The organism is Micromonospora sp. CA-244673, assembly GCF_050948395.1.
Lineage (GTDB): Bacteria > Actinomycetota > Actinomycetes > Mycobacteriales > Micromonosporaceae > Micromonospora.
This window is the reverse complement of the sequence record NZ_CP192019.1, coordinates 5,386,208-5,442,804: the sequence shown is the minus strand read 5'-3', so window position 1 is coordinate 5,442,804 and position 56,597 is coordinate 5,386,208. Positions and strand designations below refer to the sequence as shown.

Genomic DNA, 56,597 nt, shown 5'->3' with positions numbered 1-56,597 from the left:
GCCGGAGCAGGGGGTGCAGGGCGTTCATGAGGCCGCCGGGGCTGCGGCGCCACTCGAAGGCGCCGTCCGGCGCCACACTGTCGTCGATGGGGAGGCGGTTGGCCACCACCACGAGGGGACTCTGTCGCATCTCGGGCATTCCGATCTGCAGAGGACCGGCGACCGGAGGAGGCGCACGACCCGGACAGCCGGTGCGGGAAGTGACGTTCAGCGGTATTCCTACTGACAGTAAGTTACACCCCTGTTACGCGGTCGGCCCGGTACGCGCGTGTCCCGCCATGCGGGCGGCGGGTGCCCGCCGGGTCAGACGACCGCGCCGTCGTCCGGGTCGTGCTCGTCGGAGTCGCCGGGGCGCAGCCGCCAGATCAGCATCACGAAGCCGGCCAGGATGCCGGTGAAGCCGAGCAGGGTCACCACCGACGGGTCGACCACCGACAGCACGGTGGGCGACAGGAAGAGCAGGAACCCCACCACGATGCAGAGCACGCCCAGCACCGCGTACTTCGAGAAGCGCGGCAGCGGGGGCGGCGGTGGCGGGGTGAAGTGCTCCTCGTCCTCGTCGCCGGGCAGGTCGGCGCCGAAGGTGTCCAGGCCGTCCAGGAGCGAGGGCTCGTCCTGCCGCCCGCGGCTCAGCGAGACGCCGGAGACGTCCGCCGCGTAGGGCAGCCGGCGCACGTCGGTGGCGGTCGGGCCGGCGGTCTCCTCGGCGCGGCCCGGCGCGCCGCCGGCCGGGGTGGTCGGGTCCACCGGCTCGTCGACGTCCTCGGCGGCCGGCCAGGGGTGGCTGCCGGCGCTCGGCGCGGTGTGGAAACCGGCGACGATCTTCGCCCACTCGGCCTCGATGTCCGGCTCTTCGTCCCGGGCCGGCTCGCGGCCCTCCTCGTCGGTGAGCTGGGTGAGGTAGTCGCGGGCGGTGGTCAGGTGGGAGCGGTCGACGTAGAGCCGGTCGATCGGGCGGGACGGGACGGTGGTGGTGCGGGTCACCGGGTTGAGGTCGGCCGAGGGCTGGAGGTAGGCGGCGATCCCGCCCGCGGCGAGCACGTCGAGCAGGTGCTCACCGACGCGTGGATCGACGTCGCCCGCGACCGCGTACTCGGCCGCGTCGAGCCCGTTGTCCCGCCGTCCCCGACGGGGCCCACCCCCTGACACCGGACACCCCCTTCGCCGCATCGTCGTGCCCTGAATCCTGACACGTCGGGACCCGGTTCCGGGAGTGCGTTGTGGCGTGCCGCTCCCTGTTCGTACGCTCTTCCCCGACAGTCCCGCTCGCCGACGGCGCCCCGGGCACGGTCCCGGAGGCCCGGTGATCGTGGCCCGCCACCGCTCCCGCCTGGAAGGACCCCGGTGCTGTACTGGCTGCTGAAGTACATCATCCTCGGCCCGCTGCTGAGGTTGATCTTCCGCCCGCAGGTGGAGGGGCTGGAGAACGTCCCGGAGGCCGGCCCGGTGATCCTGGCCAGCAACCACCTCTCGTTCTCGGACTCGATCTTCACCCCGCTGATCGTCAAGCGAAAAGTTACATTCATCGCGAAAGCCGAATACTTCACCGGTAAGGGCCTCAAGGGCTGGCTGACCAAGATGTTCTTCGTCGGCTCCGGCACCATCCCGGTCGACCGCACCGGCGGGCGGGCGGCCCGCGCCGCCCTGGACACCCAGCTCGGGGTGCTGCGCTCCGGCGGCATCGCGGGCATCTATCCGGAGGGCACCCGCTCGCCCGACGGCCGGCTCTACCGGGGCAAGACCGGGGTGGCCCGGCTCGCCCTGGAGAGCGGCGCCCCGGTCGTGCCGATGGCCATGCTCAACTCCGACGCCATCCAGCCGACCGGTCAGATCATCCCCAACCTGGGCCGGGTGCGGATCCGCTTCGGCGCCCCGCTCGACTTCTCCCGCTACGCGGGGATGTCCGGCGACCGGTTCGTCGAGCGCGCCGTCACCGACGAGATCATGTACGAGCTCATGGAACTCTCCGGCCGCGAGTACGTGGACGTGTACGCGCAGAAGGCGAAGGCCCGGCCGCTCCGGGAGCCGGTGCCCGCCTGACGTCAGCCGGCCCCGGCGATCCGGAGCAGGCCGGCCGCGGCGTGCCGTTCCGCGAAGGCGCGCACCCGTCCGAGCCTCTCCGCGGCGGCCGCCGGATCGACCTCGGCCAGCGGCCCCACCGCGAGGGCGGCCGCGATGACGTGGTCGGTGGCGTCGGTCATCTCCGCGTAGCTCTCCGCCGCCGCGCTGAACAGGCTCGCGGCGCGCCGGGGGTCGCCGTCCCGTCGGGCCAGCGCCGCGTCGGCGGACCGGCCGGCCGCCCGCGCCCAGCGCGTCGTTCGTGGGGCGCGGGCCAGCAGGTCCCGCACCAGGAGCGCCGCGTCACCACCGAGCACCCCCGCCACGTGGCCGACCGCCGGCACCCACTCCGCGAACGGGATCATCCGGGTCCGCCGCCAGTCGGCGTCGAGTTCGGCGAGCAGCTCCAGCGCCTCGTCGCGCCGGCCCTGCACCGCCCGGCACAGCGCGGCGTGCGCCACCGTGGACCGCAGCACCCGGAGGAAGCCGCTGCGCCGGGCGGCGACCAGCGCCTGGTCCACCAGGTCGGCGCCGCCGTCCGTGCCGTCACCGGGGGGCGCGTCGCCCAGCGCGCGGATCCAGCCGGAGACCGCCACGATGTGCAGGTCCCATTCGTCGGTCGGGCGTCGGGTCGACCCCTCGGCCATCCGCAACGCCGCCGTCCAGTCCCCGCTGTAGTACGACCGGGTCCACTGGTCGGCGAAGCTGACCGTGAGGCCGTGCTCGCCGGCCAGGTCCAGCGACCGTTGCTCGTCGACGAGGCGGGCCGAGCCGGTCAGGTCGCCCTCCTCCTGCAACGCCCAGGCAAGGTTGTGCACCGCACGCCGGCGGCTGGTCAGCCGCTCCACCCGGCACTCCTCGGTCACCTCGGCGAGCTCGGCGTACGCCCCCTCGACGCCGGCCTGGTAGCGCGCCACCGCCAGGGTGATCCGGGCGTTCGCCCGCGCCTCACGCAGCTCCAGCCGCTCGGCCAGTTCGGCGGCGGCCCTGGCGGCGGCGCACGCGGGCTCGGCCTCCGCGTCGAGCATGTGCATCCGCGCCAGCTCCAGCAGGGCACCGACCTTGTCCTCGCTGTCCGGCAGCTCGGCGTGCAACCGGATCGCCCGGTCCAGGCAGCGCAGCGTCTCCGACCGGTCCGCCCGGGCCCACGCCGCGGTGGCCAGCAACCGCCACGCCTTCGCCGCGCCCGGCAGGTCGCCCGCACCCGCCAGCCGGTCCGCCAGGGAGGTGAGCAGATCGGAGCCCCCGCCCACCAGGAACCCGTCGCGGTCCCGGTAGAACGCCAGCTCCGCCTCGAACAGCTCCAGCGACGGATCCGGTCCGCACTCCACCGCCAGCGCGCGGCCGACCAGCGTGGCCGCGGTGTCCAGCGCGTGCAGCGCGTACGCCCGGCGGGCGGCCCGGTGCAGCGCGGTCCGGGTGGCCCGGGCGTACGGCGCCGGGTCCAGGCCGACCGTGCGGGCGATCTCGTGCGCCGACCACCGGTGGTTGGCCAGCACCTCGGCCAGGTCGTGCTGCCGTCCGTCGGCGAGCTGCTCGAGCCAGTCGGCGGTGCGCTGGTGCCGGGCTACCCGTTCCGCCCGGGGCAGTCGCTGGTAGCACACGTCCCGCACCAGGATGTGCCGGAACCGGTACTCGGGCTGGCCCGGCATGGTCGAGGCGGGCAGCTCGTAGACGAGGTCGCGGCGCTGGAGACGGTGCAGCGCCCGCTCCACCCACTCCCCGGGCCGGCCCAGGGCCAGGGCCACCGGCGCCGCCCAGAACTGCACACCCACGACCGAGGCCGCCTGGAGGACCGCCCGGTCGGCCGCGTCGAGCAGATCCAGCCGGTTGGCGATGACCGCCTGGACGGTACGCGGCATCCCCGTCCCGCCCATCGGGTCCAACGGCGGGAGGGCCGTCGTCCGGTCGACGAGCCCGCCGTCGAGCAGCATCCGCGCGTACTCCTGGGCGTACAGCGGATTGCCGTCGGCGAACTCGAGCAGCGGCCCGCGGGCCTCCTCCGGCAGGGTGGCGTGGCCGAGCAGCAGTGAGTAGAGGGTGTCGATGTCCCCGTCGTGCATGGGCGGCACCGAGATGGACATCGCGCCGCTGATCGTGCCCGTCCACGCCGGATGCCGCTCCCGCAGCTCCGGGCGGGCGGTCGCGATCACCAGCAGTGGCACGTTGCGGGCGGCCGCGCCGAGCTGCTCGACGAAGGAGAGCATCGTCTCGTCCGCCCAGTGCATGTCCTCGAAGACGAGCACCGTGGGGCCGGTCGTAGCCAGCGTGAGCAGGAACCGCCGCCACGCCGCCTCGGTCTCGGCGGAGGTGAGCCGCTCGCCGGACACGCCGACCAGCGGGCCCAACGCCTCGGCCAGCCGCGCCGCGTGCGGGTCGGCCAGCCGGCCCAGCCGGTCCCGCAGGCGTTCGCGCATGGCGGCGGGATCGTCGGAGTCGGGCAGCCCGATCCAGCTCCGGACGATGTCGGCCAGGGCGGCGTAGGTGACGTTCTCCCCGAACGGCGGGCAGTGGCCGATCAGCCAGGTCACCCGCGCGCCGGGCAGGTTCGCCGCGTGCCGGGCCAGCTCGCGCAGCAGCCGGCTCTTGCCCACCCCGGCCGGACCGAACACGGTCAGCAGCTGGGAGGTGCGCTCGGTGACGGTGCGGTGCAGCGCGCTGACCAGCAGGCCCCGCTCGTGGTCCCGGTCGACCATCGGGGTCAGCTCGGCGGTCTGTCCGTCGCGCCGGGGCCGGGCGCGGACGGCCAACCAGATCCGGGTGACCGCGGACCGCCCCCGCAGCGTGACGGGCGCCTGGTCGGCGTACTCCATCTCGTGCCGCGTGGCCGCCCAGGTGCTCTCGTCGACCACGACGCCGCCGGCGGGGGCCAACCCCTGCAACCGGGACGCGGTGTTGACCACGTCACCGGTGACGAACGCCTGGCCGCCGTCACGGGCGGCGGCCAGGTCGACCAGGGCCTCGCCGGTGGCGATGCCGACCCGGAAGCCGAGCGGCGGGTGCGGGCCGGCCGGCTGCCGGGCCAGGCTCCGTTGCAGCTCCAACGCCGCCCGTACGCACCGCAGCGCGTCGTTGTCCGTCGCCACGGGCGCCCCGAACAGCGCCATCACCGCGTCGCCGATGTACTTCTCGACCACACCGCCGTACTGGTGCACCAGCCGGCGCACCGTGCCGAAGTACGCCTGCTGGAGCCCGCGAGCCTGTTCCGGGTCGGCCCGTTCGGCGTAGGTGGTGAAGTCCACGATGTCGATGAAGAGCACGCTGACCTGCCGGCGGTCCTCCTGCACCGAGACGGCGTGGTCGCGCAACGGCTGGCCACAGTTGGTGCAGAAGTTCGCCTCGGCGTTGTTGGCGTGACCGCAGCCCGGGCAGGTCGCCGCGAGGGGCCGGCCGCAGCCGCCGCAGTAACGGTCGTCCGGCCCGGCGGTCCGGGAACAGTGTCCACAGGTGAGGTCGATGTCCAGCTCCGTACGCGTGAGGTCCCCATCGTCTCGCGCGACCGCGCAGTCGGGTACCCGACGGGTCGGCGGGACGTCACGGCTGATCGGCCGGGTCTAGTCTTCCGTACCAGGAAGTTCCGTCGACAGGGAGAGTGCCGTGCACGTCCGGCTGTCCGCCTCCTGGACCGATCCACGAGGGACGGTGTGGACGCCGGGAGACACGGTCGACGTCGACGCCGTCACCCTCGCCGAACTGGAGGAAAAGGGAATGGTAGAGCAGCCGGGCACGGGATCGACCGAGACCACGACGACCACACCGACCAAGGAGACCGACCCGAAGAAGATCGGCCCCGGCCCGAGCGCGCCGCCGGCCGACACCACGGGGAAGTGACGCCGACGATGGGGCCGGCGGTGACCCGCCGGCCCCATCGGCTGTCCACCGCGGCTCAGGCGACCGCCGCGACGTCGGACCGCCGCCGCACGCCGGCGCCGAGGGCGCGGGAGAGCAGCGGTACGACCAGCGCCAGCGTGGCGAGAATGCCGACCGCGGAGACGACCAGCAGCCAGCGGGGCCCGATCGCCCCGAGCAGTGACGCCCCGGCGAGGTATGCCAGCACCTCGGCCGCGTACGGGAACATGTAGACCGTCCCGAAGACCACGCCCAGCCGTTCGGCCGGCACGTTCTGCTGGATGAGGGTGTCCGCCGCCACGTGGTGCCAGCCGGCCCCCGCCCCGGCCAGGGCCTGCCCGAGCAGGGCGACCCCGATCGCCGGGCTCACTCCGGTGGCCAGCGTCCCCACGCCGAGAGCCAGCAGGGCCGAGTACAGCAGCAGGTCCATCCTGGTGCGACGGCCGGCCCGGGTGAGCAGTGCCGGCCCGGCCACCATGCCGACGCCGTACGCGGTGCCGAGCAGACCGATCATCACCTCGGTGGCGCCGAGTTCGGTCCGGCCCAGCGGGATCACCGCGAGGTTGTCCAGGGCCGCGAACGTCACCAGCACCAGGAACCCGATCGAGACGGCCCGGACGACGCCGCTGCCGCGCACGACCCGCAGCCCGGCGCCGAGCACCTGGCGGAACGGTTCGGTCCGGGACGCCGCCGGTGCGGAGAGCGGCCGTACCCCGCCGATCAGCAGCGCGGACAGCACGAAGGTGGCCGCGTCGACGAGCAGCGTCGTGGTCAGCCCGACCGTGGCCAGGAGCAGGCCGCCGATGGCGGGACCGGCGGCGAAGCCGATGTTCATGCCGACCGCGAGTTGCGCGTTGGCCGCCGGCAGCCGGTCCGCCTCGACGAGCCGGGGCAGCAGGCTGCGACCGGCCGGGGTGAAGGCGGTGGCCGCCACGGTCGCGGCCGTGACCGCCGCGAGCAGCACCGGCAGCGGCGGCATGACCAGCGCCACCGTCAGATAGAGCAGCGCCTGGGCGACGTCGCAGCAGACGATCAGCCGGCGCTGGTCGAACCGGTCGGCGAGCGCGCCGAGCAGCGGCCCGAGCAGTCGCGGCGCGGTCGTGGCCAGCAGCAGCAGGGCGACGGCGGTGCCCCCGTGCGTGTCGTACGCCGCGATCAGCAGGGCGGTGCGGGCGAGCTGGTCGCCGGCGTACGACACCAGGCGCGCCGACCAGTAACGACGAAAGGCGATATTGCCGCGGATCAGTGACATGCCCGTCAACTCCTCGCTCCGGCGGATCTGTCCGGTGGGGCCCCACGGCAGGGGCGTGCCGGGCAACCCTGGCAGCGGGCGTCGACGAAGGACAACGGCCCTTTGGGCAGTGGTTAGTATACATATGTCTATTTTGCGCCGATCGTCCCTTCCCTAGTGTCGGTGCTGCGCCAGCAACCAGGACGACAACCACGGGAGGCACGATGTCCACCTCGACGAACGCCAAGGCCGACACGACGACGGGCTGGGCCGGCCCGGGCTACTGGGCGGGTCCCGGCTACTGGGCCGGCCCGGGCTACTGGGCGGGTCCCGGCCGCGGGGCGGTCGGCCCGACCCGTCGCTGGGCCGGACCCGGCTACTGGGCGGGCCCGACCCGCTGAACCGCGCATCACGGTCACGCCGGCTGCCGAGGCAGCCGGCGCAGCCGTGTGTGGGGACGCGGAGGTTTCACGCCGTCCCCGGACGGACGGGTCGGACCAGGCGTGGCGGAGAGGGCGGCCGGCGGGCCGGCGGTCAGCGATCGTTCATGCCCGCGCGGCGGCGCAGCGCGGCCACGTCGGTGACGACGATCCGGCGCCCCTCGGTGCGCAGCCAGCCCCGGCTGGCGAAGGAGCCGATGGCCTGGTTGACGCTCTGCCGCGAGCCGCCGGCCATCTCGGCGAGCTGGCTCTGGTTGAGCTCGATGGTGATCATCGGGGCCTGGCTCTCGCCGGCCAGCCGGACCAGCGTCTTGGCCACCCGGCCGGGCAGGTCGAGGAAGACGTGGTCGGCGTTCTGCTCGGTGAGCCGCCGGATCAGCTGGCCGAGGGAGCGCATCACCGCGTCGAGGATGCGCGGGTTGGAGTGCACCAGCTCCATGAAGGCCGGCCGGGACAGCGCCAGCGCGGCGCAGTCCTCGATCGCCTCGGCCGACGCCGACCGGGTGGAGGCGTCCAACAGGGAGACCTCGCCCAGCACGTCCGGCGGCCGGATGACCGACAGCACCGCGCGCTCGCCGGTCGGGGCCGTGCGGAACACCGCGACCGCGCCGCGGCGCAGCACGATCAGCGACTCGCCGGGGTCGTTCTCGACGAACAGCAACTGCCCCTTGCGGTAGGTGCGCGGCACCGCCGCGGCGATGACCCGCTGCCGCACCTCCGGCTCCAGCCCGGCGAACATCTCGACGCCCGTGAGCGCGTCACCCGGCTCCGGAAGGCGCATCTCCACGGCCCAACCCCTCCCCGGTCAAGGACCACAACCCGCACACCGGGTGAACCTGTCATCCCCGGCACGAGGCATCTCAACCGGTTCGGCGTCCGGTAGCGGTACACATCAGATCATGACGGTCCCGTCGCGTGCTGTACACCCCTGGAGACACTTCCGTGACCGTCCCCAGCTGCCGTGGCCTGCCCTCCCGGCTCGGCGGCGGCCCCGGCGACCGGCGGGTGACGGCGGTGGGCGAGGATGGTGCCGATGGTCTACCGCTACTTCTACGACTGCGAGTTCATCGAGGACGGCCGGATCGTCGACCTGGTGTCGATCGGCGTCGTCGACGAGTACGGCCGCGAGTTCTACGCGGTCTCCACCGAGTTCGACGACTCCCGGGCGGTGCCCTGGGTGCGCCGCAACGTGCTCGACAAGCTCCCCTCGCCGGCCGACCGGGCCTGGCGGTCCCGGGAGCGGATCCGCGACGACCTCCACGAGTTCCTGATGGCGCCCGTCCGGGACCGGCCGGGGGAGCAGTTGGAACTCTGGGCCTGGTACGCGGCGTACGACCACGTCGTGCTGGCCCAGCTCTGGGGGGCGATGCCGGCGCTGCCCCGGGAGATCCCACGGTTCACCAAGGAGCTGCGCCAGCTCTGGGACGACCGGGGCCGGCCGAGGCTGCCGGACGCCGAGGCGGACCGGCACGACGCGCTGGTCGACGCCCGGCACAACCTGGCCCGCTGGCGGGCCATGACCGCCCGGTGACCTCTCGGCAGGTTTGACCGCTTCTGTCCCGGGCACGGTTCGCGTCGAACCGATCGCGAGGGAGGGCGCATGAGCCAGCAGCCGACCAGCGCCGAGGACGGCCGCAGCCGGGTCACCGAGCTGATCCGGGACGCGCGGATCTGCCTGCTGACCACCACCGCAGTCGACGGGCGGCTGGTCAGCCGCCCGATGGGGCTCCAGGAGGCGGAGTTCGACGGGGACCTCTGGTTCTTCGCGTACGCGGACTCCGCGAAGATCCGCCAGATCCGGGTCAACCCGCAGGTCAACGTCGGTTTCTCCGACCAGCGGCACCACGCCTGGGTGTCGGTGGCCGGCACCGCCGTCGAGCAGTGGGACCGGGCCCGGGCCGAGCGGCTGTGGAACCCGCTGCTGAAGGCCTGGTTCCCGGACGGGCTGGACACCCCGGGCATCACGCTGATCCGGGTGCACGCCGGCTCGGCCGAGTACTGGGACGCGCCGGGCGGCGCCGTGGTGAACCTGCTCGGCCTCGCCCGGGCGGCGGTCACCGGGCGGCCGCCGAAGGCGGGGGAGAACCGCGAGGTCGGCTACTGAGCGGTAGCCGGTCCGGGGGCCGGGACGGGCCGGGGCGCGGTGTCGGCGGGCACCCACGCCGACTACAGTGCGCAGTGACGGCCCGCCCCGGGCCGGCAACGGCGCCGATGGTCTGATCTGACACATATCCTGGGGCTTATCCGGGCTTCACCTGATGCTCCAGGAGGATGAGCAGATCATGCGTATCGGCGTGCTCACCGGCGGCGGCGACTGCCCTGGTCTCAATGCGGTGATTCGGGCGGTGGTCCGCAAGGGCGTCGCCACCTACGGTCACGAGTTCGTGGGCTTCCGGGACGGCTGGAAGGGCCCGCTGGAGGGCCTGTCCAGGCCCCTGGGCATCGCGGACGTCCGTGGCATCCTGCCGCGCGGCGGCACCATCCTCGGCTCGTCCCGCACCAACCCGTTCAAGATCGACGGCGGCGTGGAGCGGATCAAGGACAACCTCGCCGCCCAGGGCGTGGACGCGCTGATCGCGATCGGCGGCGAGGACACCCTCGGGGTCGCCACGAAGCTCCACGAGCTGGGCGTCCACGTCATCGGCGTGCCGAAGACCATCGACAACGACCTCGGCGCTACCGACTACACGTTCGGCTTCGACACCGCCGTGAACATCGCCATGGAGGCGATCGACCGGCTGCACACCACGGCGGAGAGCCACCACCGCACCCTGGTCGTCGAGGTGATGGGCCGGCACGCCGGCTGGATCGCCCTGCACGCCGGCCTCGCCGGCGGCGCCAACGTGATCCTGCTGCCGGAGCGGCAGTTCGACGTCGAGCAGGTCGCCGGCTACGTCGAGAAGCGCTTCCAGCACCAGTACGCCCCCATCGTCGTGGTCGCCGAGGGCGCCCAGCCGCTGGACGGCCAGATGGTGCTGCACAACCAGGAGCTCGACGCGTTCGGCCACGTCCGCCTCGGCGGGATCGGCCAGTGGCTCGCCGAGCAGCTGGAGGCGAAGACCGGCAAGGAGGCCCGCACCGTGGTGCTCGGCCACATCCAGCGCGGTGGCACCCCGACCGCGTTCGACCGGGTGCTCGCCACCCGGCTCGGCCTGCACGCGATCGACGCCGCGAACGAGGGCGACTGGGGCAAGATGGTCGCGATGCAGAGCACGGACATCGTCCGCGTCCCCCTCGCCGAGGCCACCCGGGAGCTGAAGACCGTGCCGCTGGAGCGGTACGCCGAGGCCGAGGTCTTCTTCGGCAGCTGACCGACGGCGGGCGGCGCGGCGGGTCCCCGACGGGCCCGCCGCGCCGCGCCTCCACGAGAGGGGTACGGCTCATGGCACCCGAGGTGCACACGGTCGCGGTGATCGGCGCGGGCAAGATCGGCGAGCTGATGCTCTCCGGGCTGCTCCGCTCCGGCTGGCCGGTCGATCGGCTGCTCGCCACCGCCCGGCGACCCGCCCGCGCCGAGGAACTGGCCGCCCGGTACGGCGTCCGGGTGGTGGACAACCTGACCGCGGTGGACGAGGCCGAGGTGCTCGCCGTCTCGGTCAAGCCGCAGGACGCGGCGGCGCTGCTGGACGAGATCGGGCCCAAGGTGCCCGCCGACAAGCTGGTCATCTCGCTCTGCGCCGGCCTGCCCACCGCCTTCTTCAACCGCCGGCTGCCCGAGGGCACCCCGGTGGTCCGGGTGATGACCAACACCCCGGCCCTGGTCGACGAGGCGATGAGCGCGATCTCGCCCGGCGCGCACGCCACCGGCGCGCACCTGGCCCTGGCCGAGGAGATGTTCAAGCCGCTCGGCGCCACCCTCCGGGTGCCCGAATCCCAGCAGGACGCGGTGACCGCGCTCTCCGGCTCCGGCCCGGCGTACTTCTACCTGCTGGTCGAGGCCATGATCGACGCGGGCATCCTGCTCGGCCTGCCCCGGCAGGTGGCGCACGACCTGATCGTGCAGACCGCCATCGGCTCGGCCGTGATGCTGCGCGACTCCGGCGAGCACCCCGTGAAGCTCCGCGAGGCGGTCACCTCGCCGGCCGGCACCACCATCAACGCCATCCGGGAGCTGGAGAACCACGGCGTCCGCGCGGCCATGCTGGCGGCCCTGGAGGCGGCCCGCGACCGGGCCCGCCAACTCGCCGCCCAGGCCGACTAGCCGCCGGCCCCGTCGGCACGGCGACCCGGAGTCGATCTCCGGCGGCGTGCCGCATACTGGCGCGGTGTTCACTCTCGCCCAGGCGCGACACCTGGTGGCCACCCTACGGCCGCGCGTCGACGAGCTGATCCGGCTCCGCGCCGACCTGGCCGAACTCCGGATCGACCTGGCCGACCACGGGGTGAGCGCCCTGGGCGGGCTGGCCGAGATGAAGGGCCTGGAGGCCCGCCTGCACGCCGCCGTGGAGGAGCTCCACCAGCACGGCATCCAGGTCAAGGGGATCGCCCCGGTGCTGCTCGACTTCCCCGGTGAGCGGGACGGCCGGGCGGTGCTCTGGTGCTGGCTGGAGGGGGACGCCGACATCCGCTGGTACCACCGCGTGGAGTGCGGCTTCGCCGGTCGCCGGCCGGTCTGAATCCGCCGGAGCCGGTCGCCGGCCGGTCTGAACCCGCCGGAGTCGGTCGCCGGTCTGAATCGGCCGGAGCCCGCCGGCCGGTCCGACCCGTCAGCCGAGGGTGGCCAGCACGGCCGGCGCGACGTTTCCGCCGCTGAGCACCAGGACGGTCCGCTCGCCGGGCGCCACCTCCACGAGCCCCGCCCGCAGCGCCGCCAGGGTGACCGCGGCGGCCGGCTCCACCAGCAGCTTCGTGGCCTCCACCAGCTCGGCCCAGGCGGGCAGCACGGCCGCCTCCGGCACCTCGACCACCGCGTCGACCAGGGCCCGGACGTGCGCCAGGGTGTGCCGCCCGGCGAACGGGGCGGCCAGGCCGTCGGCGACCGAGGCGGGGCGGAACGGCGGGGTGGGTGTCCCGGTCCGCAGCGCGTAGGACATGGCGTTGGCCCCGTCCGGCTCCACGCCGACGATCCGGGTGCCCGGTGAGCCGGCCCGGACCGCCGCGGCGATCCCGCTGATCAGCCCGCCGCCGCCGACCGGCACGAGCACCAGGTCCGGGGGCGGGCCGTCGGCCAGGATCTCCCGCCCGACGGTGGCCTGACCGGCGATCACATCCGGGTCGTCGAAGGGCGCGAGCAGGTGGAAGCCGCGCTCGGCGGCGATCTTCTCGGCGGTGGCCAGCAGGTCGTCGGTGAGCACCGCCTCGGCGCCGAGCCGGCGGACCGTGGCCAGCTTGCCGGGCACCGCGTGCGGCGGCATGCAGACCACCGCGGGCAGCCCGGCGGCGCGGGCCACGTGGGCCACCGCGATCGCGTGATTGCCGGCGGAGAACGCCACGAGCCCGGCCGGTGTGCCGGCGCGCTCGGCGTGGGCGAGCAGCGCGTTCGTGGCGCCGCGGACCTTGAAGCTGCCGGTGTGCTGGAGGTTCTCAGCCTTCACCGCCAGCCGGAGGCCCAGGTCGGCGGCGAGGGCCGGCGCCTCCAGCAGGGGGGTGCGGACCACCCGCCCGTCCAGGCGCCGCTCAGCCGCCGCCATGTCGTCCCCGGTGATCAACCGCACCCGCCGAGCCTAGTACTCAGACGTCAGGTGGTTTCCTGCGCCATCCGCTCGCCGGCCACCGGCCGGGCGTCGGCGGTGAACTGGTCGAGTTGTCGGACCACACCGACGAGGTCGGAAAAGGCATCGATGAAGGCGTCGACGTAGCGGGAGTCGAAGTCCGCCGGTTTCCGGACCCCGCTCTGCAGGCAGCCGACGAAATGTATGCCCGCACCGCCGGCGGCCAAGGCGTCGCCCGGCGAATCCCCCACATAGACGCATTCGCGCGGTGGTATTCCCGTCGCCGCCAGCAATTCGTCGAAGGCCCGCGGATCCGGCTTGCGGAACCGCGTGTTGCCGGCATGGTAAATGCCACTGACCCGTTCAGCCAGGACGTGACCCGCCTCCAACATGTGCCGGACCTCGTCCTCGGTCCGCGACGTCAGCAGGAACACCGCCCGGCCATGCCGCACGAACTCGTCCAGCGCGCGCAGGTTCTCCAGCGGGATGAGATCCAGACGACCGTCGGCGACGTGCCGTTCCAGCGCGCGCCGATGAAGCGCCGAGAAACGGGGCAGGTCGAGGCCGGGCGACCTTTTGGGCATGGCGTCCAGCAGCGGCTCGCCCCACGTGGACAGGTGCACGTGCCGTGGCATCGGGGGCCGGCCCATCTCCGCCAGAACTTCGTTTTCCAGGGCGAACGAGGCGGCCTGGGTGAGGCACAGGGTGTCGTCGACGTCCACGATCACAGCCCGAATCACAGGCTCAGCCTAACTCTCACGAGTCACCGCCGGATGCAGCGACCGCTGCCTCCCGTGCGGGTCGGCGTGGCCGCTGCGGTGGCGAAAACCTTCAGCCCCGCTCGTTGATCCGGCAACGATTTGTAGCGATAAGGGTCTATGGGCAACCGGCGCGAAATGTTGATCTTTCTCGGGCTCTGATTCATTGATATCTATCTCTCACCACCACTTCCCACCCCCAGGAGTGCGACGTGCGGAGATCCCGTCTTGCCACCCTCGCCCTGACCCTCGCCACCTCGTTCGGCATCACGCTGACCCTGGCCGCCCCCGCCCAGGCGGCTCCCACCGACCGCTACGTCGCTCTCGGCGACTCGTACGCCTCCGGCGTCGGCGCCGACAGCTACACCTCCGAGAGCGGGTCCTGCCTGCGCAGCAACAACGCCTACCCGGCGCTCTACAACACCAACATCAGGCCGGCCTCGTACCGTTCGGTCGCCTGCTCCGGCGCGACCACCACGGACGTCATCAACAACCAGCTCTCGGCGCTCTCCTCGACCACCACGCTGGTCAGCGTCACCATCGGCGGCAACGACGTCGGCTTCTCCAGCATCATGAGCACCTGCGTGCTCCAGGGTGAGACCCAGTGCGTGGCGGCGATCCAGGCCGCCGAGGACAAGGCCCGCACGCAGCTTCCCGGCAAGCTCGCGAACGTCTACAACGGCATCCGGAGCCGGGCGCCCTCCGCCCGGGTCGTGGTGGTCGGCTACCCGGTCTTCTACCAGCTCGGCACGGTCTGCGTCGGGCTGAGCGCCACCTCCCGGGCGAAGATCAACGAGGGGATCAACCTGGTCGACGACATCACCCGCACGGCGGCCAGCTCGGCCGGCTTCACGTTCGCCGACGTCCGCTCGATCTTCGTGGGTCACCAGCTGTGCAGCTACGGCGAGAAGTGGCTGCACGCGTTGAACGTCCTGAACCTCACCAAGTCGTACCACCCGACGGCCGCGGGGCAGTCCGGCGGCTACTACCCGGTCTTCCGCTCCGCGGCGGGCTGACCGTGACGAGGGCCCGGGGTGCGGACACCCCGGGCCCCATCGTCGGCTCAGTAGAGCAGGTACGGACGCCGCTTGCGCTCGAAGGCGGCCAGCTCGTCGGCCCAGGCGCCGGCCACGTCGTCCACGTCGGCCCCGGCGTCGATCATCGTGCGCAGCCGGGGCGAGCCGGTGAGCTTGTCCACCCAGTACGGCCGGACGGTGTCGTACGAGTCGAACCGCCACGCGAACGCCGGGTACTTCCGCGCCTCGACCAGCATGGCCACCGCCGTGCGGATCGGGTCGTACGCGGCCCGGTCGACGACCTTGACCTCGACGCCGGCGCAGAGCTTGTTCAGCAGGGCCGGCTTCTGCCCGGCCGCCGTCGGCGAGAAGTAGGCCTCGCGGAACTCGACACCCGGCAGGTCACGGGCGTTGAGCCGGTCTCCCCAGTGGTGGTCGAAGTCGCCGGCGAGCCCGCCGATCAGCTCGAACGGCCGGCAGGTGCCCCGCCCCTCGGTGATCGAGGCGACGCCCTCGAAGAGGCAGGTGCCGGGGTAGACCAGCGCGGTGTCGGTGGTCGGCATGTTCGGGCTGGGCATCACCCACGGCAGGTCGGTGTCGGCGGCGAGCCGGTCTCGCTTCCAGTTCCGGCAGCGGACCACCTCCAGCTCGACCGGCCGTCCGGCGTCGGCGGGCAGGAACTCCGCGTTGAAGAACCGGGCCAGCTCGCCGACGGTCATGCCGTGCTGCTGGACGATCTCCTTCAGCCCCACGCCGGAGGTGTAGGCGGGCGTCATCATCGGCCCGCGCGCCCGCCCGCCGACGGGGTTGGGCCGGTCGAGCACGACGTACCGCTTGCCGACCCGGGCCGCCGCGACCATCGACGTGTACATCGTCCAGATGTAGGTGTAGAACCGCGCGCCCACGTCCTGGATGTCGAAGACGACGGTGTCCACGCCGGCAGCCGTGAACATGCTCTCCCACTTGGCCTGGCTGGCGCCGTACGCGTCGTAGACCGTGATGCCGGTGCGGGCGTCCGTCCCGGTGCCCTCGCTGCCGCCGGCCTGGGCGGAACCGCGGAAACCGTGTTCGGGGCCGAACGCCGCGACGACCTGCACGCTGCCCGAGGAGTGCATGAGATCGACCAGGTGCCGGTAGGCCGAGTCCACGCCCGTGGGGTTGGACACCACCCCCACCCGCTGGCCGGCCAGTGCGGCGAATCCGGATTCGACCAGCACGTCGAGGCCGGTCGCGACCCGGCGGATGCCGGGCACGGCCTGCCCCGGCGTGCCCGGGCCCGCCGCGACCACCGTGCCCGCGGTGACCGCGCCCGCGCCGGCCAGGAACCTTCTGCGCTCCATCAATGACCTCCTCGTCCGGGGGTCATTGAAACTTAGCTACAGCTCGATGGGCGGTCAAGGAAGGTTCTCTACAAGGCGGCCTCAGCCGACCGGCAGCGCCTTCTCGACGGCGGCGCGCAGCTCGGGGGAGTCCGGGGTCACCGTCGGGGCGAACCGGGCCGCCACCGTGCCGTCCGGGGCGACGAGGAACTTCTCGAAGTTCCACCGCACGTCACCGGTGTGTCCCTCGGCGTCCGGAGTGGACACCAGTTCGGCGTAGAGCGGGTGCCGGTGCGGCCCGTTGACGTCCACCTTCTCCGTCAGCGGGAACGTCACGCTGTAGTTGACCTGGCAGAACTCCTCGATCTCGGCGGCGCTGCCGGGTTCCTGGCCGGCGAACTGGTTGCACGGCACGCCGAGCACGGTCAGGCCCCGGTCCGCGTACTCGTCGGCGAGGGCCTGGAGGCCGGCGTACTGCGGGGTGAGGCCGCAGCGGGAGGCCACATTGACCACCAGCAGGGCGCGGCCGCGGTAGCGCCCGAGGTCGGCCGGCCCGCCGGTGAGGGCGTCGATCTGCACGTCGAAAACGGTCATGGCACGAGGCTACGGGGCCGCGGGGGCCGGTCGACACCGGTCCCGAGGAATCGATGCATCTACATCTTGACGAAGTGGTGACGCGTGAGTAGCGTCTCAGCATCCAATCTGGAAAGTTTCCTAACTGTTTGGGGAGACGCCGTATGAAGACATCGCTCCGCCGGGCCCTCTGGGCCACCGGCGCCGTGGTCGCGCTCGCGGTCGCGGCGGTGCCGATGGCGACCGCCTCCGCCGCGGGCAGCGTCACCGCCACGTTCACCAAGGTGCAGGACTGGGGGACCGGTCACGAGGCGAAGGTGACCGTCACCAACGGCACGAGCGCCAGCGTCGCCACCTGGCGCATCGAGTTCGACCTGCCCGCGGGCACCACCATCAGCAGCTCCTGGGACGCCGACGTCACCAGCAGCGGCAACCACTACGTGGCGGTCAAGAAGAGCTGGGCCGGCCCGCTCGCCCCGGGCGCCAGCTTCAGCTGGGGCTACAACGGCACCGGGGCGTACAAGGCCCCGCTGAACTGCACGGTCAACGGCGCCTCCTGCTCCGGTGGCGGCACTCCTCCGACGACGACCCCGCCCACCACGACGCCGCCGACCACCACCCCGCCCACCACGACGCCGCCCACGACCACCCCGCCGACCACGACGCCGCCCACCACCACCCCGCCGACCGGGGGCAAGAAGGTGGTCGGCTACTTCGCCGAGTGGGGCGTCTACGGCCGGAACTACCACGTGAAGAACATCCACACCAGCGGGTCCGCGGCCAAGCTCACCCACATCCTGTACGCCTTCGGCAACACCACGGGCGGCCGCTGCAGCATCGGCGACAGCTACGCCGACTACGACAAGGCGTACACCGCGGCGGACAGCGTCGACGGCGTGGCCGACACCTGGGACCAGCCGCTGCGCGGCAGCTTCAACCAGCTGCGCAAGCTCAAGAAGATGTACCCGAACCTGAAGGTGCTCTGGTCCTTCGGCGGCTGGACCTGGTCGGCCGGCTTCACCCAGGCCGCGCAGAACCCGGCCGCGTTCGCGGACTCCTGCTACGCCCTGGTCAAGGACCCGCGCTGGGCGGACGTCTTCGACGGCATCGACGTCGACTGGGAGTACCCGAACGCCTGCGGCCTCCAGTGCGACAGCAGCGGCCCGAACGCCTTCAAGAACGTGGTCAGCGCGCTGCGCAGCAAGTTCGGCAGCAGCTTCCTGGTCACCTCGGCGATCACCGCGGACGGCAGCAACGGCGGCAAGATCGACGCGACGGACTACGCCGGCGCCGTGCCGTACCTCAACTGGCTCATGCCGATGACGTACGACTACTTCGGCGCCTTCAACGCCCAGGGGCCGACCGCGCCGCACTCCCCGCTCTACTCCTACACCGGCATCCCGCAGCAGGGCTTCTGGTCCGACGCGGCGATCCAGAAGCTCAAGTCCAAGGGCGTGCCGTCGGACAAGCTGCTGCTCGGCGTCGGCTTCTACGGCCGGGGCTGGACCGGCGTGACCCAGAGCGCCCCCGGCGGCACCGCCACCGGCCCGGCGCCCGGCACCTACGAGCAGGGCATCGAGGACTACAAGGTGCTCAAGAACAGCTGCCCGGCCACCGGGACGGTCGGCGGCACCGCCTACGCCAAGTGCGGCAGCAACTGGTGGAGCTACGACACCCCGGCGACCATCGGCGGCAAGATGACCTACGCGAAGAACCAGGGCCTCGGTGGCGCGTTCTTCTGGGAGCTCTCCGGAGACACCAGCAACGGTGAGCTCATCGGCGCCATCAAGGGCGGTCTCGGCTGAGCCGAGGGCCGACGCACCACCCACCCGGCGGGGAGGGGCCGCACCGGCCCCTCCCCGCACGGTCCTGTCGTTCAGGTACGGATGCTGCGAGCCCGGTGCTCACGGGGCGAAAGCCCGTACGCGGCCCGGAACGCCCGGCTGAAGTGCGCCCGGTCCCGGAAGCCCCAGCGGGCGGCGACCTGGTGGACGGCGAGGTGCCGCAGCCCCGGGTCGGCCAGGTCTCGGAAGCAACCGTCCAGCCGGGCCGTGCGGATCAGCGCCGCCACGCTCGTGCCGGCGTCGTCGAAGAGCCGGTGCAGTGAACGCACCGACAGGTGGTGCGCCTCCGCCACGACGGTCGGCGTGAGCCCGGGATCAGCCAGGTGCTCCCGGATCCACGCCTCCACCCGGGCCCGCAGGCCGGTGACCCGCACCTCCACCGGGAGTTCCCGTTCCGAGTTCAGATGTCGGGCCAGGGTGCCGGCGATCAGGTCCAGGGCGATCCGGTCGAGCCGCGGCGCGTCCGAGGCGTCGTACTGCTCGGGGTGGTCCACCAGCCGGCGCAGGAAGGTGGCCAACAGGGCGCCCATCCCGGTGTCGGCGGGGATCTTCGCGGCGAGCAACGCCGCCACCCGGCGCGGCGGCAGCGGCAGCGCCCGGTGCGGCACCAGCACGGTCAGCGTCTCCAGACGGTCGGCGGCCCGGTCCGGCACCTGCCGGGAGCCGTGCGGGCGGACGGTGTCGATGAAGGCGAAACCGGACGGGCCGAGCCGGCCCGACCGCCGCTGCTGCGACACCACGCCGTGGCCGTTCAGCGGCAGGACGAGCTGGTAGAGCTCGGGGTCGGAGCTGTGGATCATCCCGGGGGTGCGGGCCAGCTCCAGCGACGGGTACCGCCAGGCGCCGAGCCGGACCACGCCCAGGTCGACCGCCCGGGCCGAGGCGGCGAAGTCGCCCGCGTGCGCGGTGCTGATCCGGGCGGCCGCCGACTCGCGGGCCACCAGGTCCTGCCAGAAGTCGAACCGCTCGGCCGGGGGCAGCCAGAGGGTGTCGACCGATGCCACGGCGAGGATGGCCGTCACCTCCTTCCGAGGGCTACGCCATTCTCGACGCCGGGCGGCCCGGCGTCCATTCCGCGGGGCGGACGCCGATCCGCGTGCCGCCCTGGCCGGCCGGGACGATCCGGGCGAGGATGGGACGGCCGTCGAGGAACCGGTCGCTGGCGCCGCCGGGCGGCCCGGCGGGCCGGCATCCGACGGCGTCGATGTGACAGACTCGCCGCTCGGCATGTCCCGATGTCCGCGCCGATGGAAGGGGACCGATGGGCCTGACGCACCCGAGGGCGGTGGCCGGCGCGGCCCTGCTCGCGCTCCTGCCGGTCACGCTGGCCGGCTGCGGCCTCGGCGGTGGGGACGACGCCCCGGACGCCCCGGCCAGCCAGTCCCAGCGGGCGCCGGCCGAGGAGGCGGCGGCCAAGAGCCGGGAACGGGTCCAGGCGTACCTGGACGCGATGGCGGCCAAGGACGTCGACGCCGGCCGCAGCCAGCTCTGCGCGCCCATGCAGACCGCCTTCGACGCCGCGGCCACCGGGCCGAACGGCGACTTCGCCGACCACTTCACGGTCCCGCAGGCCACCATCACCGACGTCCGGTCCGGCCCGAACGGCGAGGAGGTGACCACCTCGGTCACCGTGGCCGTCGGGTCCCGCAAGGCCACCCGCTCGCTGCTGTTCACGGTCACCCGCACCGGCGCCGACTGGTGCATCGCCGGCGAGGCGCCGGGCGGCAACACCCCGGAGCCCGGGGTCACCCCCTGACCGACCCCGCACCCGCCCCGACCTGCGGCGGTCCTGGAATGTGTCGCTGATCTCCCAACCACCGGAACCGTCCCCCTCGGCGGCGGGCGGTCCCGGCCGTCGCCGTACGCTTTCTCCCATGCGCCATGAGTGGCACCAGCTGAGTCACCCCGCCGTGGGCAGCCCGGGGCTCCAGACCAGTCGTCCGACCGCCGACTCCGCCGAGGACGCGGCCCTCGGCCTGGACCGCTGGCGGGAGCTGCCGCGCGCGCAGACCCCGCCCTGGCCGGACCAGGAGCAGGTCGCCGAGGTCTGCAAGGTGCTCGACACCGTGCCGTCCGTGGTGGCCCCCTACGAGGTCGACCAGCTCCGGCAGCGGCTGGCGCTGGTCTGCGAGGGCAAGGCGTTCCTGCTCCAGGGCGGCGACTGCGCGGAGACCTTCGCCGACAACACCGAGAGCCACCTGCTGGCCAACGCCCGCACCCTGCTCCAGATGGCGATCGTGCTGACCTACGGCGCGTCGCTGCCGGTGGTCAAGGTGGCCCGGGTCGCCGGCCAGTACACCAAGCCCCGGTCGCTGCCGACCGACGCGCGCGGCCTGCCGGCCTACCGCGGCGACATGATCAACTCGCTGGAGGCCACGCCGGAGGCGCGGGTCGCCGACCCGCAGCGCATGATCCGGGCGTACGCGAACTCGGCCGCCGCCATGAACATGCTCCGGGCGTACCTGGCCGGCGGGCTGGCCGATCTGCACGCGGTGCACGACTGGAACAAGGGCTTCGTGAAGCAGTCCCCGGCCGGCGAGCGCTACGAGGCGATCGCCCGGGAGATCGACCGGGCGCTGGCCTTCATCCGCGCCTGCGGGATGACCGACGACGAGGCGCTGCGCACCGTCACCCTCTACTGCTCCCACGAGGCGCTGGCGCTGGAGTACGACCGGGCGCTCACCCGGATCTCCGGCAACCGGGCGTACGGGCTGTCCGGGCACTTCCTCTGGATCGGCGAGCGGACCCGGCAGCTCGACGGCGCGCACCTCGACTTCATCTCCCGGATCGCCAACCCGATCGGGGTCAAACTCGGCCCGACCACCACCCCGGACGAGGCCATCGAGCTCTGCGAGAAGCTCAACCCGGACAACGTCCCCGGCCGGCTCACCCTGATCAGCCGGATGGGCAACCACCGGGTCCGGGACGCCCTGCCCCCGATCGTCGCCAAGGTCACCGCCGCCGGCGCCAAGGTCGTCTGGCAGTGCGACCCGATGCACGGCAACACCCACGAGTCCTCGAACGGCTACAAGACCCGGCACTTCGACCGGATCGTCGACGAGGTGCTCGGCTACTTCGAGGTGCACCGCGGCCTCGAGACCCATCCGGGCGGCCTGCACGTCGAGCTGACCGGCGAGGACGTGACCGAGTGCCTCGGCGGCGCCCAGGGCATCGAGGACCTCGACCTGCCCGACCGGTACGAAACCGCCTGCGACCCGCGACTCAACACCCAGCAGTCGCTGGAGCTGGCCTTCCTCGTTGCGGAGATGCTCCGTGGCTGACGCGAGGAGCGAGCTCGCGAGCCCCGCGGTCGGCAGCCGAAAGGACAACTGTGGCTGAGTTCATTGATCTTCGTTCGGACACCGTGACCCGGCCCACCGCCGGGATGCGGGAGGCCATGGCGACCGCCGAGGTCGGCGACGACGTCTACGCGGAGGACCCGACCGTCGCCGCGCTGGAGGCCGAGGTCGCGGCGCTCTTCGGGCACGAGGCGGCGCTGTTCGCCCCGAGCGGCTCGATGGCCAACCAGATCGCCCTGCAGCTCGTCGTCCCGCCCGGTGACGAGCTGCTCTGCGACGCCGACGCGCACGTGGTGACGTACGAGATCGGCGCCGCCGCGGCGTACGGGGGGATCTCCTCGCGGACCTGGCCGGCAGTGGGCGCGGAGGTCGACCCCGAGGTGGTGGCCGGGATGGTCCGGCCGGACGGCTACTTCGCTGTGCCGACCCGGGCCGTCGCCGTCGAGCAGACCCACAACCGGGGCGGCGGCGGGGTGATCCCCCTCGCCACCCTGCGGGAGCTGCGCCGGGTCGCCGACGACCACGGGCTCGCCCTGCACTGCGACGGCGCCCGGATCTGGCACGCGCACGTCGCCGACGGTGTGCCGCTGGCCGAGTACGGCGCGCTGTTCGACACCCTCTCGGTCTGCCTCTCCAAGGGCCTCGGCGCCCCGGTCGGCTCGCTGGTGGTCGGCAGCGCCGAGAAGATCGCCCGGGCGCGGTTCGTCCGCAAGCGGATGGGTGGCGGCATGCGGCAGGTCGGCATCCTCGCGGCCGCCGGCCGGTACGCGCTCGCCAACCACGTCGAGCGGCTCGCCGAGGACCACGCCAAGGCCGCCCGGCTGGCCGAGGCGGTCGCGCCCTACGGGGTGCTCGCCACCGTGGTGCGGACCAACATCGTCCCGCTCGACCTGGCCAAGCACCCGCTCGACGCGCCCGCCCTGGCGGCCGCCGCCCGGGAGCGGGGCCTGCTGATCTCGGTGCTCGGCCCGCGTACCGCCCGCCTGGTGACCCACCTGGACGTCACCGACGACCAGATCGACAGGGCGGCCGAGATCCTGACCACCCTCCTGCGCGGCTGACCCGCCGCCCCACGGCTTGTTGATCAAGAGGTTTGCGTCGCCCGCGGCGCGGATCCCGACGCGAACTTCTTGATCAACCCCGGCTCGCGCGGGGCGCGGGCGGGGGAGGGCCCGGGGTCAGGGGTGGAGGCGCTTCAGGGTGGCTATGTCGGCGGCGTGGCCCACGTGCTTCTCCGTGGGGGTCTCCACCAGGACGGGGACGCCGGCGGTGGCGGGGTGGCGCATCAGCTCCGCGAACGCGGGCTCGCCGATGGTGCCCTTGCCGATGCTCTCGTGCCGGTCCCGCGTGGAGCCGCACAGGTCCTTCGAGTCGTTCGCGTGCACCAGCTTCAACCGGTCCGCGCCCACCGCGGTGACCAGCGCGTCCAGCGTGGCGGTCATCCCGCCCTCGGCAGCCAGGTCGTGCCCGGCCGCCCAGGCGTGGCAGGTGTCGAAGCAGACGCCCAGCATCGGGTGGCGATCCACCGCGTCCAGGTAGGGGCCCAGGTGCTCGACCCGGGAGGCCAGCGACCGGCCGCCCCCGGCGCTCGGCTCGACCAGCAGCATCGGCCCGCCGGTGGCCGCGGCCTCGTCGAGCAGCGGAAGCAGCGCCTCGCGGACCTGCACCATGGCCGCCTCGGCGTGGCCCGCGTCGACGGCGCTACCGGCGTGGAACACCACGGCCTCGGCGCCGATGGCCCGGCCCCGGCGCAGCGCGTGCGCCAGGGTCTCCGCCGACCGCTCGACCGTGGCCGGGGTGGGGGAGCCGAGGTTGACCAGCAGCGAGGCGTGGATGAAGACCGGCAGGCCGCGCTCGCCGCAGCCGTCCCGGAACAGCACGTCCTGCTTCGGGTCGCCCGCCGGCAGCGCCCAGCCCCGGGAGTTGGACACGTAGACCTGCACCACCTCGGAGGCGGCCGCGTCGGCGTAGGGCAGCGCCGCCTTCGCCAGGCCGCCCGAGGTGGGGGTGTGCGAGCCGACCCGCCGCCGGGTGAGCCCCACGGTCCGCTCGCTCACAGGCAGGTCACCGTGACCGGGGTGCCCGGCGGCACCGGCGTGTTCTCGCCCGGGTTCTGGAAGCGGGCCACCCCGTTCGGGTTGAGCTGGATGTTGACCGGGAAGCCCTGGCTCTCCAGCACCTGCTTGGCCTGCTGGCACGGGAGGTCGACCACCCGGGGGACGGGCACCTGGGCGGGGCCCTTGCTGACGTCCAGCTTGACCTGGGCGCCCTTCTCCACGCCGGTGCCGTCGGCCGGGCTCTGGCCGAGGATCTCGTCCTTCGGCTTGTCGGAGTCCTTGTACGTCTCGACCGGGGTCAGCCCCAGCTGGGCGAGGGCGGTGCGGGCCTCGGCGAGGTTCTTGCCCACCAGGTTGGGCACGCTCACCGGCGCGCGACCCTTGCTCAGAACCACCGTCACCTTCGCGCCCGGTTTGACCACCGTGCCCACCTTCGGGTCGGTGGCCAGCACCACCCCGGCCGGCAGCGCGTCGTCGTAGCGGGAGCTGCCCTTGACCGGCACCAGCTTGGCGTCGGTCAGCTCGACCTGGGCCAGCGCGAAGTCCTTGCCCACCACGTCCGGCACCGGCAGCCGCTCCGGACCGAGCGACAGGGTCAGGGTGATCGTGCCGCCCTTGACGATCCGGGTGGCGGAGACCGGGTCCTGGCCCAGCACCGTGTCCTTGGGGATCTTCTCGTCGTAGCGGGGCTCGGCGTAGCGCAGGGTGAAGCCGCCCCGGGTGGCCTGCGCCACCGCGTCGGCCTTGGTCAGGCTCACCAGCTGCGGGGCGACCGTGTAGCGGCCCACCCCGAACCACCAGCCGCCCACCGCGGCCACCAGGCCGAGCACCACGGCCGCCGCGGCGACCGCCAGCCGGCCGCGGGGCGAGCCCATGATCCGGGTACGCAGCCCGGCCAGCCGGGCGCCCAGGCCCTCGTCCTCCACGGCGCGGCGGCGGTGCGTGCGCTGGCCGCCGCCCTCGGGCAGCCGGGCCCAGGCGGGGCGCTCGGCCGGGCGGACCGCCGCCACCACCATGGTGGGCTGCGCGATCACGGCCGTGTCGTCGCCGACCTGCCGCAGCACCGCGGTGTGCGAGTGGGGGTTGCCCAGCTCGTCCCGCGCGGCCTGCACCTCGGTGAGCAGCGCGCCGGCGTCGGCCGGGCGGGCGGCCGGGTCGCGCCGCGTGGCCCGGGCGACCAGCCGGTCGAGGACCGGGGGCAGCGCCGGCACGAGGGTCGACGGGGCCGGCACGTCGCGGTCGACGTGCTGCCAGGCGACCTCCACCGGGCGGTCGCCGTCGTAGGGAACCCGGCCGGTGAGCATCTCGAACAGCACGATGCCGGCGGAGTAGACGTCGGTGCGCGGGTCCGCGTGACCCTGGGTGACCAGCTCCGGGGCCACGTAGGCCACGGTGGCCATGAGCTGGTTGCCGTTCTCCTCCTCGGCGCTCGCCTCGACCGCGCGGGCCAGCCCGAAGTCGGCGACCTTGACCACGCTGTCCACCAGGCTGGTGGTGCCGCCGGTGGGCGGCTCGGCGACCAGCACGTTCTCCGGCTTGACGTCGCGGTGGACCAGGCCGGCCCGGTGCGCGGCGGAGATCGCGGCGAGCATCTGCTCGGCGATGGCCAGCGCCTCGTCCGGGTTGAGCCGGCGCCGCTCGGCGAGCACGTCGCGCAGGGTGCGGCCGCGCACGTACTCCATCACCAGGTAGGGGAGGCCGGCGTGGCTGCCCTGGTCGTAGACCGCCACCACGTTGGGGTGGGTGAGCCGGGCGATGGTCTTCGCCTCGTCGGTGAAGCGCTCGACGAAGCCGGCCATCCGGGCCCGGGCCTCGGGCGCCTGGGTCGGGTGAATGATCTTGACCGCGACGGTGCGCTCCAGGCGCTCGTCGGTGGCGGTGTACACGGTCGCCATGCCGCCACGGGCCACGCGACCGCGAATGCGGTAGCGCCCGTCGATCAGCGAGCCCAGCAACGTGTCGGCGACCTGTGTGTCCATCGGCAGGCAGTCTATGTGTCGGGAGGGTGAAGGTTGAACAGGATGCTACAGCCGGCACGCGACCCGGCGGCACCCGCGCACGTCACCCGCGGGGTACGGGGTGCCGCCGACCGGCCTCGCCGGGCACGTGGCAGGGTGGTCGGGTGACCGATTCCGTACCCGCCGAGAGCGCCACCACCGGGGCCGACCTGCCCGGACCGACCGACCCGGCCGGCTGGCTGACCCTGCCGGACGTGGCCGAGCGCCTCGACCTGTCGATCAGCAAGGTGCACCAGATGATCCGCGACCGGGAGCTGCTCGCGGTGCGCCGCGACGGCGTCCGCCGGATCCCGGCCGACCTGGTGGCCAACCGCACCGTGCTCAAGCACCTGCCCGGCGTGCTCAACCTGCTCGCCGACGCCGGGTACGACGACGAGGAGGCGCTGCGCTGGCTCTACCAGCCCGATCCCACCCTCGCCGGCACCACCCCGGCCGCCACCCTCGCCGGCGATCAGGCCCGCGAGGTCAAGCGCCGCGCCCAGGCCCTGGGCTTCTAACCCCCGTCCCACCCCCCCGGGGCCGGGCCGGGGCCGGGCCGGGGCCGGGCCGGGGCCGGGCCGCCTCCGCTGATCATGAAGTTGTTGCCACGACACGCCGGAGAAAAGGGCAACAACTTCATGATCGACCGGGCTGGGGGGGCGCGGGGCCGCCCGAGGGCCGCGAGGGCCGGGGCGGGTGGGGTCAGCCGGTGCGGCGGGTGGCGGCTATGGCCAGGTCGACCAGGGACTGGCGGGCCTCGGTTTCCAGGTCGACCGCCGTCAGGGCCGCCAGGGCGCTCTCGGTGAGGGCGGTGATGCGCCGCTCGGTGCGCTCGAGCGCGCCGCTCGCCGTGATCAGCTCGCGCAGGCGGGCCACCCCGGCGGCGTCCAGCCCGGGGTCGCCGAGGCCGCCGAGCAGCAGCTCCCGGCCGGCGTCGTCGAGCGCCTCGAGGGCCGCGGCCACCAGGTACGTCCGCTTGCCCTCGCGCAGGTCGTCGCCGGCCGGCTTGCCGGTGCGCTCCGGATCGCCGAACACCCCCAGCACGTCGTCGCGGAGCTGGAACGCCTCGCCCAGCGGCAGCCCGTACGCCGAGTAGGCCGCGTGCACCTCGGCCGGGGCGTCGGCCAGCGCGGCGCCGAGCAGCAGCGGCCGCTCGACGGTGTACTTCGCCGACTTGTAGCGGGCCACCTTGCCGGCCCGTTCGAGCGAGGTGTCCCCGGTGGCCTGGGTGAGCACGTCCAGGTACTGCCCGACGGTCACCTCGGTGCGCATCTCGTCGAAGACCGGCCGGGCCCGGGCCACCGTGCGCGGGTCCAGGCCGGCGGAGTGCAGCAGCTCGTCGGACCAGACCAGGCAGAGGTCGCCCAGCAGGATGGCCGCCGCGTCGCCGAACCCGTCCGGGTCGCCGCTCCAGCCGGCCGCGCGGTGCCGGGCGGCGAACCGCCGGTGCATCGCCGGCTCGCCCCGCCGGGTGTCCGAGCGGTCCATGAGGTCGTCGTGGATCAGCGCGCTGGCCTGCACGAACTCCAGGGCGGTCAGGGCGGCGACCACCTGGTCGGAGTCGACCCCGCCGGCGCCCCGGTAGCCCCAGTAGCCGAAGGCCGGGCGCAGTCGCTTCCCGCCGCCCAGCACGAACGCCTCGATCGCCTCGGCGACGGGCACCAGGCCGTCGTCGAGGGTGGTCAGCCAGCCGCGCTGGCCGGCGAGGAACTCGGTGAGGGCCTTGTCGATCCGCTGGCGCAGGCCGGCGCGGTCGACGGGGGACACGGGAGCAGCGTGGGTCACCCGCACGACGCTAGCCGGTCCCCGCCGGTCGCGCCCTACCCCCGCCCCGGCGTGCCGCGCGCGACGTGGGCCGGGCTCGGCCCGCCGGCGCCGCCCGGGGGCCACCCGCCGGCTCGACCGGACGGCGGGGGCGGGCCGCCCCGGACGGCCTGCGCCGTCCTGGCCGGCGTGCGGGCGGGCCGCCCCGGACGGTCCGGCGTCGTGCCGGCCGGCACCGCCCCGGGCCGGGCGGCTGCGCGCGGCGGCCTCGGCGAGCAGTTCGCCCGGCACGCCGAGGACCACCGCAAGCCAGCCGGACCAGAAGTCGCCGGGGAGCCGGCGCTGCCGCTCCCACCGGGACACCTCGTGCCGGGTGAGGGTCGGCACGCCGGCGGCGGCGCACAGCTCGGCGGCGACCCGCTGCTGGCTCCAGCCGCGGGTGGTCCGCAGCTCGGCCAGGAGCGGCCCGAGCGGGCGCGGGCCGGGTGGCGGGGACGGGATCATCGGGTCCTCCCGAGGCGACGGCGCGGGCGGCGACGCGGACGCCCGGCGGTGCCGGGCCGGCGCGTGGCCGATCGTGGCGACCCCCGCGCGGGCCCCCCGGGACCGGCCAATGGCCGGCCCCACCGCGCTGCCCCCTTCCTACCCCCGGGGTACGACGCCGCGCCGCCCTCGTGTTCGCGGGCTGGGAAGATCCTGGGTCGGCCCGGACCCGCCGGTTACAGTCGGTCCGTGGCGCTCGGTCTTCCCTCGGTCCTCCCCAATCCCCAGCCGGCCATCGGGGAGCTGATCCGTGCCGGCCGGCCCACGTTCTCCTTCGAGTTCTTCCCCCCGAAGACCCCGCAGGGGGAGCGCCTGCTCTGGCAGGCCATCCGCGAGCTGGAGTCGCTGCGCCCCTCGTTCGTCTCGATCACCTACGGCGCGGGCGGCTCGACCCGGGACACCACGGTCGCGGTGACCGAGCGGATCGCCACCGAGACGACCCTGCTGCCGATGGCGCACCTCACGGCGGTCGACCACTCGGTCGCCGAGCTGCGGCACGTCATCGGCCGGCTGGCCTCGGTGGGGGTGCGCAACGTGCTGGCCGTGCGCGGCGACCCGCCCGGCAACCCGGGCGGCGAGTGGGTCCGGCACCCGGAGGGCGTGCGGTACGCCGAGGAGCTGGTCCGGCTGGTGCGGGACGCCGGCGACTTCAGCGTCGGGGTGGCCGCGTTCCCCTACAAGCACCCGCGCTCGCCCGACGTGGCCAGCGACACCGCGCACTTCGTCCGCAAGTGCCGGGCCGGCGCCGAGTTCGCGATCACCCAGATGTTCTTCGACGCCGACGACTACCTGCGGCTGCGCGACCGGGTGGCCGCCGCCGGCTGCGACACGCCGATCCTGGCCGGGGTGATGCCGGTGACCCAGCTCGGCACCATCGAGCGGTCCGTGCAGCTCTCCGGCGCGCCCTTCCCGCCGGCCCTCGCGGAGCGGTTCGCCGCGGTGGCCGACGACCCGGAGGCGGTCCGCCGGCTCGGCATCGAGCAGGCGAGCGAGATGTGCGCGAAGCTGCTGGACGAGGGCGTGCCGGGGATCCACTTCATCACCCTCAACCGGTCCACGGCCACCCGGGAGGTCTGGCAGCGCCTGCGCGCCGACGCGCGGGTGTGAGCACCCGGCCCACGACACCGCCGCCGCCCTTCTACGGTTGATCCGTGGTGGGCACACAGCTGAACTGGGACCAGTACGCGACCGCGTGGGCGCGTCTGCACGGCGGCTTCGATCCCCGGGTGGCCGCGCCGGTGGTCCGCGCCTGGCTGCGCTTCGCCTACCACGTGGGCTACATCCTGGGCCGGCTGCGGGTCGGCCCCACCCCGGTGACCGTGGTGGGCGTGCTGCTCTGCGTCTGCGTACCCCTGCTGGTGGGGCGGGCGGGCGACGGGCCGTTCCTGGGCGCGCTGTTCGTGCTGCTGGCAGCCGTGGCGGACAGCGTCGACGGCGCCGTGGCGGTGGCGACCAACCGCACCACCCGGCTCGGCTACGTCTACGACTCGGTGGCCGACCGGCTCGGCGAGGCCGCCTGGCTGACCGCGTTCTGGCTGCTCGGCGCGCCCGGCGCGCTGGTCGCCGCGGCCGGGGGGCTGTCCTGGCTGCACGAGTACGTGCGGGCGCGGGCGGTCTCGGCCGGGATGCGGGAGATCGGGGCGGTGACCGTGGGGGAGCGGCCCACCCGGGTGTGCGTGGCCCTGGTCGGGTTGGTGGTCGCGGGGCTCACCGGGCTGATCGACACCGACCTGACCTCCGGCACCATCACCATGGCCACCACGGTCTGGGTGCTGCTGGCCGGCTTCGGCCTCGGCCAGCTGCTCTCCGCCGTCCGCCGCGCCCTGGTCGACGCGGGCTGATCCCCGGCCGGCCGCGCCTTACCAGGCCGGGCCGATGGCGTCGGCGACGATCTCCGCGGACAGCGTGACCATGGGAAGGCCGCCGCCGGGGTGGCTGGAGCCGCCGACCAGCCAGAGCCCGGCCACCGGGCCCCGGTTGGCCGGGCGGAGCAGCCCGCCCGCGGTGCCGTAGATCGCCCCACCCGGTGCGCCGGTCGCCGCGTCCAGGTCGGCCGGGGTGCGGATCTCCCGGAACGCCAGCCGGTCCCGCACGTCCACGCCCCGCTCGGCGAGCACGTCGAGGATCCGGTCCGCGTACGCCTCGGCCAGCCCCGGCCGCCGCCAGTCGACCGCGCCCGCGGCGGTGCCGTGGCGGGCCGCGTTGACCAGCACGAACCACGCCTCGTGCCCGTCCGGGCGGACCGCCGGGTCGTCGGCCACGGTGACGAAGACGGTCGGGTCGGGTGCGGGACGGGCCCGGACGCCCCGCCCCGGGTCCCCGAAGACCGCGTCGAACTCGGCGTCGTGGTCGCGGGGGAAGAAGACGGTGTGGTGGGCCAGCCCGGAGTCGCCGCGGACGCCCAGGAGCAGCACGAACCCGGCCAGGCTGCGGTCGGTGAGCGCGGCCAGCCGGCGCGGGGTGGGCAGCAGGTCCCGGTAGACGGTCAGCGCGTCGACGTTGGCCACCACCACGTCGGCGGGGACGGGGGCGGCCGCCCCGGCCACGCGTACGCCGTGCACCCGGCCGCCGGCCGCGTCGATCCGCGTGACCGTGGCGCCGGTCCGCACCACGACGCCGAGGTCCAGGCAGCGCGACAGCAGCGCGTCGGCCAGGGTGCCCAGCCCGCCGCGCAGGTACCAGCCGCCGTACGCCAGTTCGGCGTAGGGGACGGCGACCAGCGCGGCCGGGGCGCGGCGCGGGTCGGCGCCGGTGTACGTGGCGTAGCGGTCCAGCAGCATCCGCAGCCGCGGGTCGGACAGGTGCCGGCGGCCGAGCCCGCGCAGGGTGCGGCCGGGGCCGATGGCGGCGAGGTCGCCCAGCCGCCAGGCCAGCCCGGCCAGGTCCCGGGGGGAGTCGACGGCGCGGCGCAGCACGTCCCGGTGCGAGGCCGCCCACACCCGGCCGGCCCGCCGCCAGAGCCGCTGCCAGTCGGCGGCGGCCCGGTCGCCGAACGCCGCGCCGACGCGGGCGGTGAACTCGGCCGGGTCGGCGCAGGAGTCCAGGGTGGGACCGTCGCCGGGGAAGACGTGCCGGACGATCGGGTCCAGCGGCACGAGGTCCAGGTATTCGTCGAGCTTCGCGCCGGTCGCCTCGAACAGGTCGTGGAACACCTGGGGCAGGGTGACCAGGCTCGGCCCGGTGTCGAAGAGCCACGACCCCTCATGGGTGTCGTGCCGGTGCCGGCCCAGCTTCCCGCCGACCGTGTCGGCCCGTTCGAGGACGGTGACCTCGTGCCCGGTGACCGCCAGCCGGGCGGCGGCGGCGAGCCCGCCCACGCCGGCGCCGATGACCACGATCCGCGCCATGCCGCCCCCTCCTAGCCGACCGGACGACCCCGCCAGGTGAGCCGGCGTCGCTTCCGCAGATGGTACGACCGCAGGGTCAGCCAACCGAGGACCACGACCGACACGGGGTGTGCCAGCGCGTCGGGCCACGCCCGTCCGCCGGTGGCGTGGGCGCTGACCGCCCGCCCGGCGACGCCGAGCAGGTAGGCGGCCAGCGCGAGCCCGGCCGGCACCGGCGCGCCGGCCAGCAGGGCACCGGCCGCGACCAGCGGGGGAGCGGTGTAGAGCAGGAGCAGCAGGGCGACCACCACCGCGGCGGCGGCCGGGTGCCCGAAGGAGGCCCAGAGCGACTTGGTGTAGCCGTCGCGCAGCTGCGGCCAGTTGTCGTACATCCGGCAGGTGGCCAGCCGGGAGCCGTCGGCCAGGGCGATCCGGCCGCCGGACCGCTTCACCGCCCGGGCCAGCTCGATGTCCTCCAGGACCCGGTCGGCGACCGCGGCGTGCCCGCCGGCCCGCAGGTAGCCGGCCCGGTCCACGACCAGGAACTGCCCGCCGGCCGCCGCGAGCGACGGCCGCGGCGAGCGTTCCATGGCGCGCAGCGGCAGGAAGGTCAGCCACAACCACTGCAGCAGCGGCTGCACCAGCCGGTCGGCCGCCGTCCGCACCACGATCCGGGGGTACGGCGACAGCAGCGTCGCGCCCGCCGCGCGCAACCCGGTCACCGCCGCGGCGACCGCGTACGGGGTGAGGACCACGTCGGCGTCGACGAAGGCCAGCACGGTGGGGGCGGGATCGGTGCGGGTGGCGAGCTGCCAGCAGGCGTGCGGCTTGCCCAGCCAGCCGGGCGGCGGGGCGACCCCGGTGAGCAGGGTGACCCGGGGGTCGCCGCCGGCCACCGCGCGGACCACGTCGGCGGTGCCGTCGGTCGAGCCGTCGTCGAGCACCACGATCCGCAGCTCCGGCACGCCGCGTTGGGCGAGCAGCGCCCGCAGGCACGGGGTGACCCGGTCGGCCTCGTCGCGCAGCGGCAGCAGCACCGCCACCGCCTCGGTGACCTCGACCGGGCCGGCGCCGGGGCGGCGCAGCCACGCGGTGGCGTTGACCAGCGTGTGCGCGGTGAGCGCGGCGACCGCCGCGACCAGGACGAGCGCGGGAATCATGCCGGCGCGTCGACGCGGGGCGCCGGTTGCGCCGCCCCGCGACCGGCCCCGTCCCGGCGGGCGCGCAGCAGCGTCACCGCCAGCGGCGCGGCGGCCACCGCCATCCCGGCCGCGCCCCAGAGCGCCGAGGCGGGCAGCCGGAGGAAGACCGCGTGCGCCAGCACGCTGGAGGTGTACGTCCACAGGTAGAGCGCGAACATCGGTGCGTCCCGGGCGTCGGTGCGGTCGACGGTCGGCCCGGCGAGCGGGCGCAGCGCGGTCATGAGCAGCACCGCGAAGAGCAGCCAGCCGAGGTAGTTGCTGACCGGGATGCCGGGCAGGCCGGGCAGGGCCGGGGTGGCGTCCCGCCAGCGCCAGTAGCCCTCGGCGACCATCTGCGGGTCGAGGAAGAGGTCCCAGGCGGCCAGCCCGACCGCGGCCAGGGCGACCCGGCCCGGGCGGGAGCCGGTGAGCCGGGCCGCGGTGAGCCAGGCCGGCCAGGCCATCCACGTCCAGGCCAGCGGGATGATCAGCGGCACTCCGGCCAGCCTCGGGCCCAGCTCGCCGGAGTAGTCGTAGCTGCCGAACGGGAAGCCGGTGGCCACGCCGAGCGCCTCGATCGCGAAGCCGCCGCCGGTGGCCACGGCGACCAGGGCGAGCGCGGTGCGCGTGCCCCGGCTGAGCAGGGCGTGCCCCACGGAGAGGAGCCAGCCGAGCACCACGGTGGCCACGGTCAGCCCGGCCCGGGTCGCGCCGCCGGTGAGCGGGTAGCAGATCTGGGCCAGGACCAGGACGGCCAGCAGCGCCCAGGGCAGCCGGCCCCGGGTCATGGTTTGTCCGGTGCGGGGGCTCCGCCCGGGCCGGGTGGGGGCAGCGGCAGGTCCCGGCCGAGCACGCCGAACGGCCGCTCGTCGCCGGGGAAGTGGAAGTGGCGCAGGATGTCGACGAAGCCGAACCGGCGGTAGAGCCGCCAGGCCCGGGACTTCTGCTCGTCGGCCTCCGGCGTGGAGAGCAGGGTGGTGCTCCCCTCGGCCATGGTGAGCAGCGCGCGCAGCTGGCCGGCGCCCAGGCCGTGCCCCTGCGCGGGCGGGCGGACGTGCAGCTCGACCACCTCGAAGCAGTGGGTCAGCCAGCGCTGCCGGGCGTCGGCGTCCAGCGCCCGGTGCACCTGGTCGTGCCACCACTGGCCGGCGGCGCCGAGGTAGCCGTACCCGAAGCCGGCCAGGTGTCCCTCGGTGGTCAGGCTGGCGACGGCGCGGAAGCCGGGCCGGCGGACGTGGGTGGCGATGTAGCCGCGCCGGGCCTCCAGCAGGTCGGCGCGGTAGCCCATCGCCTCGCCGTAGACGGCCACCACGTCGTCCAGCCGCCGGACCAGATCGTCCGGCGTCCACCGCACCAACCTCATGCGTTCCCTCTCGCCGTTTCCGGGCTGCTCTCGGGGGCGGCCCACCCCAGCACCGCGCGGTCACCGACCACGTCGACCACCGCGAACCGCGCGAACAGTTCCTCCGCGTACCAGCCCTCGGTGGGGGTACGGGTGATCGCGGTCCGGTGCTCCGGGTGACGGTACGCGAACGCGACGAGGTCCGCCGTGTCGCGCCACACGCTCACCGTGCCCTGCCAGCCCAGCGGGGCCTCGCCGACGCCGAACCGGGCGAGCAGCCCGGGCGCGGCGTGCAGGGCGGTGGCGACCGGCGGGACGGCCCGCCAGAAGGTGGCCGCCCGGCGGGCCCGCAGCCGGGCCCGGGTCAGCGCCAGCACCGGCCCGGCGACCCGGCCGCCGGACGGCTCGCCGAACGGCCGGCGGCCGGACCACTCGCCCCGGCTGGTCAGCGGGCGCAGCTCCACCCGGACGCCGGCCCGGGCGAGCCGGGCCCAGGAGCGGCCGACCGGGGAGGCGTCGAAGCCGGCCGCCGCGGCGGGCGAGTCCCACACCACGAGGGCGGCCCACCGGGTCAGGTCGGCGTCGCCGGGGCCGAACCCGGTGCCGGTCCCGGTGCCGAGCAGCTTGGCGAACCGGACGCCGGGCAGCCGGCGCAGCCGCGCCGGGTGGGCCGCCATCCGGGCCAGCGCCCGGGGGACGGCCGTGCGGGGGATCCGCCACACGTGCAGCGTGACGAGGTCCGGGGTCACGCCACCTCGTGCGGGGTGCCGGAGGTGAGTCGCAGCAGCTCCGCGTGCGTGGTGGGGAAGACCGCCCGCGGCACGCCGCCGGCCGCCCACACCTCGTCGTACGCCGCCAGCGCGGTGTCCACGAGGGTGCGCAGCGGCTGCGGGTGGCCGATCGGGGCGACCCCGCCGATCACCTGCCCGGTGTGCCGCTTGACGAACTCCGGGGTGGCCCGGCGCAGGTGGGTGACCCCGAGGGACGCGGCCAGCCCGGCGGTGTCCACCCGGTGCGCGCCGGACGTGAGCACCAGCAGGGGCGCGTCGTCGGCGTCGAAGACGAGCGAGTTGGCGATGGCGCCGACGCCGACGCCGAGCGCCTCGGCCGCCGCGGCGGCGGTGTGCACGGCCTCGGGCAGCAGGCGGACCTGGCTCGGGCCGCCGGAGCCGTCCCGCGCGCCCGCGTCGTCGAGCGCCCGCTGCACCGCCTGCACGTTCGGGTGTGGCTGCATGCCGTTCATTCTCCCCACCGCGCCCTCCCCACCGCGTCCGGTCCCACCGCCGGGCGCGTCGATCATGAGGTTGTTGTCGCGACACGCCGCTCCGGGTCGCGACAACTTCATGATCGACGGGCCGAGCGGGTGGTGATGAGCGCGTCGATGCCGTCGAGGATCCGCGCCAGGCCGAAGTCGAGGGCCGCGTCGGGGGCCTCCGGGTCGGTGTCGCGCAGGGCGGCGTCCAGCGCCGGGAACCGCTCCTCCCGGCCGCGGATCAGGACGCCGAAGGCGGCCTCCCGGCCCGCGCCGGGCGCGTCGTCGGGCGCCGCGTGCTGGGCCAGGTTGCGGGCGTGCCCGACCAGGAGCACCGCGACGTCGAGCTGCTCGCCGCCGGTCAGCCCGGTGCCGGCGAGGGCGGCGACCACCCGTTCCAGCCAGGCCAGCTCGTTGGGGCCGGGCAGTCGGGGGCCGGCGGTCGCCGCCTGGGCCCAGGGGTGCCGGCGGAACCGGTCGAAGAGCTGCCGCGCCCAGTCGTCGAGCCGGCCGCGCCAGTCGGCCCCGGCCGGCGGTGGGGGCGGCTCGCCGATCGCCGTCTCCAGCATGAGCGCCACCAGTTCGGCGCGGCCGGGCACGTACCGGTAGAGCGCCATCTTGGTGACGTCCAACGACTCGGCGACCCGCTGCATGGTCAGCCCGTCGAGCCCGTCGGTGTCGGCGATGGCGATGCCGGCGCGGGCGATCGCAGCGAGGGTGAGGGTGGGGCGCGGCCCGCGCCGGGGGGCGGTCGGAGCCCCCCACAGCAGCTCGAACAGCCGGCCCTGGTCGACGCCACCGGTCTCCACGGTCACCCCTCTTGTCCTCGGCTCAAAACTGTGTCTAGAGTACTCTGTATCCAAGGGACACAGTTTAGAACCGGGGGAAGACATGCCCACTCCACTTCGCGGTTTCCGCGTGCTCGTCTCCGGCGCCGGGGTGGCCGGCCCGGCGGTCGCCTGGTGGCTGACCCGGCACGGGGCCGAGGTCACCGTCGTCGAGGCCGCGCCCGCGCTGCGGACCAGCGGCTTCGCGGTGGACTTCCGCGGCCCGACCCACCTCGGCGTGCTCGCCGCCATGGGCGTGCTCGACGAGTTGCGCGCGGTGCAGACCCACGCCGGGGCCATGAGCCGGGTGGACGAGCACGACCGGGAGATCTTCCGGCTGCCGGCCGAGTTCGCCGGCGGCGAGCTGGAGGTCCTCCGCCGGGACCTGTCCCGGATCCTCTACGAGCGCGGCGCCGACCGCGTCGGGTACGTGTTCGGCGACCGGATCACCGCGCTCACCGAGACCGCCGACGGCGTGCGGGTCGACCTCGCCCGGGGCGCCTCCCGCACCGTCGACCTGGTGGTCGGGGCGGACGGGCTGCACTCCGGCGTGCGGCGGCTCGCGTTCGGGCCCGAGTCCGCGTACGTCCGCCACCTCGGCTACCACCTGGCCGGCTGGGACGTGCCCGACGACGGCGGCTTCGACACCGTGCCCCGGCAGTACAACGTGCCCGGGCGGATGGCCAGCGTGGCCGCCGACCAGCGCGAGCCGGGTCGGGCGGGCGCCCTCGTCGTGTTCGCCTCGCCCCGGCAGGACCACGAGCGGCTCGACCTCGACCGGCAGAAGGCGTTGATCACCGACGCCTTCGCCGGGCTGGGCTGGCACGTGCCCCGGCTGCTCGCCGGGCTGCGCGCCGCGCCCGAGCTCTACTTCGACGCGATCGCCCGGGTCAGCGTGCCCCGCTGGCACGCCGGCCGGGCGGTGCTGCTCGGCGACGCGGCCTGGGGGGTGACCCTCGGCGGGATGGGGGTCGGCACCGGGCTGGTCGGGGCGTACGTGCTCGCCGGTGAGCTGGCCCTGGCCGGCGGCGACCACCGGGTGGCGCTGCCCGCGTACGAGCGGCGGATGCGGGGCTACGCCGGCCGCTGGCAGCGCGGCGCCAGCCCCGGGCACTTCCTCGCCCCGGCCACCGGCTGGGGGCTGTGGCTGCGGGACCGGCTGCTGGCCACCCGGCCGGTCCAGTCGATGCTGGTCCGCAGCACCGGCTCGCTGGCCACCGAGGCCGACCTGCCCGACTACGCGGCGCGGGTCTGAGCCGCCGGCCGGGAGCCGGGCCAGTCCGGGGTGGTCCGGATCCCGCCGGTGGCGTCCACCAGCAGGGCCGCGTACCCGTCCAGGGTGGCCAGCCAGTCGAGCGCGTCCGCGCCGCGGGCGACGGCCGCGGTGGCGTACACGTCGGCCCACAGCAGCTCGGGGCCGACCACGGTGACCGACCGGACGGCCTCGGCCGGCCGCCCGGCGCGCGGGTCGGTGATGTGCGCGCCGCGCCGCGCGGTGCCGGACGTGGCGACGGCGCCGTGCGGGCGTTCGACGACGTCGAGCAGCCGCTCGGGGCGCTCCGGGTCCTCGATCCCGACCCGCCAGGCCGGCCGGCCCGGCGCGGTGCGCAGCAGCACGTCCCCGCCGGCGTTGAGGCACAGGTCGTGGTCGGGCAGCGCCAGCCAGCGTGCCACCCGCTCCACCGCCCATCCCTTGACCAGGCCGGACGGGTCGAAGCCGGTGCCCCCGCCGGGCAGCGGCAGCCGCCGGGCGTCGAACCACCCGCCGGTGCGGACGCGGGCCGCCTCGCAGCGCTCGACCACCTCGCGCACCAGCGGATCCGCGGCCGCCGGGTCGGGCATCGCCCCGCCGAGCCGGCCCAGCACGCTGTCCGGCCGGTACGTGCTGAACGTCGCGTCCACGTCGCGCAGTTCGGCGAAGACCCGCGCCACCCGCTCGGCCACGGCGTCGGTGCGCACCCCGGGGCCGCGCAGGTGCACGCTCACCGGCAGCCCCATCACCTGCGCCACCCAGGCGCGCCGGTCCGGTTCGGTCACGGTCCCGCTCACTTCAGGTGCGCCGCGTCGATCGCGGACTGGAGGGACTCGCGGTAGCCGTCGCTGGTGACGGTGGCCCCGGAGACCGTGTCGATCCGCGCGCTCTGCGCGGTCAGGGTCTCCTGCCGCAGGATCGGCACGGCGTAGTCGTTGATCTCCTGGTCCCGGTGGTTGCCGTCGGGCACCTGCACCGCGGTGACGTGGGTGATCTTCCCGCCGGAGACGGTGATCTCCACCTGCACCGGCCCCCACCGGGTCTGCGCCACCGACCCGGTGGCCGTGCCGCTGCCGCCGCTGACCCGGCCGCCGCCGCTGTCGTCGCCGCCGCTGTCGTCGCCGGTCGAGGAGCCGGTGCCGTCGCTCGTGCCGCGCCAGGTGCTGCCGGTCGAGCCGTCCGCGCCCGAGGTGATCGCGCTGCTCTCCCCGCCCGCGCCCATGGTGCTGGTCCGGTAGCTGAACAGCAGCACCAGCGCCGCCACGGTGGAGAGCAGCCAGCCGGTGATCCGTCGCACGGATCCTCCCTTCGCGCCTGTCACCAGGCGAAACGTTCGTGATGGACGTGCGCGTCGGGGACCCCCGCCGCGCGGATCGCGGCGCGGGCGGCGTCGACCCAGCCGTCCGGTCCGCAGAGGAAGACGTCGTGGCCGGCGACGCCGGGGGAGAGCCGGCGCAGCGCCTCCGCGTCGGAGAGCCCCTCGGCGTAGGCCGGCAGCCAGGACGGGCGCGCCGCCCGGGGGCCGACGAGGTGGTGCACGACCAGCCCGCGCTCGGCGGCGAGCCGGTCCAGCTCCGCCCGGAAGGCCAGGTCGGCGGGGGTACGCGCGCGGTAGAGCAGCACCGCCCGGCCGGGCGCGTACGGCAGTTCCCAGAGCAGCGCCAGCAGCGGGGTGATGCCGACCCCGCAGGCCAGCATGGTGATCCCGCCGCCGCGCCAGTGCTCCCCGGTGAGCCGCCCGTACGGCCCCTCGACGAGCACCCGCGTGCCGGGGCGCAGGGCGGCCACCCGGGCGCTGCCGTCGCCCAGGTCCTTGACCGTGATCCGCATGAGGTCGCCGTTCGGTGGCGCGGACAGCGAGTACGGGTGGGCCCGGGACCAGCCGGGGCCGTCCAGGAACCGCCAGAGCAGGAACTGCCCGGCCCGGACGGGCAGCCGGTGCAGGTCGCGCCCGCGCAGCCAGACCGAGGTGATCCCGGGTGCCTCGGGGACCACGGCGGCCACCTCGATCCGGTGCCGCAGGGAACGCCAGGCGGGCAGCCCGAGCCGCCAGACCAGCACGCTGGCCAGCGCCAGCAGGTAGACGGTCCACCAGTAGGCGCGGGCCAGCGGCGAGGCGACGAAGTCGGCGCCGGTCCAGAGCTGGTGCGGCAGCGCCAGCGCGACGCCCAGATAGGCGTACAGGTGCAGCAGGTGCCAGGACTCGTAGCGCAGCCGGCGCCGGGCCGCGCGGACCGAGGTCACCACCACGAGCACCAGCAGGGCCAGCGCCGCGGTGGCCAGCAGCATCCCCGGGTACGTGACGACGAGGTCCCAGGTCTCGGCGAGCACCCCCCGGCGGGCGGTGCCGGCGTACCCGAGGACGGTCAGCAGCACGTGCGCCAGGAGCAGGTGGAACGAGGTGAAGCCGGTGAGCCGGTGCCAGCGGGCGATCCGGTCCTGGCCGAAGCGCCGCTCGATCAGCGGCACCCGGGCCATGAGCACCACCTGGACGAGCATCAGGTCGGCGCTGACCAGGCCGGCGAGCCGGCCGAGCGAGGTGAGGCCGGTGGCCCCGCCGCCCAGCAGTTCCTGCACGCCGCGGTCCGCGGTCCAGAGCGCGGTGACCACGAGCAGGCTGAGCGCCGCGGCGCTGGCGGCCACGTCGGCCCACCAGGCGGGGGCCGCCGGCAGGGCCCGGCGCGGGGTCCGCCGGCCGGCGACGGCGGCGGTCACCGGGGGTTCTTCTCGGTACGGCTGGCGTTCATGTCGTCAACCCTGGAGCCCGGAGTTCGGCGGCTCCTTTGTCGATGCTGTGCGCGCCCTGAGAATCCGCCGTCTTCCCCGGCGCGTCACACGTTGCGTTTTCGTCGGAGGGGGGGTGTACTGTCAGGGCAGTTAGAACGAGTGTTCGATTCAGTCGTACGCTCGTTCCAACGTCCGGGAGCGGTGTTTCGCGGCTCCGGCTCCCGGGAGGTGCGGTTCCGCGGACCGCACCGGGCTCCGGACAGTCGCGAGTCCGGACCCGTCAAGGCAGGATCGTCGCCCGCCGCCCACGACCCCCGGGCGGCGGGCGACGGACCCGCCGGTACGCCGGCCGGGTGTGGTGTGGGGAAGCGTCCACACCCGGCCGGCCCCACCGGGTGCGTCTTCCTCCGCACCGCCCGTTCCGGGCGTCCCGGGCGACGGATCCCCGTCGCGCGGCCGCCCCGCCCCGGCCCACGCGGAGGAGAGACCATGTCGACCAGTCCGGCCCAGGCGCCCACGGTGCCCGCGCACGTGCTGCCGCACCGCACCCCCGCCCAGCTGCTCGTGGTGGCCCGCCACGGCCTGGCCGAGGCAGCCCGGACCCGCCCCGACGGCCTCCGGTACGCCGCCGCCCACCTCGCCGCGCTGCGCGCCGCCGCCGCCCTGCTGGCCGCCCGCGCCCGCCCCGCACCGACCCGGCGCAACCGGATCACCAGCGTCTGGGTGCTGCTCGCCGCCGTCGCCCCCGAGCTGGACGAGTGGGCCGCCTACTTCGCCGCCGGGGCCAGCAAGCGGGCCGCCGCCGAGGCCGGCATCCCCCGGGTGGTCACCGCCCGGGAGGCCGACGACCTGCTCCGCGCCGCCGAGGAGTTCGTGACCGTGGTGGAGACCGCGCTCGGCCTGGCCCACCAACCGGCGCTCGACGGGCTGCACAGGCCGCTCGGTCGCGGCGGGCCTGACGCCACGCCGCGACCCGGAGCAGCCGCCGCCTGAGTCGTGGCGCCCGGCCACCACCGGCGGGACCCCGGGTGGCCGGGCGCCACTCCCGGCGCCGGCGAGCACGCCGCGCCGGGCCGCTGACCGCGTCCCGCACCGCACGATCCACAGCACCATCCACGGGCCGGTGCCCGTGGCCGAAACACGACGGGGGGTTGGTCCGATGGCGGGCCGCATGGTGGTCGGTTCCGCCGCCCTTGCCGATCTGGTACGCCCGGCCAGCGCGCCCGACCCGGCGGGCGGCCACCGGGTGCTCCCCGTCCGGCCCGAGCTGACCGGGCTGCTGCCCAACCGCGGGCTGCGGCGCGGCAGCACCATCGCGGTCGGCGCCGGCCAGCCCCGCCGCAGCGGCGCCACCTCCCTGATCCTCGCCCTGCTCGCCGAGGCGTCCCGGGCCGGCTCGTGGTGCGCCGTGGTCGGTGTGCCCACCTTCGGGGCCGGCGCGGCGGCCGAGGCCGGCATCGCCCTGGACCGGCTCGCCCTGGTGCCGAACCCCGGGCCGGAGTGGCCCACCGTCGTCGCGGCGCTCATCGACGGGGTCGACGTGGTGGTCACGGCCGTGCCGACCACGGTCTCCGCCTCGGTCGCCAACCGGCTGGCCGCCCGGGCCCGGCAGCGCGGCAGCGTGCTCGTCCCGTACGGCCGGTGGGACGGCGCGGACGTGACGCTCCAGGTGGTCCGCGGGGTCTGGGAGGGGCTCGGGCCCGGCCGGGGCCGGCTGCGCCGCCGGGAGGTGACCGTCTCGGCCCGCGGCCGGGGCGCGGCCGCCCGCCCCAAGGAGATCAAGGTCTGGCTGCCCGGCGACGAGCTGACCCGGGTGATCCCCCGGTCGACCGGCGCCGGCGCCGTCCGCACCGCCGGCCGCCGGCTCAGCGTGGTGGCCCCGGCCGCCGCCGTCCGGCCGCTCACCGTGGTCGGGTCGGCATGAGCGGTGCGCCGGCGCGGACCCTGCTGCTCTGGTGCCCGGACTGGCCGGTCCTCGCCGCCGAGATCGTCGACGGGGTGCCGGCCACCGACCCGGTCGTGGTGCTGCACGCCAACCGGGTGGTCGCCTGCTCCGAGCGGGCCCGCGCCGAGGGCGTGCGCCGGGGGCTGCGCCGGCGGGAGGCGCAGGGGCGCTGCCCCCAGCTCACCGTCGTCGACCACGATCCCGCCCGGGACGCCCGGGCGTTCGAGCCGGTGGTGGCCGCCGTCGAGGAGGTGGTCGCCGGGGTCGAGGTGATCCGCCCTGGGGCCTGCGCGCTGGCCGCCCGGGGCCCCAGCCGCTACCTCGGCGGCGAGGAGGCGGCGGCCGAGCGGATCGTCGAGCACGTCGCCCAGACCTGCGCGGTGGAGAGCCAGGTCGGCATCGCCGACGGGGTCTTCGCCGCCGGGCTGGCCGCCCGGGACGGGCGGATCGTGGCCCCCGGCGGGACCCCGGAGTTCCTGGCCGGCCTGCCCGTCGAGGCGCTCGGCCGGCCCGCCCTGACCGACCTGCTGCGCCGGCTGGGCGTGCGCACCCTCGGCGACTTCGCCGCGCTGCCCCCCGGGGACGTGCTGGCCCGGTTCGGCTTCGACGGGGCGCTGGCCCACCAGCTCGCCGCCGGCCGGGACCACCGGCCGCTCGCGGTCCGGCAGCCGCCCGCCGACCTGACCGTCACCGCCGACCACGACGAGCCGATCGACCGGGTCGACGCCGCGGCGTTCGCCGCCCGGACGCTCGCCGAACAGTTGCACGAGCGGCTGGCCGCGCACGGGCTGGCCTGCACCCGGCTCGGCATCGAGGCGGTCACCGCGCACGGCCAGGAGCTGCACCGGGTCTGGCGGCACGACGGCCTGCTCACCGCCGCGGCCATCGCCGACCGGGTCCGCTGGCAGCTCGACGGCTGGCTCTCCGGCAGCAACGGCCGGGGCGGCGCCCGCCCGGCCCGCCCCACCGCCGGGATCATCCGGCTGCGGCTGGTGCCGGACGGGGTGCTCGCCCAGGCCGGCCTGCAACCCGGCCTGTGGGGGGAGACGGGCGAGGAGCGGGAGCGGGCGCACCGCGCGTTGAGCCGGGTGCAGGGCATCCTCGGTCCCGAGGCGGTGGTCACCGCCGTGCTCGGCGGCGGGCGCTCCCCGGCCGACCAGGTGCGCCTGGTCCCGTGGGGCGACGAGCGCCTGCCCGCCCGCCCCGGCCCGCCACCCCTGCCGACCGCCGAGCCCCCGCCGTCCGCTGCCGCACCCGAACGGGCCGTGTCCATTCGTTCCCGGGCGGCGGCGGTCCCAGTGCCGCCGTGGCCGGGGCGGATCCCGCCGCCCGCGCCGGCCGTGGTGCTGCCCACCCCGCTGCCGGCCGCCGTGCACGACGCCGCCGGCGAGCCGGTCGTGGTCAGCGCCCGGCTGGCGGTCAGCGCCGCGCCGGCCCGGCTGACCGTCGGCGCCGGCCGGCCGGCCGAGATCGTCGGCTGGGCCGGCCCGTGGCCGGTGGACGAGCGCTGGTGGGCACCGGCCGAGGCCCGCCGCCGGGCCCGGTTCCAGGTCTGCCTGGCCGACGGGGCCGCCCTGCTGCTCGCGGTCGAGGGCGGCCAGTGGCTGGTGGAGGCGATCTATGACTGAGCGGCGTGCCTCGGCTGCGCGGCGTGCCTCGGCTGCGCGGCACGCCGACGTGCCGCGTTGGCTCCTACCCGCTGGAGACTACGAACTTGATGACGTGAACGGATCGCCGCCTGCTCCCGCGTCTGCTCCCGCGTCTGCGCCCGCTTCCGCTTCCGCTTCCGCGTCCGCGATTCATTCGCGTCATCAAGTTTGTAGTCGGCCAACGGTCATCCGCCTCCCGGCGAGGGTGGAGTCAGATCTTGGAGGAATTCGGCCCCTCTGGGGGCCGCGAGGTTCCAAGATCTCGACGCGGAACCGCCCAGGAGGCGGCCGGTGAGCTTCCACAACCCGAAGATGCCCTGGTCCGAGCTGGAGCAGGTGCTCTCCGGGCGGCCCGAGGGGCGGTCCGGCGGGCGGCCCGGCAAGGGACGGCCCAGGGGCGAGCGGCACCTGCACGTGGTGGACCCGCTCGCGGTCGACGCCGACGGCGGCGACTCCCCGGCGTGGAGCCGCAAGCGGCAGCAGTACGCGCCGCCCGAGCTGCCCCGCCCCGACGACACGGTGCCCTACGCGGAGCTCCACGCGCATTCCAACTTCAGCTTCCTCGACGGCGCCAGCCACCCGGAGGAGCTGGCCGAGGAGGCCGCCCGGCTGGGGCTCACCGCGCTCGCCGTCACCGACCACGACGGCTTCTACGGCGTGGTGCGTTTCGCCGAGGCGGCCCGCGCGCTGCACCTGCCGACGGTCTTCGGCGCGGAGCTCTCCCTCGGGCTGCCCGGCCCGCAGAACGGCGAGCCGGACCCGCACGGCGCGCACCTGCTGGTGCTGGCTCACGGCCACGAGGGGTACGCCCGGCTCGCCGCCACCATCGCCCGGGCGCAGCTGCGCGGCGGGGAGAAGGGCCGCCCGGTCTACGGCGAGCTGGAGGAGGTCGCCGCCGAGCTGCGCGACCACGTGCTGGTGCTCACCGGCTGCCGCAAGGGGCACGTGCCCGGCGCGCTGCTCACCGAGGGTGTCGACGCGGCGGCCCGGGAGCTGGACCGGCTCACCGCGCTCTTCGGCGCCGAGACGGTGGCGGTGGAGTTGACCGACCACGGCCACCCGCTCGACGCCGACCGCAACGACGCGCTGGCCGAGCTGGCCGCCGCGGCGGGGCTGCCCACGGTGGCCACCAACAACGTGCACTACGCCGCCCCGGGGCGGCGCCGGCTGGCCACCACCGTGGCGGCGGTGCGGGCCCGGCGCAGCCTGGACGAGATCGACGGCTGGCTGCCCGCCGCCGCCACCGCCCACCTGCGCAGCGGCGCGGAGATGGCGGCGCGGTTCGCCGCGTACCCGGGTGCGGTGGCCCGGGCCGCCGAGTTCGGCGCGGAACTCGCCTTCGACCTGCAACTGGTCGCGCCGCAGCTGCCGGCGTACCCGGTGCCGCCGGGGCACACCGAGATGAGCTGGCTGCGCCACCTCACCATGGCCGGCGCCCGGGAGCGCTACGGCCCGCCCGAGGCGCACCCGGAGGCGTACGCGCAGCTGGAGCACGAGCTGCGCATGATCGAGGACCTGGGCTTCCCCGGCTACTTCCTGGTGGTCTACGACATCGTCGCGTTCTGCCGGGAGCAGGACATCTACTGCCAGGGCCGGGGCTCGGCGGCCAACTCGGCGGTCTGCTACGCGCTGCGGATCACCAACGTGGACGCGGTGCGGCACCGGCTGCTCTTCGAGCGGTTCCTCGCCCCCGAGCGGGACGGCCCGCCCGACATCGACGTGGACATCGAGTCCGACCGCCGGGAGGAGGTGATCCAGCACGTCTACGCCCGGTACGGCCGGGAGCACACCGCCCAGGTCGCCAACGTCATCTCCTACCGGCCGCGGTCGGCGGTGCGGGACGTGGCCAAGGCGTTCGGCTTCTCGCCCGGGCAGCAGGACGCCTGGAGCAAGCAGATCGACCGCTGGGGCTCGGTCGCGGCGGTCGACGTGGAGGACATCCCCGAGCAGGTGGTGGCGTACGCCAACGAGCTGCAGACGTTCCCCCGGCACCTGGGCATCCACTCCGGCGGCATGGTGATCTGCGACCGGCCGGTGATCGAGGTCTGCCCGGTGGAGTGGGGGCGGATGCCCGGCCGCAGCGTGCTCCAGTGGGACAAGGACGACTGCGCCGCCGTCGGCCTGGTCAAGTTCGACCTGCTCGGCCTCGGCATGCTCTCCGCGCTGCACTACGGCTACGACCTGATCGGCATGAGCCTCGACCTGGGCGACATGACCCTGGACGACCCCGAGGTCTACGACATGCTCTGCCGGGCCGACTCGGTCGGGGTGTTCCAGGTGGAGAGCCGCGCCCAGATGGCCACCCTGCCCCGGCTCAAGCCCCGCGAGTTCTACGACCTGGTGGTGGAGGTGGCGCTGATCCGTCCCGGCCCCATCCAGGGCGGCTCGGTGCACCCGTACATCCGGCGCAAGAACGGCCAGGAGCCGGTGACCTTCGCGCACCCGCTGATGCGCAACGCGCTGGAGAAGACCCTCGGCGTGCCGCTGTTCCAGGAGCAGCTCATGCAGCTCGCCATCGACCTGGCCGGCTTCGACGCGGCCGGGGCCGACCAGCTGCGCCGGGCCATGGGGGCGAAGCGCTCGGTGGAGCGGATGGCGCAGATCGCCGACCGGCTCTACGCCGGGATGGCCGAGCGGGGCATCACCGGCGAGCTGGCCGACGACGTCTACCGCAAGCTCACCGCGTTCGCCAGCTACGGCTTCCCGGAGAGCCACGCCATGAGCTTCGCCTACCTGGTGTACGCCAGCTCCTGGCTGAAGCGCTACCACCCGGGCCCCTTCCTGGCCGCGCTGCTCAACGCCCAGCCGATGGGCTTCTACTCGCCGCAGACCCTGGTCGACGACGCCCGCCGGCACGGCGTCGAGGTCCGCCGGCCGGACATCAACGCCAGCGGCGCGAAGGCGGTGCTGGAATCCACCCCGGAGACCCGGTGGGGAAGCCAGCCGGGCGAGCCGCCGCACGCCTGGGGGTTGGGCGGCCCGGCGGTCCGGCTGGGGCTGGGCAGCGTGCGTACCCTCGGCGACGACGTGGCCGAGCGGATCGAGGCGGAGCGTACGGCCCACGGGCCGTACCGGGACATGCCGGACCTGGCCCGCCGGGTCGGCCTGACCGCGGCGCACCTGGAGGCGCTGGCCACCGCGGACGCCTTCGCCTGTTTCGGGCTGACCCGGCGGCAGGCCCTCTGGGCCGCCGGCGCGGCGGCGCAGGACCGGCCGGGCCGGCTGCCCGGCACGGTGACCGGCACGACCCCGCCCACCCTGCCCGGAATGGAGGCGGTGGACCGCCTGGTCGCCGACGTCTGGGCCACCGGCCTGTCCCCGGAGAGCCACCCGGCCCGGTTCATCCGGGAGCGGCTGGACGCCCTCGGCGCGGTGCCGATCGCCCGGCTGGGCCGGGTGGAGCCGGGGCAGCGGATCCGGGTCGGCGGGATCGTCACCCACCGGCAGCGCCCGGCGACCGCCGGCGGGGTCACCTTCCTCAACCTGGAGGACGAGACCGGCATGCTGAACATCACTTGCTCCCCGGGGCTCTGGCAGCGCTACCGTCGAATCGCCCGCACCAGCGGCGCGCTGGTGGTGCGGGGTCGGTTGCAGCGGCACGAGGGTGTCATCAGCCTCACCGCGGACCGGCTGGACGCGATCGAGCCGCCCGTCACGCCGGCGTCCCGGGATTTCCGTTGAGCTTAGTGATCCACATTACGGTTTCCGGGCCCCGGAGGCGGGAGACTCCCGGCACGGGTGGGCAGAGTGGCCCACCCGGGTATGGGGGATGAACCGATGACCTTTCACAGCACGTACCCCGGTGGCGTGGCGAACGCCCGGCGGACCCGGCTGGGCGCCGGTTGGGCGCCCACCCACGAGGTGGAGCCGCGGGAATACCAGGTGACCGAGGGGCCGGTGGCCAACGCCCAGCGGTCCCGCGCCGAGGAGGACCCCGCCGGCGGTGGCGAGTCCTGACCCCGGGCCCGGGGGTGACTAGGCTCGGCGGCGTGGACCGCACCCGAACCCTCACCCCCCGCACCGCCGTGATCTGGGCGGTGCTCCGGGCCGAGCTGGACCGGCGGGCCGGCGAGCGGCTCACCGTGCTCGACGTCGGCGGCGGGACCGGCGGCTTCGCCGTCCCGCTCGCCGAGGCCGGCCACCGGGTCACCGTCGTCGACGCCAGCCCCGACGCGCTCGCCGCGCTGACCCGCCGGGCCGCCGAGGCCGGGGTCGCCGAGCGGGTACGCGCCGTGCAGGGCGACGGCGACGCGCTCGCCGGGCTGGTCGAGCCGGCCACCGCCGACCTGGTGCTCTGCCACTCGGTGCTGGAGGTCGTGGACGATCCCGCCCCGGTGGTCGCCGCGCTGGCCGCCGCCCTGCGCCCCGGTGGCGCGGCCAGCGTGCTGGTCGCCGGCCGGGCCGCCGCCGTGCTGGCCCGGGCCATGAACGGCCACCTGGACGTGGCCGCCGCGCTGGCCGCCGACCCGGCCGGCACCGCCGGCCCCCGGGACACCCTGCGCCGCCGCTACGACGCCGACGGCGCCACCGCTCTGCTCGCCTCCGCCGGTCTCACCGTGGAGGAGATCCACGGGGTACGCGTGCTCGCCGACCTGCTCCCCGCCGCCGTGTCGGACGGCCAGCCGGCCGCTCTGGTCGAGCTGGAGCGGGCCCTGGCCGCCCGGCCGCCGTACCGTGACCTCGCCGCCCAGCTGCACCTGTTCGCCCGCCGCCCGGCATGACCGGCCCGGCGGTGGGTCCGCTCGACCGGGTCGCGCCCCGCTACGGCGGCGGCAGCCTGGCCGACGTGCTGCCCAGCGCGCTCGCGCTGCTCGGCGTGCCCGGCGCCGCCGACCTGCTCGGCCTGACGCCCCGGCTGGCCGGGGTGCGGCGGATCGCCGTGCTGCTGGTCGACGGGCTCGGCTGGTACCAGATCCCCACCGCCGCCCCGTACGCGCCGACGCTCGCCGGGTTGGCCGCCACGGTCGGCGTCCCGCTCACCACCGGCTTCCCCTCCACCACCCCGACGAGCCTGGTCAGCCTCGGCACCGGCACCCCGTCGGGCGCGCACGGGGTGCTCGGCTTCAAGGTGCGGGTGCCCGGCACCGACCGGGTGCTCAGCCACATCGAGTGGGCCGGCGACCCGGAGCCGCTGCGCTGGCAGCCCGTCGCCACCTGGTACGAGCGGGCGCGGGCCGCCGGGGTGGCGGTCACCGTGGTCAGCCGCTCCGAGTACGCCGGCAGCGGCCTCACCCTGGCCGCGAACCGGGGCGGCGACTACCGGGGCGCGGCCGGCCCCGACGCGCTCGCCGAGCGGATGCTCGCCGCCCTGTCGGCCGGTTCCGGGCCGACCCTGGTCTCCGGCTACCACCCGGACCTGGACCGGCACGGGCACCTCAGCGGCGTGGACTCCGCGCCCTGGCGGCTGGCCGTCGCCGAGGTGGACCGGCTGCTCGCCCGGCTGGTCGACGGGCTGCCGCCGGACGCCGCGCTGCTGGTCACCGCCGACCATGGGCAGCTCGACGTGCCCGACGAGCACCGGATCGACCTGGACACCGACCCCCGGCTGCGGGCCGGCGTCCGGGTGGTGGCCGGCGAGCCCCGGGTCCGCTACCTGCACGTCGAGCCGGGCGCCACGGCCGACGTGGTGGCCGCCTGGTCGGCGGTGCTGGACGGCGCCGCCCGGGTGCTGACCCGGGCGGAGGCGGTGGCCACCGGCTGGTTCGGCCCGGTGCCGGAGGCGCACCTGGGCCGGATCGGCGACGTGGTGGTGGTCTGCCGCGGCACGTACGCGGTGGTCGCGACCCGCTCGGAGAAGCCGATCGAGTCCCGGCTGGTCGCCTACCACGGCGCGGACACCGCGGCCGAGATGACCATCCCGCTGCTGGTGGTCCGCGGCTGAGCCGCGCGCCGGCGAGAGTGTCGGACCGGGCGGCTAACCTGCGGGGATGGGCCGCAGCCAGTCGTTGCCCCGGGGCGGTGATCCGCGCTTCGGGCCGGACGCCGACGACACCGGCTGCCCGATCCTGCACGTCGACATGGACGCCTTCTTCGCCTCGGTCGAGGTGCGCCGCCGCCCCGAGCTGCGCGGCCAACCGGTCGTGGTGGGCGGGATCGGGCCGCGCGGGGTGGTCAGCTCGGCCAGCTACGAGGCCCGCCGTTTCGGCGTCCGCAGCGCCATGCCCACGGCCCGGGCCCGGGCGCTCTGCCCGCAGGCGGTCTACCTGCCACCGGATTTCACGCAATACTCGGCGGCGTCCCGGGCGGTGATGCGGATCTTCCGCGACGTCACCCCCCTGGTCGAGCCGCTCTCGCTGGACGAGGCGTTCCTCGACGTGGCCGGCGCCCGGCGGCTCTTCGGCACCCCCACCGAGATCGCCCGGCTGATCCGCCGCCGGGTGGCCGAGGAGCAGGAGCTGACCTGCTCGGTCGGGGTGGCGCCGAGCAAGTTCGTGGCCAAGCTCGGCTCCACCCGGGCCAAGCCGGACGGCCTGCTCGTGGTGCCCGCCGCCCGGGTGCTGGAGTTCCTGCACCCGCTGCCGGTGGCCGCGCTGTGGGGGGTGGGGGAGCGCTCGGCCGAGGCGCTGCACCGGCTCGGCCTGCGCACCGTGCGCGACCTGGCCGAGGCGCCGCCGGGCCTGCTCCGCCGGGCGGTGGGCGAAGCGTCCGCCGGCCACCTGCACGAGCTGGCCTGGGGGCGGGACCCCCGCCGGGTCTCCCCGGAGCACGTGGAGAAGTCGATCGGCGCGGAGGTCACCTTCGACACCGACGTCACCGACCCGACGGAGATCCGGCGCGCGCTGCTGGCCCTCGCCGAGAAGGCCGGCGCCCGGCTGCGCGCGGCGGGCCAGGTGGGGCGGACCGTGTCGCTGAAGGTCCGGTTGGCCGACTTCCGCACGGTGAGCCGCTCCCGCACGCTCGGTGTGCCCACCGACACCGCCCGGGAGATGTTCGACACGGCCTGGGCGCTCTGGACTGCGCTCGCCCCCGGTGAGCCGGTCCGCCTGGTCGGCGTCCGGATGGAGGGGCTGGCCGCGGCGGAGGAGACGCCGCAGCAGCTCACCCTGGGTGCGCCCGAGCGCGGCTGGCGGGAAGCGGAGGCGGCGGCCGACGCGGCGGCCGCCCGATTCGGGCGGTCCGTCATAGGTCCGGCCAGTCTTCTCGGGAAGCGTGATCCGCGGCGAGTTGAAAAACCGACCCGGCCGTAGGTCGTCCCGCTTTCCGACGCGCGAGCCCCCTCGTAGACTTGCGGGTAAGCAGCCGGTTGGCTGCCACGGTCTGTCGGCCCGCCCGGGTCGACCAATGTGACCGGGGAGGAGTGCCGTGCCGCTCTCGGAGCACGAGCAGCGGCTGTTCGAGCAGATCGAGCGGTCGCTTGCCGAGGACCCCAAATTCGCCTCGGCCGTGCGCGCCAGCGACCCGCGTTTCCACGCGCGGCGTCGCGTGCTCGTCGCTGCCGGCGTGGTCATCGCTGGTCTGGCCCTGTTGATCTACGGTGCCGTGATCAAGACGCCTCCGCTGGCCGTGGCGGGCTTCGTCGTCATGCTGGCCTCGTTGGGCTACGCGGTGCAGTCGCACCGCCGATCCCAGTCGCCCGACCTGCACGTGGTCGGCGGCACGACGAGCCGTCGTCGTCCCCGTGGCCGCAGCGGCCGCCGGGGCTCCTTCCTCGACCGGATGGAGGACCGCTGGCGGCAGCGCCCGGAGGGCCACCGCTGAGCATGTCCCGCCCCTGACGAGGGCGGGTCCTCGCGACGGCGGATCGCCGGCCTCGCCCGGCGAGCGTTGTCGCTTCCGCGCGCCCCGATCCTCCCCGCCCGTGCCCGCGCCCGCGCGCGCCCGCGCCCGCGCCCCGCGCCCCGCGCCCCAGGCCGCGTCGATCAAGAAGTTCGCGTCGGCGCGGGCCCGTTTCCTGACGCAAACTTCTTGATCGACGCGCCAGCTTCGGCGCCCGCGCCCGCGCGCAGGACGGGGTTTGGGGACCCGGTCCGGCCCGTCGGCGGGGGAGCGCCGGCGGGCGGAACCGGGTCAGCGGGCCGGTCGGCCCGCCAGGAGACGACGCGGGTTCCAGCGCAGCAGCCGCTGCCGCACCTGCCCGGTCGTGGTGACCAGCCGGGTCGAGCGATCGGTCAGGGCGGTCCGCCAGCGCAGCAGCACCGACGGCGGCAGCAGGGCCGCCAGCAGCCGGGTACGCCGGTCCGCCCGCGCCGCGAGGGCGCCGCGAACCGACCGCAGGGCCGGCTGCAACTCCTCGCCGGTCAGCGGGTCGCGGGCGTAGCGGGCCCGCTCCTCGGCCCGGCCCAGCAGCCGGACGCCGGTCACCGCATCCGCGTCCTCGACCAGCGCCTCCCGGGTCAGCCGCTCGGCGGTCGTCCGGGGGGTCTCCGTCAGGTCCACCCGGACGTGGAAGTCGACAAGCGTGTCGAGCAGCTCGTCCCAGGCGGCGTGCGCGTCCGCGCGGGCCCGGTCGGCGTCCACACCGACCACGATCTCGCGCACCTCGCCCCGCTGCCCGGGCACGGAGGCCAGGGTGGTGGCCGCGGGCACGGCCGCCCGGGCGCGCCGGCGCCGGCGCAGCGCGGAGCGGCGCAGGGCCGGCACCGCGAGCAGCACCAGCAGGGCGAGCACGCCGGCCACCCACCACGGCCAGACCGGGCTCTGCCGGGTCGGACCGCTGTCGCCGACGGCCAGGCCCTGGTCGGCGTCCTTGTCGAGGCGGTCCGGGTCGTCCGCGCCGGCCGACGGGTCGACACCCCCGGGCGCGGCGGTGCTTCCCGGGACCGGCGTGACGTCCTCGGGGGCGTCGGTGTCCGGCGCCCAGGCCGAGCGGACCGACCCCTGGACGCTCGCCGCCGGGGTGGCGTCGAAGGGCACCCAGCCGATCCCGCCGAAGTAGACCTCGGTCCACGCGTGCAGGTTCTTGTTGGTCAGCACGTACGTGCCGTCGCCGGCGTTGCTGCCGTTGCTGAAGCCGAACGCCACCCGCGCCGGGATGCCGGCCGACCGGACCAGCCAGGCCATCGCCGCGGCGTACTGCTGGCAGAAGCCCACCTTGGTGGCGAGGAAGTCGGTGATGTCATCCCCGCTGGTGCCGTTGCGCGTCGACAGCGAATAGGTGAACCCGTTCTCCACCGAGAAGTAGTCGTAGATCGCCCGGACCTTGTCGTAGTCGTTCGTGCGGCCCTTGACCAGCTGGTCGACGAGCCGCTCGACCCCGCGAACGGACGGCGTGACGGTCTGCTGCGCCAGCACCGCGTCGTCGGCCGGCAGGGACGGCGCCGCGCGCAGCGCCGCCGGGCTGAACGTGGAGCGGACGTAGTCGAACGCGTAGCGCTTGCCCCGGGAGCTCTCCCGGTTGGAGAAGACGATCTGGAGATTCGTGTCGTAGAGCCAGTTGCCGCTCAGGTCCTCGGTCTTCACCGGCTCCGAGTAGACCGGCAGCAGCGGCATGGTGAGGTTCTTGGTCACCTCGACGCTGGCCCGGTAGCGCTGCTGCGTCACGCCCCGGCCGCCGCGCTCCGTCGGGTCGGGCAGGTTCCGGTTGGCGGGCCGCCCGGTGGGCACCCGCACCCGGAAGCCGTCCGGCCGCAGCTCGTCGGCCACCCCGAAGCGCAGGTAGAACGGCGCCGGCTCGTTGGTGGTCACCTTGACCAGCTCGGTCACCTCGGTCTGGTTGAGCTGGCCGCTGAGCGCGGCGAAGAGGTCGATCCGGCCGGGGCTGCCGCCCTGGCCCGGCCGCCCGTTGCCGGTGCCGTTGCCGTTGCCGACGTTGCTCATGAGCCCGCCGGTCATCCCGGGCACGGCCAGCGGCAGGGCCACCGCCAGGACCACCCCGACCACGGCCAGCCGGCGGCCCGCCGCGGCCAGCGGCGACGCCTCCCAGACGTCGACGTCGCGCCCCTCGCCGGTGAACCGGCGGCCGAACCGGCGTACGCGGTCGACGTTGTCGGTCACCAGCAGCCACAGGTAGCCGCAGGCGCCCACCACGAACGGGGTGGCGGGGACGCTGTCCACATAGACCGCCACGGGCACCGAGTAGATGGCCAGCATGGGCAGCCCGGCCAGCGCCGGCCGGCGCAACCCCACGGTGAGCACGTCGACCACCACGGCCACCGCGCCGATGCCCAGCACGGCGAGGAAGAGCAGCGAGTCCACGTCCGGCACCTGCACGCCGTAGGAGCGCATGTCCGACAGCGAGGCGGCCAGCAGGTCGCCGAAGTGGGCGAAGGTGGCCGGGGTGGGCACGAACGCGAAGAACTCGGTGCCACCCGGGAACACCCAGGTCAGGGCGAGCGTGAGACCGGCCAGCATGGCCAGCACCTGGCCCCACAGGGGCGCCCGGGCCAGCCGGCTCAGCGCGGCCGCGCCGGCCACCACGGCGACCACGATGGCCGCCTGGATGAGCCAGGTCCAGCGCTCGAAGATCGCCGACAGCGGGGCCGCCGCCAGCAGGGTCGCCGCCGCGGCGACGAAGCCGAGGTTGCGGTGCGCGGTCACGGGTCCACCCTTCCGGTCATCGCACGCCTCCGGCCACCGTCTCGGCCAGCGCCGCCCGCAGCGCGAAGCCCTGCGACCCGCGGCCCGCCTGCGGCCAGAGCACCGGCAGCCGGTTGCCGTGCTCCACCCCGATGACCCGCCAGCCGCTCTGCAGCAGGGCGAGCGCGGCGGCGCCGTGCGCGTGCTCCGCCTCGGCCCGGGCCTTCGGCGGCAGGTTCAGCCATGTGTTGCTGTCGAGCAGGAAGGCCACACAGGTGGCGCCGTTGCCGCGCAGCCCGGCGAGCAGCTCGGCCTCGGCGGTGCTCAGCGTGCCGAGCAGCGCGATGATCAGCCCGCCGTCGGACCGCTGCCGGACCTGCTGCACCAGCGTGGTCAGCTCGCCGCGCTTGTCCAGGTGCACCTCGGCGAGGTGGTCGAGGAGCACGCCCTCGCCGCCCGCCTCGGTGGCGTCCACGTCCGCACCGTTGCCGGTGACCAGGCGCAGCTTGTAGCCGGCCTGGCGCAGGTGCACGGCGATGCTGGCGGCCGTCGAGACCGCCCACTCGAAGCTCGCGGTGGGCCCCTCGCCGCGGTGCCCGAGGGCGCGGGTGTCCAGCACCACGGTGGCCCGGCTCTCCCAGGGCTGTTCCTCCCGGCGCACCATCAGCTCGCCGGTGCGGGCCGTCGACTTCCAGTGCACCCGGCGCAGGTCGTCACCCATCCGGTACTCCCGGGTGGCCGCGTCGTCCTCGCCGTGCACCGCCACCGAGCGGGCCCGGCTGTCGCCGCTGCCCGCGTACTCGCCGGGGAGGCGGACCGGTGGCAGCGGGGTGACCTGCGGGATCACCGTGAGGTGGTCGGTGCTGGGGAAGGCCCGGCTCAGCTCGCAGAGCCCGAACGGGTCGGTCAGCCGGATCACCAGCGGCCCGACCTCGTAGCGGCCGCGCACGTCGGCCCGGACCGTGTACGCCACCGAGCTGGCCTGGTGGGCGCCGAGGCGCTCCAGCACCACCCGCGGGCGGCTGCCCAGCGCGTAGGGCAGCCGGTCCTCCAGCAGCAGGGTGCCGGTGGGCAGCCGGGACAGGTTCTGCAGCCGCAGCACCACCCGCGAGTTCGCCCCGACCGGCACCCGGTGCGGCTCCAGGGACCGGTTGCAGGCGAGCTTGTAGCGGCTGCGCCCGACGTACGCCGCCGCGAGCAGCGGCAGGATGGCGAGCAGGACGGCCACCCGGAGCAGGTCCTTCTCGCCCAGGATGGCGGCGGAGATCGCGGCGGCCACCGCGGCCGCCAGGAAGGATCGGCCGCGGGTGGTCAGCCCTCGCAGCCCGTCGCGCACGTCACGGCCTCCGCGGCTCGTACGGCCCGCGACCGGTGTTGCCGGGCCGGGTGTCGTACGGGGAGCGCTTGCGGTCGTGCGGGAGCGGGAGACGGTGCACCAGCTCGGCGACGATCGCGTCGGTGGTGCGCCGGGCCAGCTGCGCGTCGGCGGTCGGGATGATCCGGTGCGCCAGCACGGGCACCGCGAGGGCCTGGAGGTCGTCCGGCAGGACGTAGTCGCGGCCCTCCAGGGCGGCCACCGCGCGGGCGGTGCGCAGCAGCTGGAGGGTGGCCCGCGGGGACGCGCCGAGCCGCAGGTCGGGGGCCTCGCGGGTGGCGGTGACCAGGTCGATGGCGTACTGCTTGACGGCGTCGGCGACGTGCACCTGCCGGACGTGCCCGATCAGCCGGCGGACGGTGGCCGCGTCGGAGACCGGCCGCAGCTCGTGCAGCGGGTCGGTGGCGCCGTGGCCGTCCAGCATGGCCAGCTCGGCGCCCGCGTCCGGGTAGCCCATCGCGATTCGGGCGGTGAACCGGTCGCGCTGCGCCTCCGGCAGCGGGTAGGTCCCCTCCATCTCGATCGGGTTCTGCGTCGCGATCACCATGAACGGCGTCTGCAACTGGTAGGTCACGCCGTCGACGGTGACCTGCCGCTCCTCCATGCACTCCAGCAGCGCCGACTGGGTCTTCGGGGAGGCCCGGTTGATCTCGTCGCCGACCACCAGGTTGGCGAAGACGGCCCCCGGACGGAACTCGAAGTCGTGCGTCTCCTGGTTGTAGACGCTGACACCGGTGACGTCGCTGGGCAGCAGGTCGGGGGTGAACTGGATCCGGCGCACCGAGCAGTCGATCGAGCGGGCCAGGGCCTTGGCCAGCTTGGTCTTGCCGACGCCGGGCACGTCCTCTATCAGGAGGTGGCCCTCGG

52 protein-coding genes and 1 pseudogene (2 of these 53 running past the window's edge) are annotated in these 56,597 nt (G+C 75.0%); 26 read left to right on the top strand and 27 right to left on the bottom strand.

The features are described 5' to 3' along the window. Together ACQP12_RS24810 and ACQP12_RS24805 are read right to left on the bottom strand one after the other, a co-directional pair. Window positions 1-130, bottom strand: partial view of an alpha,alpha-trehalose-phosphate synthase (UDP-forming) gene (locus ACQP12_RS24810; RefSeq protein ID WP_433282412.1) — the beginning only. 1,289 nt of this gene lie to the left of the window's left edge; the window shows 130 of its 1,419 coding nt (coding positions 1-130); the start codon lies at window positions 128-130; its stop codon lies off the left edge, out of view. A 173-nt stretch (window positions 131-303) separates the two neighbouring features. Beyond that, complete coding sequence (locus tag ACQP12_RS24805) at window positions 304-1,149, bottom strand: DUF308 domain-containing protein (protein WP_433282410.1); 846 nt, start codon at window positions 1,147-1,149, stop codon at window positions 304-306. A 195-nt stretch (window positions 1,150-1,344) separates the two neighbouring features. Between ACQP12_RS24805 and ACQP12_RS24800 the strand changes: the two genes are divergently transcribed. Further along, a complete protein-coding gene (locus tag ACQP12_RS24800; RefSeq protein WP_357939802.1) occupies window positions 1,345-2,040 on the top strand; it encodes a lysophospholipid acyltransferase family protein in 696 nt (231 codons plus the stop codon). Window positions 2,041-2,042: 2 nt separating this feature from the next. Here the strand turns inward: ACQP12_RS24800 and ACQP12_RS24795 are convergent, their stop codons facing one another. After that, window positions 2,043-5,516, bottom strand: a complete 3,474-nt coding sequence (locus ACQP12_RS24795; protein WP_433289428.1) for an ATP-binding protein — start codon at window positions 5,514-5,516, stop codon at window positions 2,043-2,045. A gap of 139 nt (window positions 5,517-5,655) precedes the next feature. Between ACQP12_RS24795 and ACQP12_RS24790 the strand changes: the two genes are divergently transcribed. Further along, a complete protein-coding gene (locus tag ACQP12_RS24790) occupies window positions 5,656-5,889 on the top strand; it encodes a hypothetical protein (protein ID WP_151461220.1) in 234 nt (77 codons plus the stop codon). A 55-nt stretch (window positions 5,890-5,944) separates the two neighbouring features. On the opposite strand, the gene ACQP12_RS24785 is transcribed toward ACQP12_RS24790, so the two are convergent. Then, entirely contained in the window at window positions 5,945-7,159 is a 1,215-nt protein-coding gene (locus ACQP12_RS24785) for an MFS transporter (protein WP_433282407.1), read from the bottom strand. A gap of 203 nt (window positions 7,160-7,362) precedes the next feature. Between ACQP12_RS24785 and ACQP12_RS24780 the strand changes: the two genes are divergently transcribed. Next, window positions 7,363-7,539 (top strand): hypothetical protein, encoded by a 177-nt coding sequence (locus ACQP12_RS24780; protein WP_433282405.1) that lies wholly within the window; start codon window positions 7,363-7,365, stop codon window positions 7,537-7,539. 133 nt (window positions 7,540-7,672) lie between these two features. On the opposite strand, the gene ACQP12_RS24775 is transcribed toward ACQP12_RS24780, so the two are convergent. Further along, on the bottom strand, window positions 7,673-8,365 hold the full coding sequence (locus ACQP12_RS24775; protein ID WP_091268212.1) for a Crp/Fnr family transcriptional regulator: 693 nt from the start codon (window positions 8,363-8,365) through the stop codon (window positions 7,673-7,675). Between the two features lie 246 nt (window positions 8,366-8,611). Here ACQP12_RS24775 and ACQP12_RS24770 point away from each other — a divergent pair, with 246 nt between their 5' ends. The 5 genes from ACQP12_RS24770 to ACQP12_RS24750 all read left to right on the top strand — a co-directional run bounded on the left by ACQP12_RS24770 (window position 8,612) and on the right by ACQP12_RS24750 (window position 12,194). Next, window positions 8,612-9,109, top strand: coding sequence for a polyadenylate-specific 3'-exoribonuclease AS (locus ACQP12_RS24770; protein WP_357940068.1), 498 nt, complete (start codon window positions 8,612-8,614; stop codon window positions 9,107-9,109). A gap of 69 nt (window positions 9,110-9,178) precedes the next feature. After that, window positions 9,179-9,682, top strand: coding sequence for a pyridoxamine 5'-phosphate oxidase family protein (locus tag ACQP12_RS24765; protein WP_357939808.1), 504 nt, complete (start codon window positions 9,179-9,181; stop codon window positions 9,680-9,682). A 178-nt stretch (window positions 9,683-9,860) separates the two neighbouring features. Continuing rightward, window positions 9,861-10,889 carry a 6-phosphofructokinase gene (locus ACQP12_RS24760; RefSeq protein WP_151461234.1) on the top strand — a complete coding sequence of 343 codons (1,029 nt, stop codon included), beginning with the start codon at window positions 9,861-9,863 and terminating at the stop codon, window positions 10,887-10,889. Between the two features lie 71 nt (window positions 10,890-10,960). Continuing rightward, window positions 10,961-11,779, top strand: a complete 819-nt coding sequence (gene proC / locus ACQP12_RS24755; protein ID WP_357939810.1) for a pyrroline-5-carboxylate reductase — start codon at window positions 10,961-10,963, stop codon at window positions 11,777-11,779. A 64-nt stretch (window positions 11,780-11,843) separates the two neighbouring features. Next, the gene (locus tag ACQP12_RS24750; protein ID WP_357939812.1) at window positions 11,844-12,194 is read left to right on the top strand and encodes a DUF2203 domain-containing protein; all 351 of its coding nucleotides are present in this window, start codon (window positions 11,844-11,846) and stop codon (window positions 12,192-12,194) included. 90 nt (window positions 12,195-12,284) lie between these two features. Here the strand turns inward: ACQP12_RS24750 and ACQP12_RS24745 are convergent, their stop codons facing one another. Next, complete coding sequence (locus ACQP12_RS24745) at window positions 12,285-13,232, bottom strand: threonine ammonia-lyase (RefSeq protein WP_433282403.1); 948 nt, start codon at window positions 13,230-13,232, stop codon at window positions 12,285-12,287. A 23-nt stretch (window positions 13,233-13,255) separates the two neighbouring features. Continuing rightward, window positions 13,256-13,957 (bottom strand): HAD family hydrolase, encoded by a 702-nt coding sequence (locus ACQP12_RS24740; RefSeq protein ID WP_433282401.1) that lies wholly within the window; start codon window positions 13,955-13,957, stop codon window positions 13,256-13,258. A 242-nt stretch (window positions 13,958-14,199) separates the two neighbouring features. On the opposite strand from ACQP12_RS24740, the gene ACQP12_RS24735 reads away from it, so the two are divergent. Further along, window positions 14,200-15,003, top strand: a complete 804-nt coding sequence (locus ACQP12_RS24735; protein WP_433282398.1) for an SGNH/GDSL hydrolase family protein — start codon at window positions 14,200-14,202, stop codon at window positions 15,001-15,003. A gap of 47 nt (window positions 15,004-15,050) precedes the next feature. Here the strand turns inward: ACQP12_RS24735 and ACQP12_RS24730 are convergent, their stop codons facing one another. Together ACQP12_RS24730 and ACQP12_RS24725 are read right to left on the bottom strand one after the other, a co-directional pair. Continuing rightward, window positions 15,051-16,343 (bottom strand): exo-beta-N-acetylmuramidase NamZ family protein, encoded by a 1,293-nt coding sequence (locus ACQP12_RS24730; RefSeq protein ID WP_433282396.1) that lies wholly within the window; start codon window positions 16,341-16,343, stop codon window positions 15,051-15,053. Between the two features lie 81 nt (window positions 16,344-16,424). Then, a complete protein-coding gene (locus ACQP12_RS24725) occupies window positions 16,425-16,916 on the bottom strand; it encodes a glutathione peroxidase (RefSeq protein ID WP_433282393.1) in 492 nt (163 codons plus the stop codon). A gap of 143 nt (window positions 16,917-17,059) precedes the next feature. Between ACQP12_RS24725 and ACQP12_RS24720 the strand changes: the two genes are divergently transcribed. Continuing rightward, window positions 17,060-18,700 (top strand): glycosyl hydrolase family 18 protein, encoded by a 1,641-nt coding sequence (locus ACQP12_RS24720; RefSeq protein ID WP_357939824.1) that lies wholly within the window; start codon window positions 17,060-17,062, stop codon window positions 18,698-18,700. Window positions 18,701-18,771: 71 nt separating this feature from the next. On the opposite strand, the gene ACQP12_RS24715 is transcribed toward ACQP12_RS24720, so the two are convergent. Further along, window positions 18,772-19,761: a helix-turn-helix domain-containing protein gene (locus tag ACQP12_RS24715; protein WP_433282391.1), complete on the bottom strand. Its 990-nt coding sequence runs from the start codon at window positions 19,759-19,761 to the stop codon at window positions 18,772-18,774. A 239-nt stretch (window positions 19,762-20,000) separates the two neighbouring features. On the opposite strand from ACQP12_RS24715, the gene ACQP12_RS24710 reads away from it, so the two are divergent. From ACQP12_RS24710 to ACQP12_RS24700, 3 genes are all read left to right on the top strand, one after another. Further along, a complete protein-coding gene (locus ACQP12_RS24710; protein ID WP_433282389.1) occupies window positions 20,001-20,495 on the top strand; it encodes a hypothetical protein in 495 nt (164 codons plus the stop codon). Window positions 20,496-20,613: 118 nt separating this feature from the next. After that, window positions 20,614-22,020 (top strand): class II 3-deoxy-7-phosphoheptulonate synthase, encoded by a 1,407-nt coding sequence (locus ACQP12_RS24705; protein WP_357939828.1) that lies wholly within the window; start codon window positions 20,614-20,616, stop codon window positions 22,018-22,020. 104 nt (window positions 22,021-22,124) lie between these two features. Beyond that, window positions 22,125-23,099: a threonine aldolase family protein gene (locus ACQP12_RS24700; protein ID WP_433289424.1), complete on the top strand. Its 975-nt coding sequence runs from the start codon at window positions 22,125-22,127 to the stop codon at window positions 23,097-23,099. A 117-nt stretch (window positions 23,100-23,216) separates the two neighbouring features. Here ACQP12_RS24700 and ACQP12_RS24695 read toward each other — a convergent pair whose 3' ends face one another. Together ACQP12_RS24695 and pknB are read right to left on the bottom strand one after the other, a co-directional pair. Next, window positions 23,217-24,080 carry a deoxyribonuclease IV gene (locus ACQP12_RS24695; protein ID WP_357940073.1) on the bottom strand — a complete coding sequence of 288 codons (864 nt, stop codon included), beginning with the start codon at window positions 24,078-24,080 and terminating at the stop codon, window positions 23,217-23,219. 11 nt (window positions 24,081-24,091) lie between these two features. Next, complete coding sequence (gene pknB, locus ACQP12_RS24690; protein WP_433282387.1) at window positions 24,092-26,074, bottom strand: Stk1 family PASTA domain-containing Ser/Thr kinase; 1,983 nt, start codon at window positions 26,072-26,074, stop codon at window positions 24,092-24,094. Window positions 26,075-26,217: 143 nt separating this feature from the next. Here pknB and ACQP12_RS24685 point away from each other — a divergent pair, with 143 nt between their 5' ends. Then, a complete protein-coding gene (locus ACQP12_RS24685) occupies window positions 26,218-26,610 on the top strand; it encodes an Rv2175c family DNA-binding protein (RefSeq protein WP_376787210.1) in 393 nt (130 codons plus the stop codon). Window positions 26,611-26,794: 184 nt separating this feature from the next. Here the strand turns inward: ACQP12_RS24685 and ACQP12_RS24680 are convergent, their stop codons facing one another. Then, a complete protein-coding gene (locus ACQP12_RS24680) occupies window positions 26,795-27,877 on the bottom strand; it encodes a polyprenyl synthetase family protein (protein ID WP_433289422.1) in 1,083 nt (360 codons plus the stop codon). 306 nt (window positions 27,878-28,183) lie between these two features. Then, window positions 28,184-28,360, bottom strand: a pseudogene (locus tag ACQP12_RS24675) (helix-turn-helix domain-containing protein); the annotation flags it as partial. A gap of 228 nt (window positions 28,361-28,588) precedes the next feature. On the opposite strand from ACQP12_RS24675, the gene metF reads away from it, so the two are divergent. Beyond that, the gene (metF, locus tag ACQP12_RS24670; protein WP_357939832.1) at window positions 28,589-29,506 is read left to right on the top strand and encodes a methylenetetrahydrofolate reductase [NAD(P)H]; all 918 of its coding nucleotides are present in this window, start codon (window positions 28,589-28,591) and stop codon (window positions 29,504-29,506) included. A gap of 44 nt (window positions 29,507-29,550) precedes the next feature. After that, window positions 29,551-30,240 (top strand): CDP-alcohol phosphatidyltransferase family protein, encoded by a 690-nt coding sequence (locus ACQP12_RS24665; protein WP_357939834.1) that lies wholly within the window; start codon window positions 29,551-29,553, stop codon window positions 30,238-30,240. 18 nt (window positions 30,241-30,258) lie between these two features. On the opposite strand, the gene ACQP12_RS24660 is transcribed toward ACQP12_RS24665, so the two are convergent. The 7 genes from ACQP12_RS24660 to ACQP12_RS24630 all read right to left on the bottom strand — a co-directional run bounded on the left by ACQP12_RS24660 (window position 30,259) and on the right by ACQP12_RS24630 (window position 36,315). Then, window positions 30,259-31,746, bottom strand: coding sequence for a phytoene desaturase family protein (locus ACQP12_RS24660; protein ID WP_433282384.1), 1,488 nt, complete (start codon window positions 31,744-31,746; stop codon window positions 30,259-30,261). 11 nt (window positions 31,747-31,757) lie between these two features. Further along, window positions 31,758-32,885 (bottom strand): glycosyltransferase, encoded by a 1,128-nt coding sequence (locus ACQP12_RS24655; protein ID WP_433282382.1) that lies wholly within the window; start codon window positions 32,883-32,885, stop codon window positions 31,758-31,760. Continuing rightward, window positions 32,882-33,694 carry a carotenoid biosynthesis protein gene (locus tag ACQP12_RS24650; protein ID WP_433282380.1) on the bottom strand — a complete coding sequence of 271 codons (813 nt, stop codon included), beginning with the start codon at window positions 33,692-33,694 and terminating at the stop codon, window positions 32,882-32,884. The genes ACQP12_RS24655 and ACQP12_RS24650 overlap by 4 nt, the downstream gene beginning before the upstream one ends. Next, window positions 33,691-34,269 carry a GNAT family N-acetyltransferase gene (locus ACQP12_RS24645; RefSeq protein ID WP_433282378.1) on the bottom strand — a complete coding sequence of 193 codons (579 nt, stop codon included), beginning with the start codon at window positions 34,267-34,269 and terminating at the stop codon, window positions 33,691-33,693. The genes ACQP12_RS24650 and ACQP12_RS24645 overlap by 4 nt, the downstream gene beginning before the upstream one ends. Beyond that, a complete protein-coding gene (locus ACQP12_RS24640; protein WP_433282376.1) occupies window positions 34,266-34,997 on the bottom strand; it encodes a monooxygenase in 732 nt (243 codons plus the stop codon). Before ACQP12_RS24640 ends, ACQP12_RS24645 begins: the two co-directional genes overlap by 4 nt. Further along, entirely contained in the window at window positions 34,994-35,482 is a 489-nt protein-coding gene (locus tag ACQP12_RS24635; protein WP_357939846.1) for a YbaK/EbsC family protein, read from the bottom strand. The genes ACQP12_RS24640 and ACQP12_RS24635 overlap by 4 nt, the downstream gene beginning before the upstream one ends. 107 nt (window positions 35,483-35,589) lie before the next feature. After that, a complete protein-coding gene (locus ACQP12_RS24630) occupies window positions 35,590-36,315 on the bottom strand; it encodes a TetR/AcrR family transcriptional regulator C-terminal domain-containing protein (protein WP_433282374.1) in 726 nt (241 codons plus the stop codon). 76 nt (window positions 36,316-36,391) lie between these two features. Between ACQP12_RS24630 and ACQP12_RS24625 the strand changes: the two genes are divergently transcribed. Then, complete coding sequence (locus tag ACQP12_RS24625; protein WP_433282372.1) at window positions 36,392-37,582, top strand: FAD-dependent monooxygenase; 1,191 nt, start codon at window positions 36,392-36,394, stop codon at window positions 37,580-37,582. On the opposite strand, the gene ACQP12_RS24620 is transcribed toward ACQP12_RS24625, so the two are convergent. Genes ACQP12_RS24620 through ACQP12_RS24610 form a run of 3 tightly spaced genes read right to left on the bottom strand, consistent with a single transcriptional unit; the run spans window position 37,564 to window position 40,294 of the window. Continuing rightward, a complete protein-coding gene (locus ACQP12_RS24620; RefSeq protein ID WP_433282370.1) occupies window positions 37,564-38,364 on the bottom strand; it encodes an FAD:protein FMN transferase in 801 nt (266 codons plus the stop codon). The genes ACQP12_RS24625 and ACQP12_RS24620 overlap by 19 nt on opposite strands. A gap of 8 nt (window positions 38,365-38,372) precedes the next feature. Then, entirely contained in the window at window positions 38,373-38,876 is a 504-nt protein-coding gene (locus ACQP12_RS24615; protein ID WP_433282368.1) for an FMN-binding protein, read from the bottom strand. A 20-nt stretch (window positions 38,877-38,896) separates the two neighbouring features. Next, on the bottom strand, window positions 38,897-40,294 hold the full coding sequence (locus ACQP12_RS24610; RefSeq protein WP_433282366.1) for a ferredoxin reductase family protein: 1,398 nt from the start codon (window positions 40,292-40,294) through the stop codon (window positions 38,897-38,899). Between the two features lie 501 nt (window positions 40,295-40,795). On the opposite strand from ACQP12_RS24610, the gene ACQP12_RS24605 reads away from it, so the two are divergent. From ACQP12_RS24605 to ACQP12_RS24565, 9 genes are all read left to right on the top strand, one after another. Next, the gene (locus ACQP12_RS24605) at window positions 40,796-41,299 is read left to right on the top strand and encodes an SAV_6107 family HEPN domain-containing protein (protein ID WP_357939858.1); all 504 of its coding nucleotides are present in this window, start codon (window positions 40,796-40,798) and stop codon (window positions 41,297-41,299) included. A gap of 166 nt (window positions 41,300-41,465) precedes the next feature. After that, the gene (locus tag ACQP12_RS24600) at window positions 41,466-42,230 is read left to right on the top strand and encodes a hypothetical protein (RefSeq protein WP_357939860.1); all 765 of its coding nucleotides are present in this window, start codon (window positions 41,466-41,468) and stop codon (window positions 42,228-42,230) included. Next, window positions 42,227-43,879: a DNA polymerase Y family protein gene (locus tag ACQP12_RS24595; RefSeq protein WP_433282364.1), complete on the top strand. Its 1,653-nt coding sequence runs from the start codon at window positions 42,227-42,229 to the stop codon at window positions 43,877-43,879. Before ACQP12_RS24600 ends, ACQP12_RS24595 begins: the two co-directional genes overlap by 4 nt. A 312-nt stretch (window positions 43,880-44,191) precedes the next feature. Further along, window positions 44,192-47,581 (top strand): error-prone DNA polymerase, encoded by a 3,390-nt coding sequence (locus tag ACQP12_RS24590; protein ID WP_433282362.1) that lies wholly within the window; start codon window positions 44,192-44,194, stop codon window positions 47,579-47,581. 96 nt (window positions 47,582-47,677) lie between these two features. Further along, entirely contained in the window at window positions 47,678-47,857 is a 180-nt protein-coding gene (locus ACQP12_RS24585; protein WP_313719185.1) for a hypothetical protein, read from the top strand. Between the two features lie 14 nt (window positions 47,858-47,871). Beyond that, entirely contained in the window at window positions 47,872-48,621 is a 750-nt protein-coding gene (locus ACQP12_RS24580) for a methyltransferase domain-containing protein (RefSeq protein WP_433282359.1), read from the top strand. Then, window positions 48,618-49,781, top strand: coding sequence for an alkaline phosphatase family protein (locus ACQP12_RS24575; RefSeq protein WP_433282357.1), 1,164 nt, complete (start codon window positions 48,618-48,620; stop codon window positions 49,779-49,781). The genes ACQP12_RS24580 and ACQP12_RS24575 overlap by 4 nt, the downstream gene beginning before the upstream one ends. A gap of 46 nt (window positions 49,782-49,827) precedes the next feature. Further along, a complete protein-coding gene (locus ACQP12_RS24570; RefSeq protein WP_433282356.1) occupies window positions 49,828-51,087 on the top strand; it encodes a DNA polymerase IV in 1,260 nt (419 codons plus the stop codon). Between the two features lie 115 nt (window positions 51,088-51,202). Then, a complete protein-coding gene (locus ACQP12_RS24565; RefSeq protein ID WP_091268111.1) occupies window positions 51,203-51,598 on the top strand; it encodes a DUF3040 domain-containing protein in 396 nt (131 codons plus the stop codon). Between the two features lie 309 nt (window positions 51,599-51,907). Here the strand turns inward: ACQP12_RS24565 and ACQP12_RS24560 are convergent, their stop codons facing one another. The 3 genes in view from ACQP12_RS24560 to ACQP12_RS24550 are tightly spaced (at most 16 nt apart) and all read right to left on the bottom strand, a layout consistent with a single transcriptional unit that may run on beyond the window. Then, entirely contained in the window at window positions 51,908-54,376 is a 2,469-nt protein-coding gene (locus ACQP12_RS24560; RefSeq protein WP_433282354.1) for a transglutaminase TgpA family protein, read from the bottom strand. A 16-nt stretch (window positions 54,377-54,392) separates the two neighbouring features. Then, complete coding sequence (locus ACQP12_RS24555; RefSeq protein WP_433282352.1) at window positions 54,393-55,691, bottom strand: DUF58 domain-containing protein; 1,299 nt, start codon at window positions 55,689-55,691, stop codon at window positions 54,393-54,395. Window position 55,692: 1 nt separating this feature from the next. Further along, a protein-coding gene (locus ACQP12_RS24550) for an AAA family ATPase (RefSeq protein ID WP_357939877.1) crosses the window boundary here: on the bottom strand, window positions 55,693-56,597 show its 3' portion. 145 nt of this gene lie beyond the right edge of the window; the window shows 905 of its 1,050 coding nt (coding positions 146-1,050); its start codon lies off the right edge, out of view; it ends in the stop codon at window positions 55,693-55,695.

What these genes read in the sequence shown, in the direction of transcription:
- ACQP12_RS24625 (WP_433282372.1), top strand. Translation starts at nt 36,392, where the DNA reads ATGCCCACTCCACTTCGCGGTTTCCGCGTGCTCGTCTCCGGCGCCGGG.
- proC (WP_357939810.1), top strand. Translation starts at nt 10,961, where the DNA reads ATGGCACCCGAGGTGCACACGGTCGCGGTGATCGGCGCGGGCAAGATC.
- ACQP12_RS24600 (WP_357939860.1), top strand. Translation starts at nt 41,466, where the DNA reads ATGGCGGGCCGCATGGTGGTCGGTTCCGCCGCCCTTGCCGATCTGGTA.
- ACQP12_RS24650 (WP_433282380.1), bottom strand. Translation starts at nt 33,694, where the DNA reads ATGACCCGGGGCCGGCTGCCCTGGGCGCTGCTGGCCGTCCTGGTCCTG.
- pknB (WP_433282387.1), bottom strand. Translation starts at nt 26,074, where the DNA reads ATGGACACACAGGTCGCCGACACGTTGCTGGGCTCGCTGATCGACGGG.
- ACQP12_RS24725 (WP_433282393.1), bottom strand. Translation starts at nt 16,916, where the DNA reads ATGACCGTTTTCGACGTGCAGATCGACGCCCTCACCGGCGGGCCGGCC.
- ACQP12_RS24710 (WP_433282389.1), top strand. Translation starts at nt 20,001, where the DNA reads ATGGGCCTGACGCACCCGAGGGCGGTGGCCGGCGCGGCCCTGCTCGCG.
- ACQP12_RS24785 (WP_433282407.1), bottom strand. Translation starts at nt 7,159, where the DNA reads ATGTCACTGATCCGCGGCAATATCGCCTTTCGTCGTTACTGGTCGGCG.
- ACQP12_RS24730 (WP_433282396.1), bottom strand. Translation starts at nt 16,343, where the DNA reads ATGGAGCGCAGAAGGTTCCTGGCCGGCGCGGGCGCGGTCACCGCGGGC.
- ACQP12_RS24655 (WP_433282382.1), bottom strand. Translation starts at nt 32,885, where the DNA reads ATGATTCCCGCGCTCGTCCTGGTCGCGGCGGTCGCCGCGCTCACCGCG.
- ACQP12_RS24780 (WP_433282405.1), top strand. Translation starts at nt 7,363, where the DNA reads ATGTCCACCTCGACGAACGCCAAGGCCGACACGACGACGGGCTGGGCC.
- ACQP12_RS24605 (WP_357939858.1), top strand. Translation starts at nt 40,796, where the DNA reads ATGTCGACCAGTCCGGCCCAGGCGCCCACGGTGCCCGCGCACGTGCTG.
- ACQP12_RS24595 (WP_433282364.1), top strand. Translation starts at nt 42,227, where the DNA reads ATGAGCGGTGCGCCGGCGCGGACCCTGCTGCTCTGGTGCCCGGACTGG.
- ACQP12_RS24770 (WP_357940068.1), top strand. Translation starts at nt 8,612, where the DNA reads ATGGTCTACCGCTACTTCTACGACTGCGAGTTCATCGAGGACGGCCGG.
- ACQP12_RS24660 (WP_433282384.1), bottom strand. Translation starts at nt 31,746, where the DNA reads ATGGCGCGGATCGTGGTCATCGGCGCCGGCGTGGGCGGGCTCGCCGCC.
- ACQP12_RS24705 (WP_357939828.1), top strand. Translation starts at nt 20,614, where the DNA reads ATGCGCCATGAGTGGCACCAGCTGAGTCACCCCGCCGTGGGCAGCCCG.
- ACQP12_RS24700 (WP_433289424.1), top strand. Translation starts at nt 22,125, where the DNA reads ATGCGGGAGGCCATGGCGACCGCCGAGGTCGGCGACGACGTCTACGCG.
- ACQP12_RS24635 (WP_357939846.1), bottom strand. Translation starts at nt 35,482, where the DNA reads ATGCAGCCACACCCGAACGTGCAGGCGGTGCAGCGGGCGCTCGACGAC.
- ACQP12_RS24570 (WP_433282356.1), top strand. Translation starts at nt 49,828, where the DNA reads ATGGGCCGCAGCCAGTCGTTGCCCCGGGGCGGTGATCCGCGCTTCGGG.
- ACQP12_RS24645 (WP_433282378.1), bottom strand. Translation starts at nt 34,269, where the DNA reads ATGAGGTTGGTGCGGTGGACGCCGGACGATCTGGTCCGGCGGCTGGAC.
- ACQP12_RS24760 (WP_151461234.1), top strand. Translation starts at nt 9,861, where the DNA reads ATGCGTATCGGCGTGCTCACCGGCGGCGGCGACTGCCCTGGTCTCAAT.
- ACQP12_RS24575 (WP_433282357.1), top strand. Translation starts at nt 48,618, where the DNA reads ATGACCGGCCCGGCGGTGGGTCCGCTCGACCGGGTCGCGCCCCGCTAC.
- ACQP12_RS24765 (WP_357939808.1), top strand. Translation starts at nt 9,179, where the DNA reads ATGAGCCAGCAGCCGACCAGCGCCGAGGACGGCCGCAGCCGGGTCACC.
- ACQP12_RS24720 (WP_357939824.1), top strand. Translation starts at nt 17,060, where the DNA reads ATGAAGACATCGCTCCGCCGGGCCCTCTGGGCCACCGGCGCCGTGGTC.
- ACQP12_RS24585 (WP_313719185.1), top strand. Translation starts at nt 47,678, where the DNA reads ATGACCTTTCACAGCACGTACCCCGGTGGCGTGGCGAACGCCCGGCGG.